The following is a 54,446-nucleotide window of genomic DNA, read 5'->3' as shown; positions in this document are numbered from 1 at the left end:
CCAACTCCTCCCCCGCTGGAGACCAGATATAATACACGTGCACGACTGGCTCACCGCGCCCAGCGGGGTTCCGTTGAAGCACGCCGCCAAGGCTCCATTAATAGCGACCGTTCACGCCACTGAGCATGGAAGGAGAGGCGGCTTGAGGTCCCCTGAGTCCAAGCACATACATGAGTGGGAGTGGTTGATGTCGTTCGAGGCTTGGCGGTTGATAGCTTGCAGCAATTACATGAGGGATGAAGTGGTGAAGGTGCTGGGCGCTCCCCACAACAAGATATCGGTGATACCCAACGGCGTTGCGGGCGAGCTTCTGGATTTCAAGGTGGATTGGAGCAAGAGGAGGAACTACGCATATGATTGGGAGAAGATAGTGGTGTTCTTTGGAAGAATGGTTTACGAGAAGGGCCCCGATAAGGTTCTGGAGGCGTTCAGGAAATTGCTTGGAAGGAGGCAGGACGTCAAGTTGATAATGATCGGGGATGGTCCCATGTATGAATACCTAGCCAATGCGGCGAGGGACTTGGGCAGCAAGGTCTACTTAGCGGGCAGGCTGCCGGACGAGGACCTATACAGCGTGGTCGGCATGGCTGACGTCGTTACGTTGCCGAGCAGGTACGAGCCCTTCGGAATAAGCGTGCTGGAGGGAATGGCGCTGGGCAGGGCAGTGATAGGGCCGAACCGCGGGGGGCCGGCGGAGATAATTCAGAACATGGTTAACGGGATAACGGTGGATCCCGAGGACTCCGATGCATTGGCCAACGACATGGACCTGCTGCTCGGGGATGAGGGAAGGAGGAGGTATATTGGCGGCAACGCCAGGCGAACGGTGCTGGATAAGTATCGCTGGGACCTAGTAGCCAAGAGCACGGCTGAACTTTATGCCCAAGTGGTGGAGGAGAGAAAGAGAACGGTTTGGTGATAAAGGACAAACCTCGCCCTTTAGGGCCGGGGGAGGAGGTCGGTTAGCCCTCCTTGTTCAGCGGCATGCGCCAATCCAATCCCACCGTCCTAAGGCCAATCCTGGGTATTGGAGGCATTCTCCTCTTGTGCTCGCTGTTGATAACTCTCTTCCAAACCGCCATCACTGCCGACTCGGGCTTGCCCGTTGCCTTCACGGCTTCCTCGGGAGTCATCCTGAGGTCGACCAATGCATGGAGTATTACATCCACGTCGTCGTAGCTGACCCCCAGCTCTCCCTCCGCCGTCTGGCCCTCCCACAATCTCGGGCTGGAGGGCTTCATGGCTATGTCTTGAGGCACTCCCAACGCGATGCCCAATCGCCTCACTTGGCCCTTATACACATCGCCTATTGGAAGCAAGTCGACGCCGCCATCGCCATACTTGGTGAAGTATCCTATAAGTATCTCGCTTTTGTCGCCGGTTCCCATAACCATCATGTTGAACCTATTCGCGAAGTAGTAGAGTATTGTCATCCTGGCCCTGGGAAGGATGTTTCCATTGGCCAGCCTATCCGAGGGGGAGAAGACGGGGATTGCCTTAGTTATGGCATCCCTAATCCCGTCCACGGGCACCTCGTAGTACTTGATGCCAAGCATCTGGGCCAGCCTCCTCGCGTCATCCACGTCCAGCTTCGGCGTGGCCATTGACGGCATTATCACTCCAATCACGTTATTGGCTCCAAGTGCCTTCACCGATAACGCCGCGGTCACGCTGGAATCCACTCCCCCGCTCAGACCTATCACTGCTCCGCTTGCCCCCGCGTCCCTTACGTAGGATGAAATGAAGCCTATTATCCTGTTTATTATATAATCGTAGTCCACATTCAACAATTTATCCATTGTTAAGGACATAATTCACGCTGGGAATCGCCGCAGTTTATAAAGATACTCGGAAACACGGCTTGGAAGCATCAAGCGGATTCTCTTCCCTGCCCCCTCATCTCGCCTAGCCTATTAATTAGGGACTTCACGTCGTCATTGCTTAGCTTCCTGAACAGCGGGTGAACGTTGCTTGCCTTGATGATTCCAATGGATTCATAAGCCGAGCTCCACTTAATTTTGGACGCATCCATGCCGAGCATGGCCCATAGCTCGCCCATTTTGGCGGGCATTACGGGATACAGCGATACTCCGAGTGCCTTAACCATTACGACGGCATTAGCGAGCGCAATCGAGGCATCGGTTTGCTCCAATTTCCACGGCTGCACCTCGTTTAGGTATTTATTGCCGATCCTGGCTATCTCGACCGCCGACAAGAGGGCGTCCTTCAACTCGATGTTCTCGTAATGCCTCGCGCTCGCCTCGAATGCCTTCATTGCCTCCCTCACCTCCTCCTCCCTTGCCTCTCCATCATTGACTTCCCGCTTGGCGATCAGCGTGAGCACCCTGTGTATGAAGTTGCCCACAGTATCGTTTAGCGTGGAGTTGATCACCTCGGCGAACTGGCTCCAGGAGAAGTTGGAGTCCCTGTTCTCCGGCCTGGTCATTATCAAGAAGAACCTCCAATAATCCGCGGGGAGGAGCTTTATGGCCTCATCTATCCAAATCCCCACTCCTTGGCTCTTGGAGAACTTCATTCCCTCGTACAGTAGGTACTCCGTGGATGATGTGGACCAAGGCATTACGTAGGGCTCGCGCGTCGCCATTAATAGTGCGGGCAATAGGATGACGTGGAACGGTATGTTATCCTTTCCTATGAAGAACACGACGCGGGTATCTTGGTTCATCCAGTACCTCCTCCACTCATCACTGCCGTTGAAGTACTCTATCACTGCTGATACATAGCCCAGCACGGCCTCGAACCACACGTAGATTGTCTTGCCCTCAGCGCCGGGGAAGGGGGCGGGTATGCCCCACTTGTTGTCCCTAGTTATTGCGCGCGGCCTCAACCCCTCTTTCAGCATAGCCAGGCTCATCTGCTTCGCATTAGGTGACAGATTGTTATTTCCCTCCACGTACCTCCTAACATCGTCCTCCAGCTTGCGTAGATCCAGGTACCAGTGAGTGGTGCTCCTCCACTCGGGCTTAGCCCCGCATATAGCGCATTTGGGCTCCAGCAGCAGCCTTGGCTCCAGCAATCTTCCGCAGTTCTCACATTGATCCCCCCTGGCCTTATCGTACCCGCAGTAGGGGCACGTGCCTATTATGAACCTATCTGGAAGGTATATCTTATCGCGGGGGCAGTACGGTACTTCCTCATCCTTGGTGAAGACATACCCATTTTCATAGATCTTGAGGAAGAAACCCCTCACGAATTCCTTATGCACGTCGCTCTCCGTCCTAGTATAGTTATCGAAGCTTATTTCCCACTCCTTGAAGAGGTTCTTTATGGTTGCGTGCATTTCATCCGTCAACTTACGCGGCTCCACTCCCTGCTTCATCGCCTCCACCTCTATTGGGGTTCCATGCTCGTCGCTCCCGCTCACAAAGAGGACATCATCCCCCCTCAGCCTCAGATACCTGGCGAAGACGTCGGCGGACAGCACAGATCCAATCATATTTCCAAGGTGGGGAATGCTATATATGTATGGCCATGCCGATGCCACTATCCATCTTCGTCTTATTCCATTTCCATTAGGGTCCCGCTCTCCCCCTATTGCTCCCTATATAAATTTATCTTGCCAAGCATTAAGGGAATCTGCGCTCAAAACTGTTTAAGAATTTCAATTCAAAATTGAAGAGATTATGCCCGGGGTTTCAGGAATTGTGATGGCAGTGGCTCTGGACGAGCGGTTCACGGGCCAGTGGGTGCTCGACATCCCTGGTCCACTTCATGTGGATGGGAAGCCCATCGCAAGGATGGAGCGGCTCATGGCTCCATGATGGACCTAACGAATGAGAATAGCCTATGCGCTCCGTATTTGTCCGACATGAATTCTATTAATTTATTCATGTAATCAATGCATGATGTCGAACCCAGCTTCATTTCTTGTATTTGTCTCATAATTAAGGTCAAATTAAATCTATCGTATTCGCCGATGAATGTAGAGGCCATTTCCAAGCCGGCCTCCTCGTACTCCTCGCCGAAGCGGTCGCATAGCATCTTGCTCATAGTGAATCCATCCACGCTTCTCTCGTGTAGGGATAGATATATTATTATGGAGGCCACATCGCTTATGGTCAGGTTCATCTTGGCTGACAATAACTTAAGCGAGTTCAATGTACGGATATCAGTCTTCAAGTGGTACCTAACCCTATTGTTGCCCGATTTAATTGCGATGCATGCGGGGTCTCCCTCTATGGCTGCATTCAATATAGTTCCAGCCTCCTCGCTTCTAAGGAACCGCCTCAATATGCCGGATATACATGCTTCCCCGACCTCTTCATAGAGTCCTCTAGGCACGTATATCGTGGTGTTCCTTAGCATTAATCAATTCCTGAAAATCGATTTTTAAACATTATCAATTTGAGGATTTCGTGCTCATGGTAATTATTGTTCAATTATAAATAAAATACCATGATATAAATGAATATTGGCTCCCTTTCTTGAAGGCCTCATTTCAGATCCACCGCCCCTACTTACGGCGAACGATGGAGATCCATAACAATGAATAGAGCGAGATCTTCATCAACGCGGCACTCACTATCTTGGAAACGGCTCCCTAGAGGATCCTCACCTTCGCCCTTGCAAAGGAATCCTTATTCAACTTATAAACCTCGTCTATTAATCGTACCTTGAAGGATGCCGGTCCATCGGAGCCCTCCACGGCGGTCTCAGCCGCCACCTCGAATGCGACCAATCCCTCTATGGCTGCCTTAAAGGGGTCCCTACTCGTCGCTAGGAAGCTGGACATCACGGAGCCCAACATGCAGCCGCTGCCGGTCACCAATTGAAGCATGGGGGTTCCGTTCATTACCTCCGCCCGCTGCTTTAAGTTGGACACGTGATCCACGGGCCCCGTCGCCACGGTGGTTGCCCCGAACTCCCGCGCCACCAAGTCCACCACATCCATTTCCGCCTCCCCCAGCGAGTCGACTCCCTTAGTGAGACCCGACCTTCCCGCGAGCGCCATTATCTCCCCTCCGTTTCCCTTGACGATGGATATCTCAACCTCGGCGAGAATCCTCCTCGCCGTCTCCGTCCTTAGCCGCGAGGCTCCTGCCCCCACCGGATCCAGGAGGACAGGCACGCCGTTCTTATTAGCTGCCCTTCCTGCCATTAACATGGACTCTATCCATTCCCTATCCAGGGTTCCTATGTTTATATAAAGGGCTCCAGCAATGGAGACCAGCTCCTCCACCTCCTCCGCTGCGTGGGCCATTATGGGAGATGCTCCTAGGGCCAATGTTATGTTGGCTGCGTCGTTCATTGCTACGAAGTTCATCAAGTGGTGAATGAGCGGTTTACGCCGCCTCAGTTCCTCCAGGTCATTCCAATAATCTATGGAATTCATATCAAATAAAATGATTATCAGAGACTAAATAAATCTTGCCCCCGAAAAAATGGAAAAACATATTAAGGGGAGGCAATAAAGCACCCCATGTTAGATGCAGCTGGATTACTGAATTACGCGGTGAAGTACACGGTGGACGCGTACTACTTATTGGTCAACTTCATAACCTACCTATTGCAATCCACGGTCTTCAAGGCGGATCCCATACTTGCCACCCAGTACGGCCAAGCCTTGACTCTCCTAATATCGCTGACCGCGATATACATAATACTCGTTTTCGTGTCCTCGCTCAAGAAGCTGGTGGGCGTCATAATAGGACTGGGTTGGTTATTGGTGATAGTGGCAATGGTTCTCTCCATAATTCACTGAGGCCGCTGGGGGTAAAAGGTATTTATAGGCAGAGGCGCTCATTGGGCCGATGATAAGGGTAGCCGGCAGGGGTTCCAAGCTCTCCTTGATACAGATGGAAATAGCCATTAAGGCGTTGAAGGAGGTAGTAAAGGACGACTTCGAGATTAAGGTGATTAGGACGAGGGGAGACTCGGAGGTGGAGAGGCCGCTGTATGAGTTGGGAGGCAAGGGTTTATTCGAGGCGGAGGTCAATAGGGCAGTTCTAAGGGGGGAGGCGGACATAGCGGTTCACAGCTTGAAGGATATTCCAGCTCAATTGAGCGAGGGCCTGGTCATAGCAATGGTGACGGAGAGGCTGGATCCCAGGGACGCCGTCGTGTCCAAGGTCGGTTTCGGGATCAGGGAGCTGCCCGCGGGCTCCAGGGTAGGCACGTCAAGCCTAAGGAGGAGGGGGTTCGCGTTGGCCGTGAGGAGGGACATAGAGATCTTGCCGACCAGGGGAAACGTGGATACAAGGTTGAGGAAGCTGTATGGGGGGGAGTTCGACGCGTTGATAATGGCAATGGCCGGTCTATACAGGCTGGGGGTCTCCGGCTACTCCGTGGTTCCCATCTCACTGGAGGACATGCCCCCTGCGCCGGGGCAGGGAATAATAGCTGTGGTGGCACGGAGGGACAGCCCCCTCCTTCCCTATCTGAGGAGGGCCAGCCATGCAGAGACCAGCGCCGCAGCGGCCGCGGAGCGGGCCTTCCTAGAGGAATCTGGGGCCGGCTGCCACGTTCCTCTCGGCGGCGTGGCGTTGGTGGATGGAGATAGGTTAACGTTCATGGCGGGGGCCGTGGGGGTGGATGGGGATGGGAAGATAATGGTGACGGAGGAATCCCCGCTTCACGATGCTGAGGAGGCGGGCAGGAGGGCGGCTAGATCCATAATGGCGAGGGCTAGAGAGGAGGGGCTAAATTTATATTGAGGGGAAAGCCGATGAAGTTATGCCTCAATCCTTGGAGGCCTCCATCAAGGAGGCCGTTAAGAAAATAGTCAAGGAGGCCAGCATTGGCCCCGCCCTCGACGTTAAGGATGCATTGCAGAAGGGACTGGACGTGGAGGTTAAGGAGGCCAGCAGGAATCAATTAAGGGCAATTCTGAGAAACGTGGAATTAGCGCGGGAAAATCAGGCAGCGGTGTGCCAGGACACGGGGCTACCCAATTTCTTCGTTAGGTTAGGGGATGATTTTCCAATAAGAAGCAAGCTGGTGGATATACTGGCCAGCGCAGTGGCTGAGGTGACGGCCGAGGTACCGTTGAGACCCAACACCGTGGATCCCGTGGAGGAGAGGAATCCAGGCAATAATACGGGCGTCCACATTCCCTGGATAGACATGGAGCTCGTGCCGGGGGACTTCGCGGAGATAACCTACGTGCCCAAGGGAGGAGGAACCGAGCTTCCAAGCAGGGGATTCGTGATACCGCCGGGCAATGCTTGGGAGAAGCTTCCCAAGCTGGTTTTAGACGCCGTGGTGGAGGCGGGCCCCATCCCCTGCCCCCCAGTTATAGTGGGCGTGGGAATTGGAGGAACGGTGGAGATGGCCACCAAGCTAGCCAAGAGAGCCGCCACCCTGAGGCCCGTGGGGTCCCGTAATGCCAATGCCAAGATAGCCGCGTTGGAGGACGAGTTGTTGAAGGCCATAAACAAGCTGGGCATAGGCCCCCACGGGACTGGAGGGACGGTGACTGCCTTGGATGTTCACGTGGAGTATGGGTACAGGCACCCGGCCACCTTCGCCATAGGGATAGTATTCAGCTGCTGGGCCACGAGGAGGAGCACCGTCTTAATTCACTCCGATGGCAGGTATGAATTTATGCCCAACCCGAGGTGGTTCTAATGGAGTATAGGCTTAGGACCCCGATTGCACAGGAGGACGTGGAGAAGTTGAGGGTGGGGGACACAATCTACGTGAGCGGGATCATAGTTACGGCTAGGGACTCCGCCCACGTCAAGATGCTGGAGGAATTGAGGAGCGGGCGGGGGTTGCCTGTTGATTTGAGGGGAGGCGCGATTTACCACGCGGGCCCGGTGGCGTTGAGGAGCGGGGATAAGTGGAGGATACTCAGCGCGGGACCAACTACAAGCGCAAGGATGGAGGAATTCGAGGCCGAGGTAATAGAGAGAACGGGGGTTAAATTGATAATAGGTAAGGGTGGAATGGGCGATAAGACGTCTAACGCAATGAAGACGCATAAGGCTGCGTACGCCGTGTTCCCAGGCGGCGCCGGAGTGCTTGCGGCGCAGTCCATTAAGGAGGTGCTGGGCGTTCATTGGCTGGATGAGTTGGGCATGGCGGAGGCGATGTGGGTCCTACGGGTAGAGGACTTCGGGCCCATGACTGTCGCCATAGACTCCACGGGCAGCAACCTATACGCCGACCTCAAGATGACGGTCAGGAAGAACGAGGAGGCTGCATTGAAGGAATTCAGGTGGAGACCGTAGGCGTTGCTCCTTTCGCAATTGAAAAGTAGATCAATTGACGGGCACGCGGTGTTCGTTTTTCCACCCATGGGATTCAATGCTAGCGTCCATTAATGTCCTTCCCCTGCTCCGACTCCATTAGGGATCTAAGCACGGCGCTGGATACTAGCTTGCTGACCCTAATGGGCTCGGGTCTCTTCCCCTCCCGCTGGAACCTCTTGATCACGGTCTTCGCGGTCCTATAATCTATCCCCCTCGACCTAATCCACACGACCCCGTGCGGCGTGGCGATCATGGCGGGCCGTCCCAGCTTCTCCAGGAGGGCCAGGCGTTCATCCGCGTCCGGGAACAGCTTTCTAATGGCTCCCGCGGCATCCCCCTTTACGTCCTCGAACGAGATGCACATGACTGGAACGCCCAGGGAATCCCTCAACTCGTCTAGATCCACCACGTTATACCACGACAATATGCATCCATCTATCATAACCAGATGCACGTCGCTTCTCTCCAGCGATGAATAGATATCAATTATGGCGCGGGTCGCGTCCCGTCCCCCCACGCTGACGTAGGATATGGCGGCCCCATCCATTACCCAATCGCTCCTCATCACGGTGCCCACCAGCACCGATCTAGGCCTGCTTAGGTCAAAGCTCTCGGCTATACCGAGCACCCTCACGGCTTTCTTGCTGATAAGGGACGAGCGGTTCACCGGCGGAGGTGTTAAGTCGCCCATAATTAACTGCTTCCCCGGGAGCGTCGAGCGGTCAAGATGATCAATACCATGTATACGATAAAGGCTATGAGCAATACTATGGAGAGCATTGAGGCGAGAGCCATGGCGGGGCCGCCGTTGCCAAAGACCAGCGCCACGGGTATGGGGAAGACGATTATCGCGCCTCCATAGGACTCACTGGGTGATGGGTAAGCAATGGAGACCGCCGCCAAGTATATCAACGGCATAATGATGCCGATCGCTATTAATGCGAAGCCTATAATAGCCATCCTCATGCCTTGATCACCGCCTCCAGCACTATGAAGGACATGATGGCAATTATGGTTAATATTATTGCCCACTTTATCAGTGATTTATCATTCCCTATTATTATCGGTATCGGCCCTATCAATATCACGCCCCCCACCTTGGCCTCCCCTCTCTCCTTCTCCCCCTCTTCCCCGTTTTCCCTCCTTCCGGAGCCCTTAATGGTATCCACGATGATGAGCAGCATGCCAACGATCACTAAGGCCGCGGACACGGCGATCACGGCCCCCATTGCATCCATGGCTCTTGCCTCGCGCGGTTATTATTAAATCTTTAGTCGCAGCATCCCTCCCAGCAAAGTGTTTAACCCTTATTTGGCCGAGCCGTTACTTTGAGGAGTCGGCTTGCCTCAATGTTTTTAAACGTGAGGGAATCGAGGGTGGTATGAATAGGGAAGCGGTTGAGGCCATTGTAGTGACGGTGATTGCAGTGATAGTCTTGGCGGCCATGATAGGATTCGCCTACTTAGGCTTCAAGGGGGCCTACCTGGCCTATAAGGATGGATACCCAAATCACTACTACCGCGATGCCTTGATAAGCGCGGGCATATCCCTTCTCATGATTATAGCGTTGGGTTACTGGGTCTTCACCGTGGTTAGGAGGAACCGCGCTAAGGCTTAAATAGCGGCGTTGAGGATATAGGGAAATGAACGGTATATATAGGCTTCTCTACATTGCCAAGGGATTGATCGAGGGGAGACCAATGGCTTTGTGCGACGTGGGGGACGCCGATGGCTTGACGAGCGCCGCCATATTTCTAAGGAAGTACCCCTCCGGCGTCGTGGTCTTCGCCGCGCCCAGGGACGTGCAGTCCTCCCGCATAATCAGGAGCATAAATTGGACATTCGTCGCGGACCTCCCGTGCCCCGGCAAGGCATTGATACGGGCGGATCATCACAGGACCAACAAGCCGTGCGCCGTGCACGAGTATTACGACATCGATGCGCCCTGCTCTGCCTTGATGGCTATGAAGGCCCTGGGCCTGGAGGGAGACGAGGTGGTTCAGGAGTTGGTTAACGTAGCCATACAGACGGACACGGCCAACATAACCACCAAGGAGGCCGAGTTGGTGGATTTGGCCGTGAAGGGAAGCGATTACTTGGGCCGGCTCTACCTGGCCCACCTGCTCTCCAGGGAGGGGGTGAAGGGTTTGTTGTTGGATGGTAGGGCGCAGGAATGGATAGGGAGAGCCATGAAGATGAAGGAGAGGATGCTCAAGATAGCGGACTCCATACCCATCAAGGAGGAGCTGGCCCTATACTTCCCCCGGGACGTGGGTATCTCCTACAGGCAATTGACGATTGAGCTCCAGCACAGGGGGGCCGTGTTCGTCAACGTGGTGGCTAGGCTGGGCAGGAGGAAGTTCAGACTGTACTGTGGGGCCGATAGGGAGTCGAGGTACGACTGCACTCAAGTAGCCACCAAGCTGGGGGGCGGGGGGCATAAGTTCGCAAGCGGGGCCGAGATCAAGGCGCCCCTACTGAGGCCCGAGGCCGCGCTGGATTTGTTCAAGAATGTTCTGGAGTCCTACCTGGGCCACGGCGTGGAGATCATGGTTGTGGGTGAGACCGTCATCGATTCGTCAAGGACTGTATCCACAGCTCCAGCTCCGAGAGGTCCATCCTCCGCCGCTCCCCCATAGCATCCTCCACCCACGCCTCCCTTAGCACCACGACGTCGCCCCTTCTCTCTCCCACTATTCGCAGAACCGGCCTCTCCTCCTCGTCCTCCCCAACCCCCATGGCCTCGCCCCTTGATGGAGGATTGAATATGATTTCAACGCGGATTCCATCCTCTACCATGGAGTACGCCGGATCCGCGTTCACCAACTCAATCAATCTCTTGTAGGGGACCTCCTCATCCATGTCCATGGAGGACGCGCCGCCCCAATATTAACCTTACCCGCTAAAGCACTCCCTTGGAGAGGACGCGGGCCGCGGTTATTAATCCATGCCAGACAGGCGCGGTGGGGGGCGCGTAGCTCAGATCCGAGAAGAAGACGTCCTCTATAGTGGCGGACTTCCATATCAATGCAGCCGCCGTGTCCACGTACCCGGCCACCACCTTCTCGCTTCCAATCACTTGCACCCCGAGCACCCTATGGCTGACCTCATCAGCCACCATCTTTATGGTTAACTTGGTACCCCCTGGGTAGTAGTGGGCGGTGGTCCTGGAGGTTATTGTGGCGGCGATCGCCTTGAATCCCTCCGCCCTCGCCTGATCCTCCGTCAACCCAGTCCTGGCCACGTACAGCCCGAACACCTTGGTTATGGCCGTGCCCAGCGCGCCGGGGAACTTGAGGACGCGGCCCTTGGCGGCGTTAGCTCCAGCCACCTGCCCCATCTTATTGGCTGGGGGTGCTAGGGCTATGTACGTCCTCCTACCGGTCACCGCGTTCCACGTCTCCACGGCATCCCCCGCGGCGTAGACCCCCTCCACGTTGGCCTCCATGTACTCATTAACGTCGATGGCCCGCGACTCCGTTAGCTTAATGCCCGCCTCCGCCGCTATCTCGGAGTCCGGTCTCACCCCCACTGCCAGCAGTACCCTGTCCGCCTCGTACGTGCCGGCCTCGGTGACCACGCCCCTCACCTCTCCCCCACCGCCCCTCAGCTCCACCACCTTCTCTCTCAGCCTCAGCTCCACGCCGTTTCTGCGGAGCTCCTCATGGACTATTTGGGCCATGTCGCCATCGAAGGTCGTCGGGAAGACGTGGTCCGCCATCTCGAATATGGTGACTCGCTTGCCCAAAGCCCTGGCCGCCTCAGCCATCTCCAATCCAATGTATCCTCCCCCCACCACAGCTATGGTTCCAGCCTTCTCCATCTCCTGCCGCAGGATTGGCGCTTCATGAGGCAACCTAACCGTTAACACGCCCCTCAATTCCGTTCCAGGCATTTTGGGGATAATCGGCTTGGCCCCGGTGGCTATGATCAGTTTATCCCATGAAAGGCTCGCCTCTCCCGTTAATCCCTTGATTTTGACGCTCCTCTTATCGATATCTATTGAGGTTGCCTCAGTGTTGGTCAGCACAGTTATGCCGCGGTCCTTAGCGAACTCCTCGGGCTTGTAAACGGCCAACTCCTCGGCGTCTTTGACGGTCCCCTCCACGTAATACGGTATGCCGCACGGGGCGTGGGTTATGAAGGATCCCTTATCTATCATCGTTATCTCGGCCTCGGGCTTGAGCTTCCTGGCCCTGGCTGCCGCCGATGCGCCCGCCGCCCCAGCCCCTATTATGACTATTTTCTCCGGCATGCTTCTGGCTCTTCCTCATGTTTTTAAAGGCTTTACGTGGCTGCGAGCAGGGTTTCTGCGTCTCCCCATTCCCCGAAATTCGCTGCTGTCGTGAAGGGAGGGCTCTTGGCTTTGCGAATGTAGTGGGATTATTCCCATGAGGATAAGGGTATAGCCGCTCTTCCTGGAATCAATACCTTAACAAGTAAGGTCATTGGCTTTATCTCGACTTGGAGGACTCAGTTAGTGAGAGTGAAGTGAACGAATGGGGAGGGGCATTGATGATGCTCTTAACCATTGAGCGGAGGAGCATTTAGTCGCGTGGTCAATACCCATGAAGCCTGGTCTCTCCGTTGAGGGTAGGTTCTAGCGTAAATATCATAGAGTTCGTTGGGACGAGGTGGTCACTATGAAGCCCAGTCCTAACTTTAGGCTGATCTGGAATGAAGCTTGGCTGGGCTTTTCTACACGTCTAATCTATTGTTCACAGCGCTATGTACTTGCCATTGAATAAATGCCATACATCCAAGTATGGGGGGCCTTGAATTGCTGGCTCGCCTCAAGGGGAACCCTCGCCCTTTAGGGCGGGAGGAGACATACTATCCTATAGGAGGGCTGATTTATTGGTAAGGATATTCAATTCTATATTACTGCTCCAGGTGGCCAGGAGCTACTCATATTATGAACATAAGGATATGTTCAGCAAAAGGATAACTGAAGCATCGTTCACTGTAAGGATTGAAATTCCAAGTAATGTGGTTTCGTCGTTTTTCGAGGACCTCAGTGAACTATTGGCCGAACTATCGTCAAAGATGCGCAATCTAAAGGGCATTGATGTGGAGTTCACTGTTAAGAAAAGCGATGGAAATTATATTATAGTTACAGTTTCAGCGCTGATCTACAGCCATCGGCTTAGATTAGGGATTTGAGCATCTATGGCCTATTGGTTATTATAAAGGAGGCGTAACATGAGCTGCATGAAGCGCGCCACAAAATATTATGGGCAAGGCAAGCCGCTGAATGTCCATTATGTAGATTGAGCCTAGATGTCGTGTGTGCATGGAATGTAGGGGATCAGTTCATTGTTCGGCATCGGTTTCATTGGCTGTGCTTGTTTCAGTAGATGTACTATTATGTTCATCGTTGCCGGTCCCGCGTATTGGCCTTATTGATAGAAATGGTTGATTAATTACCGTTTTGTTATTAGCGTCGCTGGATACCGTGTAGCTTATTGTTATTACAGCCGAGTAAGTGCCCTTGCTTAGGTAAATTCTAGTAGAATCATTTTCTTCGCTGAGCGATATTGTGTAACTGCTTATCTTTATGGTTACATTGAATGATGAGAATGAGTCCTCAATCGGCTTGTCCCTCAGGAATATCACATAGCTTCCATTACTCGGAATCATTACAGTAGCTGTTTCCGTGATTACGCCACCGGAGCCGGCAGTAAGGTTGCCTAGGTTGAAATTGGCCGGAGTTATAGCTGGCTGTGGATTGAATTTGCTGGTTATGGTATAAGTTATGTATGCCAGGTTACCCGCGGCCGCCTCCGCGATAACTATGCCGCCCACCGCCACCAACGCTATTACCACAATGATCAAATTGTTCATGTGGTATTTAGCAATTCATCTCTTTAAAAACGTTTTTCTGCGTGCCGGAAATGTTGATGCTGATCATAGCATAGTTGTCCCTAATTCATGAGAAGAATCTAGGCTTGCTTCTCGGGAGTAATGGGATCAAATTGACGCATCTTCCTCAAGGCTTCCATTAAGCTCAATTGGAAAATATAAGCGATGCTTCTACACGTATCCTCTATTCATTCTAAGGTATTGCCGGCATGGAGGACAAGCGATTAGCGGGCGATCTATCGTCGCCTTTAACTAGACTTACAGCCACGCGCGGGGTTCGTCAATAGAGATGCAGCTATGGATAGTTCGTCTGGGGCAAGGCTTTAATCGCCTGGAGGGGCGGGCTGGACGTGAATCCATACATAGAGCTGGCCAGGTCGGAGCACGGCTTAATAGCGGGGGTGGCAGCCATATCGTCCTACCTCTTCAGCGGGGGGAGGGAGCCATTGGTGGCCGTTATGCTGTTCGTGTCCACCTTCATGGCTGAGGTATTCCTATTCGTGACCAATGACTTGCTGAACATAGCCGAGGACACAGTGAATAGGCCTCAGGCCCCCCTGATCACGGGCAGGGCAGGCAGGAGAGGCGCCTCAATAATGGCCGTCGCATCCATGGCCGCATCCATGATATCCATGATATGGTTATACGCCGCCCGCCTCATCAATGTCATGCCCCTCCTAGTTCTATTCGCTGCCATAATGCTGGGGTTCTACTATAACTGGCGGGGGAAGAGGATATTGATAATCAATAACTTGATAGTGTCAGTGGTGACCCCGCTGACCTATATATATGGGCTATCATGCGTCTCAGCCGCAAGCGATCACGCCATCCTAGTCGTATTGCTCCTATTCTTCACGTCAATGATAGCCACGCTGGGCAGGGAGTCCATAAAGGGGGCCATCGACGTAGCCGGCGACTCAAGGGTTGGAGTGAACACAGTGGCCACGAGGAAGGGGAAGGAGGCGGCGGTTAGGCTGGGGATGGGTGCCACCGCGGCGGCGGTGCTGATCTCCATTCCCCTAATGGCATTATCCATTCGCTTCGCCGTGTTTGCAGCATCCATAGCAATCACGGATGCAATCATGATTTACTGCATGCTCCTCTTGAGGAGGGGCGACTTAGAGGGATATAGGAGGAATAGCTTGGTAGGAATGAGCATAACGCTGCTGGGCTTCTTCATAAATGCCTTGATGCGCATTCCTCTATGAATTCCTTAATTACGGCCAGCCCCGCCTCAGCAATATTATTGTTAACGGATCCAAGCCCCACCCGAATTCCCTGAGACACGCCGAAGTACTCTCCCGGCACCACCATGACTCCCCGCTTCAGCAATTCTTGCGCCACCTCCATTCCACTTAATCCACACCTTGGCTTCATGAATGCTATAGGCATGTCACCAACGTATTCCACCTCCACGGAATCCCTCAATTCATCCGCGATCCTCAGCATGATCCTCCTATTTCCCTCTATTATGTTCAAGTTCCTGGCCCTGACCGCCTCCCTATTGCCAACCAATGCAGCGGCGTACTTGGCCTCCACATCCATTGGGCCTGGGCTCACTAGATCGGCTATCCCAGACATATCCTTTATTATCTCGGGATCACCTATCGCCCAGCCCACCTTCAAGCCCTCCATGGTGTAGAACTTGGAGGTGCTCGTCGTGAACACCATATTATGGAACCGGAGGCGCGGCGATCTATCGATGAAATCCACGAATATGGAGTCAACTACAGCGAAAGAGCCTCTTCGTTCCAGCTCCACCTCGAGCTCCCCCAGTCTTTTCCCGTCCAGGAAGAGACCGGTTGGGTTGTTTGGATTCGAGATTATCAGGATGCTCTTTGCCGGGAAATGAAAAATATCCCCAACCACCAATGAACGCAAGCCTAAGAAAGAGGGGAGAACCCTGATCGGCTCGTACTCGGGCACCACCACCGCCGCCGACTCAACCTTACTCCTCAATGCTGCCACAGCCAGGAAATTCCCCTCCTGGGTTCCATGAACCAACATCAACCCCGAATCGCCGGCGCCGTAGGCATCCCCAATTATACCCAATGCATCGTCCCGAGGCTCCCCAGCGAGTCGCCCCACCTCTCCTGGATTGATCGGAATCATGCCGCTGCTGGATAAATTATACCTAGCCGAGTGAGTCCTAAGCCAAACGAAGTGACCTATCTCCATCCTTTTCAGAATTAATCAGCATTATTTATTTTTTAAGGGAGCATGGGAGAAATCATTGCTTTCCTCGGAGTAGGCGATGTGTATTTCAATCACATGTATTGCCTTGTTAAAATAAATTTTATAAATAGGATAAATATCCTATTTTTATGCCGTTAAGCGAGGCAGATTATGATTCGATATACGAGGCAGCGGAGGCGCTGCTCTGCATGAGGCAATTCGATGCGGCGGTGAAGCTCTACGACGCGGTGGTGAAGGCCCGCCCCAACTTAGCGGGGGCGTGGCATGGATTGGCCATATGCCTGGAACGCTTGGGAAGAAGCGAGGAAAGCAAGGCAGCATATGAACGAGCCTTAACTCTTCACGTAAAGGATGGAGGAGCAAGAGCGCTGCTCTGGGGAGGGTGGGCTGCATTGAAGCTAGGCAAAGTAGAGGAGGCGTATAGATTGATGAAGCTATCCGTGGAGATGGATCCAAGCTACCCATACTCATGGCATAGCCTTGCCGTGGCGGCCCGACGGGCAGGCAGAAGGCAGGAATCCGAGGAGGCAATGAATAGGTATAAATCCATGACCGCCGAGAAGCCATACGATAGAAGGGAGTGCGAGGGGATACGAATGCTGAGAGAAGCGTTGAGCACCGCCGGCGACGATGCTGTGAAGCTGATCGCCGCCGTCATAGATGGATTGGGTGAATTGAAATGCAGCTAACCGCCCAATAAGCCCACCACCTCAACTATGCCGGGCCTATTAATGGGGCTGGGATCCAAGCACCTCATGATCAGCATGTTGATGCTTGGTGGAACCCCGAGCGAGTTCAAATCGATGGCCGGCGGAGGCACGTTGCTCAACCTATACGCTTGGGGATTAACGCCGGTCAACATTTCGTAAATTATCAATCCGAGGGAGTATATATCCGATTTATCCGTGGCCTGCCTCCCCCGCAATACCTCCGGCGCCGCGTAGGATGCCGAGAACTGGGACACCAATAAATACCCCCCAGTGGCTATCTTGGATGCTCCAAGGTCGCCTATCTTCACTGATCTACGATCCTCATCCCCAAATAAGATATTCTCCGGCTTGAGGTCCAAATGCAATCGGCCCGAGGCATGTAATTCCTGCAATGCCAGCGCTATCTCCCTCGCTATTCGAACCGCCTCCTCGACGTCCAGCCTACCCCTCTCCCTTAAGTACTGCCTCAGCGATCCGCCCTTCATGTATTCCATCACTATGTAGGGCGGGTCCCTCATGTATTGATCCAGGCTCCTGTATGGAAGCTCCTCATCGGGTGGTATGTGAACCTCATATACTTTGACTATCCTAGGCGAATCTATTAACAAGTAATTGCTCATCTCTCGCTTAAATGATTGAATTATGCTGGGATTGGAGGCCAGCGGATTTCCCCTGGAGTCCTTCTCCTTAAGCACCTTTATCGCGTATATGGACCCCCTATCATCTGATCCCCTCAGCACGTAACTGAAGCCGCCGGCAGCCACTATGGAATCTATGAAGTACCTGCCGTTCAACCATGCATGAAGCCAAGCCAGGGGAGGCTCCAATCCCTTGCGGTACATCTCCCTCCTAAAGCCGAAAAGCGACGTTGCCTGGATTATTATGACATACGGGGCAATCCCCAGAAATGCGGCTGCAACCACGGCGGCTATAGGCCCCCCAGCCCTAACCGCCAATAATCGAGATCTGGTCGTCCCCACCGCTATCGGCGATGAGGCGGCAACCACAGCGCTGGGGGGAAGCTTGCCGGCAAGCGATAGAACTACAGCGATGGCCAGCAATGCTATCGACGCGGACACCACGTAATCCGTCCCCCCCGCCACCGCAGTGCCTCGCCGCCAAGCAAGCATTGCCGAAACGTATGTGGCAGCCATCATGGATGCCATGAATTCCACGTCAGATAAGTTCATTATTAATCGAGTGAATAACACGGCGGCAATCACGAGGGCGGCCATTAAGGCAATCTTAATTGCCTTATTATCCAGCATGGACTCCGCCAACAAGACTGTTATCCCAGCCGAGACCACGCCCAACCTAATGCTTCCCACGAAGGCCATGTCGATCACCAGCAAGGCAGTGGTCACGCCTATCATTAACCCCTCCATCCCAGATTGAGGGATGGATATCGCCAACAACGCTATGGAGACCAACATAATTAACAGCTCCAGCGGCGGGAGCCCCATCAAGAGACCCACGCCCACGCCCAGCACGAGGGGCACCGCGGCCGAGATGAACTCGCTGCCTATATCCACTGCTGCGTCTTAATTGATGGTTTTATAAATCTAGGGGATCGACGCGTCTCCATTCCGCGACTAACCAAGACTCCAACGCAAGATTTTTAAAGTATTGCGACTTAGTTCTATTTATGGCTGTTTCGGCTAAGTTGGACGCTGTGCTGGATGGATTGCTGAGGGACTTGGGAGGGGATGGGATTGGGGCCATCCTGGTTAGGAGGGATGGGCTCCCCGTGGCTCAACGCTTCCCCCCCAACATAGACACTAAGACAGTGGCCGCGTTAAGCATGCTGGCCGCCGGCGCCTTGAGGAGGCTGGGCACGGATAGCAAGCTGGGGGATTTGGAGTACGCCCTTATCCACTACACTGGCTACATGGCGTACCTAGACTACGTCACTCCAGACATAGCCTTAGTCACCGTAGTCAATAGAAACGCCAACCTAGGCCTACTCCTCCTCCTCGCTGACCAATACATAAACCAAATAAAACAAGCAATGAGCATACAATAAAAAAACAATATTCTATGAAATGAAATTCTTGCTCATATTTAAAAAATAATTAAACGCACATTATATTGCAATGTTAATAAAAATTATAGGAAGCATTACCCCTTTTAGGGCTGGACTAGTTTTCTTAAGTTGTTAGGTAGGCTCAATTCAGGAGTTAGTGCGCGGTAGCCTAGCAGGTGGTGAGCCGGCCGGCTTAACGAAAGATTTATTGAATTAATTGCATGATGGCACGGCTGGGTTGGCTTACCATGTAACGTAGGATATGTTTAGGGAATCGCTTATCTCCGCAAGCCTTCGTGCTTCATCATCGCTTATGCTCCATCCAACTGATGCGGCATTGCTAATGACCTGCTCAGGTCCCTTGGCTCCAGGTATGGGAATGACTCCCGCCTTAATCAGCCAATTTAGGGCCACTTGGCCGGGGGTTCTTCCATGCTTATCCCCTATCTCGCGCAGCGCTTGCACCAGTCTCATTATTTGGCGAACATTATCCGGGGCATATAGAGGATCGTTTGCCCTAACGTCGGAGAACCTGGGTAGATCGTCTGGATTGTACTTGCCCGTCAAGAGGCCCTTAGCCAGGGGACTCCACGCGATTACTTGAATGCCGTTTCTCTCGGCGTAGGGCAGAAGCTCCTTCTCTGCCTCCCTCTCTATTAAATTGTACCGGTTCTGCGTGCTGACCACGTCGGTAGTGGATAAGCACTGCCGCGCCTCCTCCAGCAGCTTTACGGGGAAGTTGCTTACCCCTATGTATCTAATCACCCCCTCCTTAACCAATCCCTCCAATGCCTTCATGTACTCGCACGTGGGCACGTTGTACCAACAAGGAGGCCAATGGACCTGCATTATATCTATCACATCCACCCCAAGCCTCTCCCTGCTCTTGCGAGCTGCCTTAACCACGTCACCCGCCCTCAGCAAGTCGCCGGGCACCTTCGTCGCGATCACCGTTCCCTCCCTGGCGCGTAACTCCCTCAATGCCTTCCCCACGTGGGTCTCGCTGGTTCCCCTGCCGTAAACCGCCGCCGTGTCTATGAAATTTATGCCGGCCTCCAGGGCAGCCGCTATCGTCTTCTTAGCCAAGTCATAATCCATCACGCCCCACGCATCGCTGAATTGCCACGCGCCTAGCCCCACCCTGGATACCTTTAAGCCGGTCTTGCCGAATGCCCTATACTCCATACAATCCCAAAGTTCCCACTTGATTTAAACCTACTGCTTCCCGCCGCGGGGCCCGGCCTCCTCTCTCTTCCTCCCATCCCCGGTGCTCAGCCTTATGCCCTCCAAACGCTTCATTATGTCCTCTACGTACGCGTCCACCTCATACGGCTCGACGCCGCCCCTCCTAGCCGCGTTCTTCACTATCTCCATGACGATCTCGTATCTCTTGTACTTATCGTTGAGCTCCTTCCACTTAATTCCCTTCAATGCGTTTGCTATCTTGGAATTGTAGGGCAATACTCCCTTAAGCATTAGAACCGAAATTATGGGGTACCCCATATACCCCTTATAGGTCGTCCCATTATCCGTGCTATCCGCTATTCCCCGCTCCAAATCCACGTGAACGCTATATTTGCGATACCCATCGCTTGAGACCACCACGTAATCGCCCTCGCCCACCTGCTTTATCCTGCCGTCCACTATCGCGCCGAGGGCCTCCAGAACCTTTATCTTAGGCGGGGACCTAAGCTTCACAACTGGCTCTATTACACGCATTAATTAACGCTTTCCCATAATGATCGCCATATTATTAAAGCCCTCCGCGGAAAACCTTTAAAACCGCTTGAAACCAATCGCATGGGCGGGGGTACCCGAGCATGGTCAAAGGGGGCGGGTTCAGGTCCCGTTGGCGTAGGCCTGCGTGGGTTCAAATCCCACCCCCCGCACCATTATACACGCTAGGTTACATGATCCACCGCTGGCACCGGTAGGCTTAATCAATACGCCAGCCCGCCTGCTAGAGTTCGGCCTTCATCGTGACTAATAGTCACTTTTCATGACTATTAATCACTCGGCCTCATCACTCCTTTTCCCTCCTCATGCCGTCTAGGGACTAACTCCCTTCAAGGACATGGGGAGTTTCATTGGGTGCCTTCCTCCACCTCTTCGAATTCCGCTTTGGTTTTACTTAAAACACTTCTCTTTACTGAAGCTACGGGTTATGGTTTGTTTGCTGGTTTCGATTTAAATAGTGATAGACTAAACGTTGTTGTAATTAACAAGGATGGTAAAGTTATTACTACTAAGACTTTTTGGTATTCAGATGTTACTAGGCATGGGTTTCCTAAAGATAAAGCAAAGGCTTTACGTTTAAATGCTCTTTCAGAGGCTCTTGAGTTCCTATCAAGGGTTGGTGTCGATTATGTTGTATTTGAGGACTTATTCTTAGTGAAGAAGAGGAAGTTTACTAGGAGTAAGAGTGGTATAGGAATATTAGCAAATTTGCTAAGAAACAATTGTTGACTCACGGTGTTATTAAGGCATTAAGGCTAGGATTTAACGTTATTTTAGTTAACCCCTAAGGGTACTACAAACTCTGAAGAGCATGAAAAGGTGATGAGGGAAAAGGGTTTCGATAGACATACCGCATCGGCTTACTTAATAGCAATGAAAGGATTAGAAGTAATTAAAAATAACGAGTAGTTACGTAAATGTGCTGCAGACTAACCACACAGCCCTTAACCTTTAGAAAGGCAAAAGTACAGGAGAGTAAGGCACCCCCCTCATTCTATGGCTTGAAGCCCCACCCAACACTAGGGAGGGTGGATCCTAACCCCGGTCAAGCATGGTAACTGCATTAAACCCCTCGGAGAAAACTTTAAATAGAAACATGTAAATAAACTTTAAATAGAAACATGTAAATAGTTTATTATGGTTAAGTGGGGTAGTTTGATTATGGTTGTGGTTGCTGTGGCTATTGTTACGGTATCTCTTCTCCTCATTATTAATAGGCCCATGTTTAGGGCTTCTAGCCGTGTTAGTGAAGTGAGCTTAAGCATCGCCAATGAATCAATACCGGTAATCAACGTGCCCATCTACGTAATCGGCCCAGCAATACTCACCCAGGAATTAACAAGCATAGGCATAAACCAATCACTAATCAAGCCAATAACGATTAATCAATTGGCGGGTCTACCGAACGGTAGCGTGGCGGTTATTGACTGGCCCTTGGTGAGGCCCAGCATTGTGGTGAGCGATCCTGGTGGTAAGGTTGAGGTTAACTTAACGAGCCCAGTTATTCGCGAGCTTATTAACGCAACAGCTAGGGGTGATGTCATCGGCATATATGCTAATGCCAGTGATGAGGATGTTGTTGAATTCATCCTAGCCTACTCATGGGCCAGGGCTGTCAATAATGAACTGGTCCTGGTTGGTGCCGATTTCCGCGAGGAGGTCCCAGACTACCTAACCGCCTACCCAATAATACCGGTGAGCGGCAAGGAACCGGTCATATTCGTAGTGAGGTGGGTTAAGCCAAGGGGCCTAATAATAGGCCCAATATACGCAAACCAATTAACGCAATTAATTGTAAACATCATGAGGCCCACCATTAGCTTAAATGCCGTGAACGGCGTCATCGATACCGTGGATCCATGCTACGCGGAGTATCAGCAATATAACGGCGCCTCAAACCCATCACCAAGCGTTTACTCAACAAACTCAAGCACACTCATATGGGCAGCACCCATGTGGACTAGTACATCGTATAGTGGTATACAAGCCTATAGCGATGACAATGGATCATTCTACTGGGACACATGCCTCGACCTTAGCAATTCGATCAATGAGGAACAGTTAAGTGGATACGGCCCAACCTATTATCTAACGGCTAACGTTATTGGCTATGAGAGTTACTTCGAAAGCTCGACCATGTATGATAACGGTGGTTTCGAGGTTTCGCAGGTGGGGGCTATTGACTACTACACAAGCTATCAGCAATACAGTGCTGGCGGATCCAATGCATTCATCGGCGATCAAGGCGGTGGTACGTTTGGTTCTAGTTCGTGGGATCCACCATCAACAAGTGAAACGGCTAGCTATACTGTGTCGATTGGTGTGGGCCTTTCGGGTTCAAGCGTTAGCGTCGGCATATCACTACCTGCCGGTACAAGCGAGAGCATTAGTGGTTCACTCAACCCTGCCAAGACGATAAGCTTTAATGGCTGGACTGTGGAGGTGTCTAACATTACGTGGGCCTTCAACATAGATAGAAGTGCTAACCAGCAGGATTTCCCGAACTCCTTTGAAGACGTAACACCGGCCGGCATATATCTATCGAACTTCAACCCATCACAGCAATATCTTGCCTTCTTCAATGTTGATTTCGAGAATTACGCGGTCACGGCTTCATACATATGCGACTATTATGCTTATCAAACCATTTGGACCGATGCTCAGTGGCAGATTTCTATTACCCCTCAGTCAAGCACCACGGCAAGCATAACAGGCGGAACTGGCATATATTTGTCACCAAATGCACCACCCGGCTCCTACGTCTCAGGCATGTCATCAGGTGTGGCATACACGCCATGCCCTGCCCCTCATTGAATAATGGGTAACCGTTGGTTTGATTGATATCTTCTTCAAAAACTAAATCCAACCTTTCTTCCCATCCCCCGCATTAACAATGAATGTCATTGTTCCTGCTGAGGAAAAATAAAAAGCGGTGATGGTCTATGTACAAAAGCCTTGGAAATGATGGCTAATCGTTTATATGGAGAATCATGCAAAGCTTTGGGATTCGAGAGGAAGCGGTTCAATCAAGCAATTATTTCCCTTAGCTCTGGTCCTCCTCCTCTCCGGGCAGTTTCATTAGGCTGAGGGTTTTCCTCTGCTGCCCGCTTAACTTATCCTTGTTCTCCTCCAGGATCTTATCAACTATCTCCAGCACTCGCTGCGCGGCCTCTATGTCTGGGTACTTCAGCAGGAATGGGACCCCGGCATCGTTGGCCTCGCTTATCCTTGGATCCATCGGTATTCTGCCTAGGAACTGAAGGCCCTCCTGCTTGGCCATTTCCTCCCCAATGCCCCTCCCGAATATGTTGTACGTCTTGCCGCTCTCGGGGCACGTGAAGCAGCACATGTTCTCCACAATGCCAATTATGGGTATCTTCAGTTTCTTGGAGAAATCAATGGATTTCTTGACGATTCTCATCGACACGTCGCTGGGGATGGTGACTATCACGCTGCCGGTCATTTGATCGCTCAGCATTTGAGCCATGGTGAGTGGAGCATCTCCAGTGCCGGGCGGTAGGTCTATCAACAGCGCATCCAGCTCTCCCCAGTCCACGTTGCTTAGGAAGTCATCAACGGCCTTGGCCACCAGTGCTCCCCTCCACACGACGGCGGTGTCCTCCGATGGGAGGAGGAAGTCCATTGAGACCACCTTGATGCCCAGCGGGCCAACGGCGGGGATTATGACTTGCCTCTTATCGTCGAGGTACAGGGACGTGTTGGTTAGACCGAGTAACTTGGGTATGGTTGGGCCATATATATCCGCGTCCAGCACGCCTACCTTGAGTCCCCGCAGCGCGAATCCCACCGCGAGCGACATGGTCACGAAGCTCTTCCCGACACCCCCCTTCCCGCTCATCACGGCTATCTTCATCTTCACCTTCTTCAACGAGTCTGTCTTGCTGAGCTTTATGGCGCTTGGGGCTGGCTTGCCTTGCTGGCCTTGCACGTTTACGTGAACTCTGTCATTGGACATATTAGGGTCGATCAAAAACGACCTAATAAATCTTTACAAAGTGACTAAACATCTTGCTTCCTTCTTTATGGTAGTGAAGCCATTAGGTGAGCAGGCAATAATATTAGACATCTATTATGTTCAGAATGGGAAGACACCCCATTATATTGAATGGAGTTTCTCGTTTGCCTCCATGGGGATTATTTGAAACGCCACGTTTCGCCGCGGCTCACGGAGCCATCGTTGAACGCCACGTGATACCTATGGTACTCGCCGTTCCCCAATTCATTGCACTTGCCCACCATCATTGGCTTGTAGTGGTCCACTATGGTTGATGAAAAATACGCGATGCCCCCGTCGGCGTCGCATTTATAAAGCTTGTAATAATTAATCGCGTTCTCATTTTCCTGGAAGGGCACGTGATAGCTGCCCGTTATAATTGATGCTCTGCCATCGCTTATTATAGTGATTCCCAGATTGGCGCCGGTCTTGGTTCTTCGCAGTAGCCAATCCATGCTGCTCCAGTCCAAGTCGTCCCTGACCTGCCTAGCCAGCGCTAGGTTGGCGATGTACGTATCATTGTACTTGCCCAGCTCCTCCCCTGGAGGCAAGTATTTCCTCATCTCGTCCACCGTGAACGATCCATTGTGTATCATGTATAGCTCCGATCCATTAATGGTTACGGCCCTGACGGGGTGAGTGGAGAAGATGTTTCTGGGAGTGCCGCTGCTGGCTGCCCTGGCGTGCATCATTAATATAATGGGTGATTTGACAGAGGCTTTAACCAGGCCCTTAACGATATTCGGTGCATCCTCTTCGAAAATGGGATTCGTTGACCTGTGATGGACTATCATGGGCTTACCATTTTCGATGGATATAAATAGGAACCCCCAACCATCCCTATGTCTTTTCTCTCCGTATAATTTATCTCCATAGGGATCCATGGAGGCGGCCTTAGCCAACGCCTCCGCTGTCTCGACAATCGTCTCCTCCGCATCATTGAATTGTCCAATGAGCACGGCCATTCTGCACATGCCTTCATCTATGGTTGCCGCTTTAAATGCTTTGGGCTGTGCTTCCTTATTTAAATCCGAGAGCCTTGCCCCCTTGGTGGGAAGAGGTTAGATTATTGGTTCTTCCCTTGTAGTTAGTTGGTTTGTCCCGCGGTTTGTCTGGGATCACCGGATGAATATTGTCCAATAAATCATAATTGCAATAAGAGAAAGGTTTATAAATGCCTTGATATTTTCAAGCAAAAAGTTTAAAATGAGTGGAATGATGATGAGCTCAAATTCCCAGAACTCGGGATCCGGGAATGGGGGATCCGGGAAGTCCCTCGACAAGTTTAAAATGCTGCGCAACGGAAATGAAATGGAGTTCGTCAAGGAGAGCGGAGAGAAGCTGGTGTGCCCGAGCTGCGGCTCCACCACGTTCATATACGACTTCGAGAACGGGCAAATAGTCTGCGCCAAGTGCGGTTATGTGTTGGAGGAGCACATACTGGATCTGGGGCCTGAGTGGAGGGCATTCACGCCTGAGGAGAGGGATTCCAGGGCTAGGACGGGCGGCCCGGTCAGTAGGTTGACCAGCGAGGCGTTGACGACCACGATAAATTGGACCACTAAGGATTACAGCGGCAGGGAGCTAGACATAAAGCGGAAGCTGGAGGTCCTCAGGTTCAGGAAGTGGCAGCAAAGGGTTAGGATACAGACCAGCTACGAGCGCAACTTGGTTCAAGCCGAGAACGAGTTGAAGAGAGTATCGTTCCAGCTGGGCATTCCAAAGGCATGTGAGGAGGAGGTGATGACCATATACAAGGACGTGCTGGAGAAGGGATTGGTGCGGGGGAGAAGCGTCGAGGCCATAATATCGGCGTGCCTCTACATGGCTTGCAGAAAGATAGGCACCCCCAGGAGCTTGGATGAGATCTCCCAGTTCACCAGGGCATCCAGGAAGGAGGTGGCCCGGTGCTTTAGGCTAATAGCGAGGGAATTGGGGGTGAGGCTGCCGCTCAGCGATCCAAAACAATACGTGCCCAAAATAGTGGAGCAGCTTCGATTGGGCGGGGAAATCCAGAGGGAGGCCTTGAAGATACTGGAGGAGGCCAAGAAGAAGGGCTTGACGGCCGGGAAGGATCCGGCGGGCCTGGCGGCCGCCGCCGTCTACATAGCCTCCCTCCTGAAGGGAGAGGTGAGGACCCAGAAGGAGGTGGCTCAAGCCGCTCAGGTCACTGAGGTAACCGTCAGGAATAGATATAAGGAGTTGGCCAAGGAGTTAAGCATAAAGATACCAATTAAGTAACCCTTTAATGCACATCCCCGGAATAAAATACAATCATTCTTGTTTTTTATGCAGCATAGGAAGCGAGTACCTCATCAAGTCGACTGGAGAGTACATAGTCAAGGTTAATCCACATCCATTCAACAACGGCCACGTGGTGGTTATAAGCAATGAACACAAGCCGCTTGGAGAGGTAACGCCGCTGGAGCTCTTCTCTATGCTTAAGGAAGCAGCATCTCTAATGCGGCATCTACGACACATATATAATCCCCAAGGATTTAATGTGGGGATCGTGAATAAGCCCCACGCCGCGATACACGTGGTGCCTAGATGGAATGGTGACGCCAGCTTCGTGGCGGTCGTGTTCAATGCAAAGCCGGTTCCAGAGCTGCCCGAGAAGACTAGGGATAATCTATTGAAGGAATTGAAGGTGAACGGCCAATGATTGTTTCCCTCGTGGTCGACATGCTGTTCTCCATAATAGTGCTGGTGATGACCTTCGGCATATTCAACGGATTGATATATGATTACAAGCTGCTCTCCTCCCTATCCCATCTACTGGATAAGAACATAAAGATAAAGCTCAGCGGCGGTTCACTGGATCTCTCATTCCTATCATCTATAATAAAGGGAGCCAAAATAACCGGAGTATACCTTGATAGCCCGGAGTACGGCAGCACGTTCACCGAAGGAGATAAGGCAACGGTTAGGTTCAATGTTAATGCCGTGGAGAGGAAAAACATAATGTTGAACATTAAGGTGAGTATTAACGGAAAAATGGATGTTTACTCCGTGAAGAAAAAGATGAGGATAACCCTGGAGTGATAAAAAAGAGGACAATCCTCGCCCTTCAAGGCGGGGAGGAGGTCAGTTGGGCTATTGCTAGCGGTGATGAACCACGGGCGTGTTGGGGCTTTGAAGGCGGGAAGCTCCGCCCTAAAGGACGGAGCGTCTCACTTCTTAACCGTCTCTATCGATACCAGTATTGCAAGTATGTCCACCAATAAATTGGAGAGCGGGGTCACCAGTAAAGTGACTATGTACGCCGCGTATAATTGCGATAATTGCGAATAGAGAAGCCACGCGTTTAGTATCATGTCCACCAAGAAAATGGATGTCCCTATGAATGAATTGGTGGGCCCCACCAAGTAATCGAATAGTGCCAGCACGGCGAATAGTATCATTAACGTAAAGAGCATAAATGATGCGAAGATGTATATTCCCTTAAATGGATCTATGCCGTATAGGAACTCCACCAGCACCAGTAATAAAGCCTCCAGTCCACGCATGCCGCTCATAACTCCATATATCCTATACATTAAGGCAATCCAACGACAGCCTGGATTATAAAAGGTTACCTAAAGCCTAGCCTCCCCAAATAAATGGTTTTTCGACCCCGCCGTACCCCGCGACAGCAAATTAACTATATAACGTAACGATGGAAGCGATTGGCCGGCCAGCCGTAGGATCGTCGTGCATTCCCCCTCCCCGCTTTTAGGAAGGGAAAGCCTCAATTCACCTCATAAAGGGCCAATGCGTTGATTGCGGCAGCATGGCGGTTAACCTGGAGGATTATTGATACTGCCTTCAGCGACGCACTATGTGGTTCGACCGGCATCCCTGGAGTTGCCAATGATGGTGGGAGCTCGTTCAGAATTCATTGCGGTCTAATCGCTACAAAAAGCTTTTACCCGGCTTATCCAGGTGAATCAAATGGAATATAGGGAGTTCGGTAAGACTGGGGTTAAGGTATCAGTTATAGGAATGGGGACATATTATGACCCCATGTGGATATTTCTTTCCAGGCTGGGGGTGTATAGGCAGAGGGAGAGCAAGATAGATGCGATGAAGGCCGGCCTAGATGGTGGAGTAAACCTGATAGACACGGCGGAGATATACGGCTCAGAGCCCCTCGTCGCCGAGGCCATAAGGGATCGTCGACGGGATGAATTATTCATAGCGACTAAGGTTTGGCCCACCCACTTATCATGGAATAAAATGGGCAAGGCAATCGATGGAAGTCTAAGGAGGCTTGGCCTCAAATACGTGGATTTATACCAAGTGCACTTCCCCGGTAGAACGTCGATAAAGGAGACCATGCAGAACATGGAGAAATTGGTGGATGCCGGAAAGATACTGCACATAGGGGTCAGCAATTTCAACATGAATCAATTAATGGAGGCGGTCACCTCGTTGAAGAAGCATGAATTGACTGCAGTGCAATTGAATTATAGCTTAGCGAATAGATCCATTGAGAAAGACATAGTTCCCTACTGCATGAAGGAGGGAATAGCGGTGCTCGCGTACTACCCCCTCGGCCACGGAAAGCTGGCCAGCAATGCAACGCTGCGTAGGATTGGAGAGAGGCTTGGAAAAACGCCCGCCCAGGTGGCACTGAATTGGTTGGTGAGAAAAGGCGCATTCCCGATACCCAGGGCATCCCGCAGAAATCACGTTCTGGAGAACCTAGGCGCAACTGGGTGGTCCCTCGATGATGCGGCCATCAAGGAATTGGAGGAGGAGTTCAAGCCATGACTGGGGGCAAGCACCCCTACCCAATACCAGGCATTATATTGAGCCCGCTTGGCAATAGAATCAAAACAATTACTCGAATGAGCATTAATTAAAGGCAGTAACGCTGGTATGTATATTACCTATACGCCTTCTGCCGCTTGCTGCGCGCGTGCTTCAGGCCCGGCTTCTTGGGCTCAGTTCTCCTGTGGTCTCCCTTTATCATTGATTCATCGTAGACGCTGAACAGGTTGTATAGGTTCTGGTCTTGGAAGTACTCCAGCAATCCCCTGGCTATGGCCATTCTGACGGCTGATGCTTGGCCCATGAACCCACCGCCCCGAACCGATATCTCTATATCCACCGATGACGCTAGCTTGCCCGCCAGTATTATGGGCTCCATCATCTTCAGCCTGGCCATCTCTATGGGCCATATCTCCACCGGAACCCCGTTAATCCTCACCCTGCCCACGCCGCTCTTCACCACAGCCTTAGCTATGGCCGTCTTCTTCTTCCCAACAGCCACAACGACCTTAGCCCCCTTAACCGATTGAGTGATGGCATTCGGTATTGCCCGTATCCTCCTGGCTTCAGCGGTTACCTCCCCGCTTCCCCCCTCTTGCATTTGCTGCTCTGCCATGGTGATCACCTAGCCCCCTCGCCCTGCGTCGCGGGCGGCGCATTTGCGTATGGAGACGTCGGGGCATAGCTTATTTGATCCTCCAACTCCCTGGAGACCAAGAAACCAGGCGATGTAACTCGCCTGCCGGCCACTGCGACGTGGCCGTGAACTATCATTTGCCTTGCTTGGTACATCGACTTAGCCAAGCCTCGCCTGACGACCAGGGTTTGAAGCCTCCTCTCTAGTACCGCCCTTATGTCCAGCGATAACACGTTGTCCAACGGCACGGATGTATCATTAATGAGTCCCTGCCTGTACAGCCTCTCCTTGAATTGATTCTCAGCCTCCTCCCTCTCCTCCAAGGGAGCGGAAAGCAATGCCCTCGCCCTCTCCTTCGTCCTCCTCAACAATGCCCTCGCCAGCCAAAGCTCCCGCTTATTTCGAAGCCCGTACTCGCCCAGCAGCTGCAGCTCCTCCCTAAGTAAGTCCTCGTTCCAGGCACGCCTTGGTTTTCCATAGATGTATTTCTTTCTTGATTTCTTGGGATCTCCCATCACTTACCACCGCTTCCCCCGCCTGCCCCGGGCATTGCCTTCTTCTTGGCCACGCCCACGGTTCCTCCAAGCCTGCCCGTGGACCTTGTCCTCTGCCCCCTAACCTTAAGCCCCAGATTGTGGCGTATCCCCTTCCAAGTCCTCAGCTTCCTCTCCAAGTCTATATCCCTCCTCACGTATAGTATCAAGTCCGCGCCTATCAGGTGCATGTCCTTGCCCGTCTCCACGTCCTTCGCCCTATTGACGAACCACTTGGGGGCTATCGAGGCCACGTTGTTCACGGCCCACTCCAGCTTCTTCAATTGATCATCGTTCAACAAGCCGAGTTTCTGGTTTGGATCTATTCCCAAGTACCTGCAAATGGCCACGCCGGTGGATATGCCTATGCCCTTTATCTTAGCTATGGCGTATAGGGTGGCCTTCTTGCCATCCAGATCCGTGTTGCCTATGCGTATAATCTCCCTAACGCTGCTCGACATGCGGGAGTAACCCATAACTTAGGGTTTAAAAACAATGCTATCTCATTCGCTGGAGAACCCCTCATTCACCGCTTAAATTAAACGCCGCGATCAAGCAGCCCTAGGGCCTTCATCAAGCATATGTATCCGCGTTGGGCAATGGAGTGGCCGGCGCAGTTGCTCCATGCTTGATCAAGTCGATTATCTTGATGGCATTATGCCTCGACAGAAATCTATTGTTGTTGCCGCAGTAGGGGGAATATATGCACTTGGGGCACCCATCCTCGCAGTTACAGGACGTCAACACCTCCCAGGCTATGCCCAAGGCCTCCTCGAGCCTGTCCATGAGCAGCCTCGTCACGCCGGACCCTCCCGGGTGGGAGTCGTATATTACCACGTGGCCCGTTGGAAGGGAGACGCCGCCCATATCGGTTGGGGCAGCGTTGGTGACTAATTCCCCCGCGGAGATGAGGACGTGCTCCACAGCATGATAGGCCTTCGCGCTCTCCAACAAGTTCCGCGCCTCGAAGTTGGAGAACGAGTGTTGGGGGAGGTACAATACCAACCCCTTAGTCTTAAACCCGTAGGATACTGGCTCCACCCTCTCCTCGCCTAGATCCCCCCGATCCAGCGACTTCTTGACGTACCCCACCACGGTCTCCGTTATGGTGAGCTCGGCGAAGTGGACGGGGACCTCGAGCAGCTTGGTCTCCTCCATCACGTTAGTTACCTGCGGAAACGTGGTGTATAGAGGCCTCGTGATGAAGCTTGCCTTAACGGGTTTAACCAACGCGGACCTAGCATCCAACCTGAGCTCCTGCACCTCATAGGACCGCCCTCCATGTAGGTATATAGCTCCCCTATGCAGCTCCTTTATGGCGAAGGGCAATTCCCGGTATCCCAACAACTTATTTCCATCCATTATCTTCACGACGTCGCCGCTTCCCCTTATCGTGATGAAGTTCTCCAACGCCTTCCTGCCGGCGGCCGTCGGCCGCACCCACCCCCCTCTCACCTCAGCTAGGCCCCGCGACTCAAGCTCGGCTAGGACGCCCAACTCGAACTCGCTCAGCTCGCCCTCGCTGATCCCGGACTCCGCCGATGATGCCAATAGGTGAAGCAATGCAACATCTGGATTATAGGGCTCGCTGAACATGGGCTCCGGGCTTCTTTCGTAGAATTCCGCCGGGTGGCGGGCGTAGTAGGTACTCATGGGATCATCACCCAACACTTGAATCACGTACGACAACTGCCCCTGCCTCCCCACCCGCCCGCTTCTCTGGACGTACTTGGAGAAGCTGGGGGGCGAGGTGGCCAGCACGGCTGCATCTATGCTTCCCACGTCTATTCCCAGCTCCAGCGTGGGCGTGGCGATCAGCGCGCGTATCTTTCCCTCCTTGAACTCGTCCTCCGCCTCATGCCGCTCATCTACTCGTAGGCCGGCCCTGTGAACCTTAACTAAGCCGCCCCAACTCCCCCTATCCATCATCATCTTTGCCTCCTCCACTAGCCTGTGGCTGTCGGCGAACATTATGCACGACATGCCGGCTTCAAGGCACTTCTCCAGCGCCTTCACGGCCGCCTGTAGTCGGCTTAATCCTATGGGCTTTACCATGATGTGCCGCACGACGCCCCTCCTGTGCTGGGGGCCCGCTACAAGAGATGCTGGGGCGTCTATTACCTTGCTGAAATACTCGAGGGGGTTACCTATCGTGGCGGTGGCAGCTATGAAGCTGAGGCCATTGTTTATCCGCCTCATCCTCCTCACCAGGTAGTGAAGATGGGTTCCCAGCACACCATTATAGACGTGGAACTCGTCGAATACGACGTATCGCGTATCCGCCAGCGCCTCCCTGAACTCCCTCACCCGCGGCATGGCCGCGTTTATCATGTCGGGATTAGTCAATATTATCCGTGCACGGCCGCTGTATACGGCATCGCGTTCATCCCTCTCGGAGTCTCCATCATACACCACGGGCACCACTTCGATCGACGATAGGAGCGCATTCATCCTCCTCTCCTGATCCCGAGCCAGGGCCTTGGTGGGGTATACTATTATGTGCCTCTCTCCATTCATGAGCGATCTGGAAACCAGGGGGGCAAGGAATGCCTCAGTCTTTCCAGAACCCGTGGAGGAAACTATTATCACGTTGTCCCCGGCAATTATGTGCCTGGCCGCCTCCACTTGATGGCCATAGAGTCCCCTGAAGCCCAGCTTGGAGAGCACATCCTTGACTCGAGGATCGAGGGGTGCCTCCTCCATATCTATTAACTCCTCATCGCTGCCTCTCTCCTCCTTGACGAAGAGCACTTGAAGTCTATTTTCATTAATGGATTTAATGAATGCGTCCTCCCTCATGTACCTTGCCAAGTCTAGGCGCCTTTGAATGTAAACCACCTCGCCGGGACCACCTGGGCCGCCTCGTTTCTCAAGTACTTCAGGTTAGCGAGGGCCCTCGCCCTCAGCTTGTCGGGGCCCGTGGATGAGGATTGGCTCCGGAGGAGGGGCACTAACCTGCCTTGGCATTTCGGGCACTTCTTGAGGGGGGTCTCGCTCTCGTAGTCGACATAACATGACCTGCATCTATACATGTTTCCCCGGCGGGGAGGCGATACGACCAGACGGGATGTTAAGGGAAGGGAGTAGAGGAGCACGCCGTCTATGGAATCCCGCATGCTCTCCACCTCCTTCGAATGCCTCCGCAAGGCATCTATGGAGGTTTCTAGCAGTATCACCGCGTCTGGATTCACGGGGTAGATGAACTCCATCAATGCCCTCCTGAGATCCCCCGCGTCCAACCTATCCCTCATGCGTATTATTGCTCCTTTTGAGGAGGAATTAAATTCGTGTAGGTACTTGAATCCATTCAAATCCATTATTGGAATCCCTACGTCCAGCTTGACCTCCCCGCCCACATCATTCAGGACCCCATCCAAGCCGCCGGCTGCACCTGCCTTTATGAAGTCGTTCCAAGGAAACGCCAGTTGGGAGAGAGGGGCGTAAACGGGGAGCTTCGCGAGCATTCTGGAGTAAAGCACGTTTGATGCGATGGATATTGCCATGTTCAATTGATATAATCGTTGATAGTCCTCCACCATTAATTCCTTAAGGACGGCAATCGGTTCCCCCTCGAAGATGGGAGTCCCATCCTCCACCACGTAGTCGGGGGATAGGTCCTCTATGAACCAAGTGCCGGCGGCCACGCACCACGGATTGGCGCAGCCATCCAATCTAATCCATCGCTCCACGAAGGGGGGAAGTTCACGTCCAGCTTATAAACTGTCCGTACCCAAGCCCAGCCCTCCGGCGGTCCCCGCTCCATACGCGATGCGGTTAATGGGTGCCCACGAGCGAGTCTCGCCCAACGCCGGGGAATGCCCGTATTAGGGCCCCCCTCAACTATATGTTGACTGTTATCTCGACCTCGCTTCCATCAGTTAATCCCAGCGTCTCCCGGAGGTTCTTCTCCGCCACTATCTCCACCACGTCGGGTCCGTGGTGGGTTCTCTCTATTATAAGCATGGCGCAGGGCAGCCCCTCAATGCTGCACCTGAAGCATTTGACGGCCCCATAGGACCTACTGCCGTTGCTGAACCCCTCTATGACTATGCCGGGCAGCCTCTCCAAGTACAGCCTCTCCCTCAAGTATTCATTGTTTAGCTTCACGTTGAGCGTGCCCGGGTAGGGGTTTATTCCCAGCTTCTCAATGAACTGCCTCCGATATCCCTCCAGGCTCATGTAGAACTTACCCTCCCCCAGCCCGGACACCACCCTCCCCCTAACGGTTAACGTGATGGACTGTCCCAGGTAATTGCTGACTATCGCTATAACCTGCTTCAGCAACTCGCTGCCCTTAGGCGTTAGCTTAACCTCTATCCTATCCCCGGGCGGCCTCGCTATTATGCCATCCCTCTCCAGCCTCCTCAGCATCTTGGATAGATTCTGGGGAGTGGTTCCCAACTGCCCCGCCATCCTGGTGATGTTTATCTGCTTGGGTTCCATGTCGTTGACGCCGTTAATCACCAGCACCAATAGGTAAGGTATCTTTCTCAAGTCCTTGTACTCCACCCGAATCGATGCATCAGCCATGAATTAATCGCTCAGCCCCCCTTTTTAATTGGTGAGCCCCGACCCCCTCCTACTGCGGCTCAACCATCCTGAGATACCGAGCCCCCTTGTAGAAGGGCCTATCATCGCTTGGAGGCTTCGCGTTGCCCGGCACGCACACTATCTTAGCCGCCTTGGACCTGGCAACAAGCCTCACGGCGTACTTCCTATCCAGGTAGCTGAGCACTTGACAGGCCCTGTGCATGAGCACCAAGTTATCGTCTATTGCAAACTCGTATTGATGGGCCTTTGATATCGACGATAATATCTTGGACACCAAGCCCCTCACCTCCTGTACGTACTGGCCCACCAACTTATTGGCCTCCTCGCCCAAAATGGATGGCGATGACCAGGCATTCATCAATGCGCGGAGCGGGAGGCGGGGCATCTTGCCCTCCTCGGTCTCGGCGGCATTCATTGCCATGTGGGCCTCAGCCAGTAGGTACAGCTTTGTCAAGTTAACGCCGCCCAACCAGGGCGACGGGACCAGCAAGTAATCCAGGTAAGCGCTGCCGAAGCCGTTGGGCAGGGAGTTGAGCAGCGCCTGAAGCGCGGCCATGGGGGGTCCATCCACGGCGGTAGCCCCCATGATTAAAGGCCAAAGGCCGAGGCCAGCGTCGCTGCCGGATATCGATATGGAGGCGGGAACGTTGGATAATATAACGTTCCTATCAATCCCTTGAAGCCGCTTCAATGCGTCGTGCGGCGGCCCATCATCCAAGATCTTGCCCACGACGGCCAATGTGGCTATCTTATCCCCAATGCCCGTCAGCGACCATGCCTGCATCCACTCGCGTATCTGAACGTTGCTGGAGGAGGCTATTCTATACTTATCCACGGAGTCCGTTATGTAGAGGACGGAGGAGCCCGAGAAGGATAGGTTGGGCACGTTGTTCTCCAGCCCTATCAATATGGAGCCCCCATAGGAGGAGACCAGCTCCGAGACCCTCCTCGATACAGCGGAGGAAGCGAATGTCAGGTGCGTTTCGAGCCCCGCCACGTACCTGGATAACAGGAACGAGAAGGCCAGAAGCGAGTCATGCGTGGTGGGGGCAGCCACTATCAATAGAGGATCATTGCTTCTCAGCAGCGATAGCTCGTTGGGGACTTGCATGATATCATACAGCCATGGAGAACTTCTCCGGCGCGTACTGGAAGTCCGCCGCCAACCTCCCGGTTCCCTTATAGTACCTAACCAACCTGCGTATCTTGGACTCGGTGAGTATTAGGCCCTTCTTAGCCGACATATCCTTCGGATGCTCGTCCAAGTGCCTCCTTATCTTGAGGGCCTTCTTTATGAGGGACATCAAGTCCTCCGGTATGTCGGGGGCTAGCTTGTTCTTGGCTAGAACATCAGTTATGCTCCTCCCAGTTATTGGCTTGGCAAGCGGTATGCCGTATTGATCCCTCAATATTATCCCGATCTGGGACGGCGTGAAGCCCCTCCTGTACAGCTCAACTATCAACTGCTCCGTCTCCTCCGACGTATACTTAAGCCACTGCGGCGGCGACTTATTCGGGGGCCTCGTGGAGCCACTGCTTCCTCTCTTATGCCTAGATCTATGAGGCATACTCAAAGAACCCTCCGGCTATTGTTTATAAATTTAGGGGTTAAGTACCCCCCTCGATCAAGTGTCCACCCCCCTCTCCATCAATGCCTTACTAATACTCTGACCCCTTACCTAAGGGCGGGGTTCCGGGGTCCTTGAGGCGCGCTCCTGTCGTTATTCCGTCGCTCTCCCAGTATTGCTGGGGTGGGCCCCGCTCCCCATCTTATGGATTAATAGGGAAGGGCAATTACTCCCCCTCTAAGATAAAAACTATCCCGCCTTTTAAGGCTAGGCTTGCCTACTTCTTCTGACCTCTTCCCCGCCTTGAGGGGGTTCCCCCGAGGTCTGGGGGGTTACGCCCCTTTAACGGGCGCTACTCCGTTTCCCCTACTGGTATTGCTGGGGTAGTCGGCCCCAGCCCCCCATCCTCAAAGAATTAACCGAGGGGGGTGAAAAACCGACAAAACATGACCTGAAAACCCACCCCAGCCCCTAGAAGGAGCGAGTTGCTTAATCGTGAGGTAATCGATGAGTAGGTATACGTGCTCCTTATATACGGCGTGAGCAGCTGCCACTACAACCTCAGCGTCCCTGAATAGTGCCCTGGCCTGGGCGCCATCAGCATCAACGTCTATTTTCTTAATAATAGAATCAATGTGAGCGATTCACCATTTTCACGTGGAGGATTGATTCCGAGGGGATCAGAGCAGGATTGGGAAACCGCGTTCAGTAATGGTGCGGGGGGTGGGATTTGAACCCACGCAGGCCTACGCCAACGGGACCTCAACCCGCCCCCTTTGACCATGCTCGGGTACCCCCGCCTTAACCTCCCGTGGTTTCAGCATATTTAAATTTAGTAGTTATCATTCAAGCAATTCCTCATCTAGGAAGGAGGAGCTGGGTGGCCTAACGTAGCATGTGTACATGTACGCCCAGATCGGCGGGCAGTGAATTTCGCGGCCTTAACGGTCCGAGATGAGTGTTCACTGAGAGATCAGCCGTGGATCTACGTCATTAGGCGGCCGGGCACGCGCCGCATATCCCAATGCCCTTGCTAAACACGACCGGCGTGTAGTGCGGCATTCCTAGCGTGTTCACGTCCCAGTTAAGGTATATGGTGGCCCAGTCCTCGATATCGCTTGGGCAAGTTAATGCTGAATAGAAGGATGCTGCAGCGTTATCGAAGACCACTTGCGGAGACTGAACGTTTAACGGCGAATATTGATCCGCGAAGCCGCACTTGATCACATAGAATGGAAATGAACTACCATAATCATTTACTTCCGTCATCTCCACCCACTCTCCGGTCTCTCCGTAGAACTCGCCGTAATCCGTGACCGATCCATACGGGATAGGTCCAACCTTCCACTCTCCAGTGTAGTTGACAAAGCCTCCGAAGAACGCCGCGTCTGGGAAGTACTTCTCCAATAGGGGACCGGTTATGTTGTAGATGGCGTATCTCTCTATCGATTCTAAGTATGATGGCCCACTCCCAACAACGTATACGCGCGTGGTTTCATTGTATGGAATTGAGCTCAGCTCATCCATTGAGGCGTAGTTCCCCCTTATCAATATGCCGCCGTAATGCATTGACGAATTGCTTAGCCGCACCACAATGTAAATTAAATTCCCATTCACGATAGATACTATGGGTTCATAATTCATTATTCCATTTCTTCTCAGCGTTTCATTTACCAAGCCCGAGTACTTTAGGAGCACGCCGCTGTATTCTTCGTATGGAGGAGGCTGGGGATTAATCACGCCGATGTATTGCTCAGTTAAGATCGCTGCGGAGCCGCTGGGTTGACCGGTATAGGCAATGCTTACCGCGTATATTGCTAACGCCGCCAGCACGGCGATCACCACTATAACCACAATGCTGAATGCAGCAATGCCAACTCTAAGTCTCACGCCACGGTGGTGGGTGTCACCCTTCATGGCCTTCCTCCATGGAATGACGTATCCATTGAATGTACGATCGCTGCATCGATTCATGGTGGTCCAATCGTTATCTTGCCCGTTCATGAGAATCAAATTATACCTCTATATGTATAAGTCTATAAGTTGGTCTGCCGCACAGACTATATTACCCCATGTTCCTCTGTGGGATTGTACGGCGGGCACCAAAAGAAAATTTTTAATTTCAAGGAATGAATCGAGGCGATTCAATGGAGGCTTTGCTGTATTTGAAGTCGCTGATGAATGAACTGAGGGCTAGGGGGTAGTTCATGGATACCCTGATAATTCGACCCAATGAGTCGATAGAGGCCGCCGCGGAGACGATATTGAGGGGCGGCTTGGTGGCTTTCCCCACGGAGACCGTGTACGGCTTGGGAGCAGATGCATTCAATCCAGCCGCGGTGAGGCGCATATATCAAGTGAAGGGCAGGCCCGCGGATAATCCAAGCATAGTCCACATAGCCTCGCTGGATCAATTGGTGGACGTAGCCGTTGACGTGCCGGATGAGCTGTTTAAAGCATTGAGGAGGGTATGGCCAGGCCCATTCACTGTGGTTCTGAGGAAGTCAAGCAAGGTGCCGCCTGAGACCACGGGGGGACGGGATACGGTTGCCGTGAGGATGCCCGCGCACCCGATCGCGTTGGAGCTGATAAGGAGGTCAAGACCCATAGCTGCGCCCAGCGCCAACCTGTCGGGGAAACCAAGTCCCACCAGCGCCATCCACGTCATCAGGGACCTCATGGGCAAGGTCGACGCCATAATAGATGGGGGCGATACATACTTCGGCGTCGAGTCCACGGTCATCGACTTCACGAGGAGACCGCCCGTTTTGTTGAGGCCCGGCCCATTCACGGTGGAGGAGATACGGGGAGTTATTGGGGATATAGTGGTGCCGGAGTTCGCCAGGGGGACGCGGGAGGCCGATGTGGCATTGGCTCCCGGGATGAAGTATAGGCACTACGCTCCGTCGAAGCCGTTGTTTCTGGTGGAGTGCGGCGACGTTGAAGCCATGGTGGGTAAAGCCAAGGAATTGGTGGAGCGGCTCAAGCAGCATGAAGGCAAGAGAGCGGCGGTGCTCTGCAGCAGCGAGACATGCGGGCAATACGCGGGGGTTACCGTGGTGGATATGGGACATAGGGGGGATCTATACGAGGTTGCCCGCAAGTTATTCGCTGCCCTTCGGTTGGTGGATGACTTGGACGTCGATGTGGCCGTGGCCGAGGGCTTCCCGGAGTTGGGCATTGGCTTGGCAATAATGAATAGGCTGCGCAAGGCCTCTGGGTTCAGCATAATCAAGTGCGGCGATTGAGGGCAAAGTTCCTGAGAAGGATGTCCTCGGCGGAATCGTTGGTTGAGGTTTAATAATTGAACGTAATCTCCATATGCATATATCATTAGAAAAATTTAAAATGTTTAGTTCCAATTGCGTTTAAACATGTTAGGTATCATTCTGAGGTTCATGGAGATATTGATAGCGGGCATTTTCTCGGGCTTCATAGGATCGCTAACAGGGCTGGGGGGAGGCACCGTGCTCACTCCGCTGCTCACCCTCTTTCTGGGGGTTCCCATATACTACGCCACAGGCGCATCGCTGATATCCACAATAGCCACGTCCAGCGGCTCCGCCAGCGCGTACATAAAGGATAAGATAACCAACGTTAGGATCGGGATGGGGCTGGAGGTCGCCACGAGCGGGGGCGCAATAGTGGGGTCCCTAAGCGCGGCTTGGGTTTACTCTCATGGACTGGCGTGGGTCATATACGTCGTGTTCGGCGTGGTTCTGCTGACAAGCATAGTGCCGACCGTGCAGAGGGGGAAGTACGAGATACCGAAGCCCAGGCAGCCGGACTGGAGCACGAAGCTATTCAAGCTCCACGGCAAGTACTACGACGCGGCGCTAGGCCAGGAGATAGAGTACTGGGGTGTTCGTTGGTGGCTTGGTGAGTTTATCATGTTTTTCGCCGGTGTTATTAGTGGTTTGTTGGGTATTGGTAGTGGGGCGCTTAAGGTGTTGGGGCTTGATTGGGCCATGAACCTCCCCATGAAGGTGAGCACGACGACGAGCAACTTCATGATAGGCGTCACGGCGGCGACTGGAAGCAGCATATACTGGTACTTCGGATACATACAACCATTCATAGCAGCAGCAACAGCAATAGGAGTACTAATAGGGGCATTCGCGGGCACCAAGGTGCTAATAAAGTTGACCAACAGATTCATCAGGTGGATATTCATAGCCATACTGAACTTCCTGGGCGTGGAAATGGTGCTCCGCGGCCTCTCCATAGCTAGGATAATCGTGCTGCCGCTGGCCTATGAGTACTCCGCATCCACCGCACTATCAATAGTATTAATAGCGGCTCTGCTGGCCAGGTACGGGAGGAGGCGATGAGCATGGACATGGACTCCGTGATAGGAACCACGCTGAGGATCGGCGTGATAATAAGCATTGTATTGATATCGGCCGGAGTAGCGATAATGCTGGCGAGGGGAGAGGGGCTCGGCTACTCCATAAACGAGATATCCAGCATGAGGAGCCCCGTCAACAGCAGCGTGATACCGGTCCTAAGCGCCGTGGGTCACGCGGCGTCGCTGGATGGGTTGTCGCTGATAGTGCTGGGCCTCGTAGTTCTAATAGCAACGCCTGTGCTAAGGGTGCTGCTGGGCATAGCGTCGTTCGTGATGGAGAAGGACTGGCTCTACGCCGTAATAACCATCATAGTGTTCATTGATCTCATGATAGCCATCTTCATAATACCGGCCCTGCTCAAATAACGCGTTCATTTGATCGCCCGTCGATCATCATGGAGATCAGCACCAACGCGCTACAATCATTGAATGCAGACCACGCCTCCATCTTTTAAACTTAGTGAGGATGGCGAGGGAACGGCATCGCTGAATGGAAATGCCTTGATTATGACTATTGGAGGGCCCAAACATAAACAACAGCATCAAGGCCGCTAATGGCTGGTGAGCGGGCGGGGCATGTAGGTGGGCCAATCATTGGCGGGGCCGTGCCGGCGCCTGGAATTCCATGTGGGAGCAGCGAATTACTTCTTCCTGAGCTTAGCTATGAAGAAGCCCGGCGAATCATTTACGTGGGGATAGAACCTGGCCACAAGGTCTCCCACATCGCCAATGCCCGGCAGTTTCCCAGGCACCGCTACCTCCTCCACTGAGAAACCCAGCTGTACCGCGTAATCCACGTTATCCTCGTTCTCGAGTGGAGTCATCGTGCAGGTGGAGTACACCAGCGTTCCCCCGCTCCTCAGCAATTTGTGGGCGGCCGCTATGAATTGCCTCTGGTACTGCGCCAACGCATTCACTTGCTTCATGGTCTTCTCATCGAATAGCTTGGGCCTCACCCCCAAGTCGCTGCACGGCGGATCTATCAACACGCCATCCGCCGAGTCCGCCAAGCTAGGCAAATCGATGGGCAAGTACCTGGCATCGCCTCTCACCACCTCCCCCGGGAGGCCTAGCCTTTCGAGCGTTTTCTTTGTTTGATCCACCTTCTTGGCATGCCTCTCAACTCCGATCACCCGGGCCTTACCATTTGTTAATTGAATCACGTGACTCATCTTCCCCCCCGGCGCCGCGTTCATGTCAACTATGACCTCCCCAACCCTCGGCTCCAGCACGTGGGCCACCCATTGGGCCGGCAGCGACTGCTCGTAGAACAAGCCCTCCTGGAACTCCCTCAACTCGCGGAGCTTCGGCATGGAGTATACGGACTCAACCACCTCCACCGCCACTCCAGGCGCCCTCCTCAGCATGTCCTTCCTATCCATTCTAGCAATGCCCACCGCAACCACCTCGCCGTTAGGGGCAGCAATGCTCACCTCGGTTCCCGGGAGCAATGGATCGGCGTAGAGGACCCCGGGGCCGTACAGGTTAGCACCTAGGTACGCGCTCTCCGCCGCCTGCTTATTAGCAACCACGACCCTCCTGGCCGGGCTTATCTTGTTGGGGCCCTTGACCGGTATCCACAGGGCCTCACTCAACTCCTCGTCGCGCCTAGCATCAATGCCCCTCCCCCGAAGCGCGGCGGCCAAGTCCCCCGCTGTGGTCTTCATTGTGTTGACCCTTATGTAGTACCTGGACGGCGGGCTCTTCACTGCCCTCATCATGGAATCTATATCCGAGTCCGAGAAGAAGCCGAGCAGATACTTGTAGAGCTCCTCATCAAGCTTAACTCCGTCCAACTCCATCAAAGCGAACGAAGCCCATCCGCTTAAAATCGTTTATCCCAAGCCCTAGTGATCGGCCTGCTTATAAATAGGCCCCACGTCAAACCAAAAATGAATTACTCGACGGAAATGCATTAATACATTGACTTTATGTAATATTTCGATCGGTATGCCCTTCATAGACTACTTGACGGCTATGATGACGCTCTCCATTGCCGTGGACCTGGCCGCCATATACATGGCGTACAGGCTAAGCAACCCGATTCAAAGGGAGGACTCGGCGGGGATGGAGGAGATCAAGTCCATAGGGCTCACGCTCCTCGCCCTGAGCCTCCCCACGCTAATATATGGATTATCGATGTCGATAACATGGCCGCTTCCCGGTGGGTATAACCTGCTCTTCGGGGATCCCTTCGCCTACCTGGGCGTGGTGGCCTTGATGGGCGGATTACTCCTCTACTTCTCCCCCACCAAGTTGAAGGCGGCCTCCCTGCCCGTGGGATTCCTCTCCTTAATCACAATAGTGTACGGCGCCTCCATACTCACCCACGGCCTCACGAGCGAGCCCACGTTGGCCTTCGCCTTCTACCTATTCGAGGGACTCGGCGGAATCTCAATGGCCCTGTTGCTCTTCAAGCAGAATAAGGCAATCGCATACGCGACAATGGCCTTGCTGGCAATAGCCGCCATAATAATCTTGATAGTGGATGGAGGAGCCATATTCCAGCATCCAGCCCTCTTCGCCAAGTACGCGCCGTGAACTCATTAAACTAAAAATAATCTAATTTCTTTCCTTTTTTCATTTAATCCCCAATCAACTCATTGCCGCATAAGGCGTTGACCCTGCTCAAGTCCTCCGGCGAGTCCACATCCATCAATTCCGGGGACCACTCCATTATTAAATCCGCCCAGTCGGAACCGTCGCGCGTTATTAATGACACCCCCACGGGCTCCGTGGATGAACCACGGCGAACCAGCAGCGTCACAATGGATGAATCCATTGAGGCGGCGGCTGACTCAAAATTCCTAACCGCCCTCCCAGCGAACGGCATGTCCGCCGGCACAACGAGAAACGGCTTCCTCACAGTCCTCATCAGGAGGCCCAGATCCGTGGAGTAATCGGAGCCGCTGGTCATAACTACATCCACGCCATTTCTGCGGCACCACTCGATGGTTACGGGGGACCAGCGGCTGGCCGCCACTATCACCCAATGATCCGACAAGCCCTCCACCTCTCTCTCTATGATTGGAGCCCCGCACACTTCCAGCATGGCTTTCTCGGTTCCACCCATTCTACTTCCCCTGCCTCCCGCCATTATTATGACCAGCATGCCGCTAAAGCCCCATGGATCGGACAAGCCCGAGCTCCAACGCCTCCAGCGCGGCGGCCGCCAGCAGCACGACCATGGAGATTGATAGCAGTATCAACCACCTAATCGGATTCACCCGCTCGTGCCTGGTTATGGATAGGCTCACGTCCATTGAGGCGTAGAGCGAGATGGAGTAAGCCAGCAACTCCAGTAGGCCGTGCGGAAATAGTGCGCTTACCGTGTACGCCAGAAACGGCCCGTATATGCCCATTCCCGAGTAGGGATTTAGGGAGGCGGCGGCGTAGCCCAGCACCAGGCCCGTTTCTCCCAGCGAGAATACGTAGGCGATGGGGCCCAGGAAGGGGATGCTTATAGCTAGGTTAATTATAGAGTTATGCTCGAATATGAATAACGCGGTGGTCAAGCCGGCCCCCAAGTGAAGGGACTCCAGGCCGTTGACCTCGGAGGCGAGGTCCAGCACCCCCTCAACGGTCAATGCGTATCCCACTAAGTCCGATGCCAGCAACAACACGAACGTGGCTAAGTAATACAGAAAAAGCATCCTTGTGTTGATGCTCATGAATCTTGGACAAGCGAGGGATTATTAAATATTCAATCAGCCCACCTCCCCGCGTGCCCTTTCATCACAGGCGGTTATCCTGGAAGCTTGTAAGGGTTCAAAAATAAATGCCTAAGGACCTGAATCCAAATAAGTTTAATAACATCTAGATGGAGCTAGGAGCGTGGATTTAGAGGAACTGCGCAGAAAGGCTGAGAGGGCCTTGCAGGCGGAGGCCAGGGCATTGAGTTCTCTATTGGAGATAAGCAGGAACGCGGGGGAGGAGACGGCGGAGTTGCTCTCAACAGTGATATTCGAGACCGCTCTGCATATGGAAATAATGAGGGGCATCATGACGGCGGTGGACTTAACCAGAAGAGCTGGGGAGAGCGGGTTCAGGGGATCCGCTGGACTCAGCGATGTCAGGAGGGAGCTGGGTAAGCAGGATGAGATAGAGCGCGAGGCGTACGAGCTTTATCTGGACTTAGCGAAGACGGAGGAGAATTCATTCGTGAGGGAATTATTCAACGCCATAGCCAGAGACGAGGAGGTTCACCACGCGTTGCTGAAGTACGTTGAATCGCGAGCATTAAGCGGTCCACCTCATGGGTAGGTTTAAAAACGGGTTTACGGCACTACATTGATGCGTGCCGGCATAGTGGCGTTCGCCATCGCCTTGACGGTGGGGGCCATGTTGTTATTGGCGATGTACGTGGAGCCGTTAATCGTATCCATAGAGTCCGGCCCGCCCCAGCAAACGGCATCGGTGGTCTCCCCCTTGCTTCGGATAAGCGTGGCCGGATCACTCATAAATGCAAGGCCCGGCGTCCTACTTAGCTACTTGAAGCTGACGGCCTCCGTGCTGGACTTGGTCGGGTTAGGCTTATCCGTTTACCTATTCCTATTCATAAGGAGGAAAGCGTCGTGGAGCAGCATCGTGGATAAGATGAGGGAACAGCCCCTACTCCTCCTGCCTGCCGTGCTGATTGCGATAGCCGTGGTCATGCTCGTCCCCCTCCCCGCGACCATAGCCATGGAAGGCGGCGTGGCCACCATTGCAACCAACGTGTACGGCGTAGCGTCCGGCATACTATACTTCGCGGGAATCGCGTTGGCCGTTCTATTGATTAGGTTCTACGGCTATGATTATGACATAGCGTACAGCACGTTTAACTTCGATATGCTGGACTCGGAGACCATATACATTGATCAATACGACGAGACCGCCGCCTCATGACCGGCCTCCGGCCCTTGGATCAAAGCACTAATGGAGTGGGAATACCATCCCACGCGCAAGGGTTAAACGCTACCATTAATTGAAAATCACTATCGCAGCGCAATGCGCAGAACTTAAGTTTCTGCTCTTCATGTTTAATATAATTCATTGCATATTGCGTGTCCAATTTTTGGTAACGCAGTTCATGAAAATCACACCTAAACACCAAGGATCTCCAATGGGTGATACACCCATCGCGAAATATTTTATTAATTGGATACGATGCATAACGGCGATGTATGGATACAGCGGTAGAATTATCTGGGTGGACCTATCCGGCTCCGTTAGGATTGATGAGGTGAGGGAGCGCGATGCGCGAATGTTCGTGGGAGGCAGGGGCCTCGGGCTTAAGCTGGTTATGGACATGGGGCTTGACGTGGATGCCGTGAACCCCTATGGTCCGGAGAATCCTTTTATATTGGCCACGGGCCCCTTGGGCGGCACCAGGATACCCCTCGCCACCAGGGCCGCCGCCATCTTCAAGTCCCCATTAACGAATAGGTGGAGCTACTCCACGGTGGGAGGCACGCTTGGGGCTTACATGAAGTACTCCGGCGTCGATGTAGTGGTCATTAGAGGAGTAAGCGCCAAGCCCATTCACTTGATCGTTGGGGATGGAAAGGTAGAGATCAAGGACGCAGGGGACTTGTGGGGCTTGGACACGGTGGAGACGGAGCATGCAATAAAGAGGGAGTTCAGGGACGCGGCCGTGTTAACGATAGGACCGGCGGGCGAGAATGGAGTGCCCTATGCCTGCATAGGCCATGAGGAGTGGAGGCAGTTCGGCAGGACGGGGGCCGGGGCGGTGATGGGGAGCAAGCGCATTAAGGCCATAACCTTCGTGCCCACCAATAAGGCGGTGCAAGTGGCCAGTGATGAGGCCTACCATGAATTGGTCAAGGAATTCGGAAGGCTGGCCGTGGCCAATCCAGGAATGGTGGCCTACAGGCAGGGAGGAACTGTGCGTCTCATCGATGTGGGGAACGGCATGGGATTCTTCCCCAGCATTTACTGGACCAAGGTAGTGATGCCGCATTGGGAGGACATTAGCTGGGAGAAGTCGCTGAGGACTAATTACTTTATTAAGAACGGGGCATGCCTGTACTGCCCCGTGGCGTGCCATAAGGTCGTCAAATCAAGCGGGGGCGAGTACGACTTGGAGTATGAGACGGTTATGGCGCTGGGCGGGTTGACTGGAATAAGTGATCCACGGGAAGTAATAGACTTGGCCGAATTGGCTGACAGGCTCGGCTTCGACACGGTGAGCCTGGGCAACTCCGTGGCCCTACTCATGTACCTGGGAGAGAGGGGGCTCGTGAGGGGAGCGCCGTCCTGGGGAGATTACGTGGGGGTCAGGCAATTGATAATCGATACAGCCCATAGAAGAGGGCTCGGCAAGCTGGTGTCGCTGGGCGTTAAGGCGTTGGCGGAGGAGCTGGGCGTGCCTGACTTGGCCATCCACGTTAAGGGCCTAGAGCCCGCCGCTTATGATCCGAGGACCCTCAAGGGCATGGCGCTTAACAATTCCATCTCGGAAAGGGGGGCAGATCACCTATGGTCCTCCGCCTATGCCATAGACATAGCGGGCCAGGGAGGCGGTAGGTTCGCCGTGGGCGAGGAGAAGATAAGGGCAATAATGGATGTGGAGGAGAGAAACGCGCTCTACGACTCCCTGCTGCTCTGCAAGTTCGGGAGGGCGATCTACTCGTGGGACGCCATCAGGAACGCTTTGAACGCCGTAACGGGAATGGGCTACACCAACGATGAGTTGAGGAATGTAGCGCGTAGGATAATAGTCCTCCACAGGTACTTGAATAAGACAACTATGAAGCAAGACAGGCTGCCTCCCAGGTGGCTGCGGGAACCCGTGGAGTACGAGGGCAAGCAGTACGTAGTGGCAGAGGAGGAGTGGTCATACATGGTAAGGAAGTACTACGAGTTGAGGGGCTACGACGAGGAGGGAAAGCCGAGGCGGGAAACCCTCGAGGAGTTGGGATTGCCCAGCGAGGAGACCAAGACGCCGTAAGCCGCAATACCACGACCCCCACAAGGACATAAATTCAATTCGTACCGTTCAATAAGCAGGAAAAGAGAATTATCGAAAACCCAATGGTAGTTGTGGAGAACGTTATCATGGAGCGATGACTTACTGCGTGTCCAATTCTTGGTAACGCATATATAAATATTACCAATATGGATATTCAATACGCATTAATTCCGTTAATGAATATTTAGCCGGGGCCGGGGATTGATAAAGGAGTGGGCAAGCCTAGCCTCTCTGGGGCTGGGGTGGGTTTTTAGGTTCAGTGTTTTGTTGGGGTTTTCACCCCCTCCCTCTCTCGGTTAATTCTTTGAGGATGGGGGGCTGGGGCCGACTACCCCAGCAATGCCAGTAGGGGAGTCGAGTATCGCCCAGTAAAGGGGGCGTAACCCCCAAGACCCCGGGGGAACCCCCTCAAGGCGGGGAAGAGGTCAGTTGGTTTGTTCTCCGTTATGGTTAAGCCACGCATCCGTGAGGATGCGGCATCATTTCTCTATAGCTTTACGGGGCTTAGTGAGTGGAGGATCCTTGCCTTCATGGAGCAGCTCGCTTAACTGCTTTGGCTGACTTGATAACTATTAATTCATGGCTTGGCTTTATGATTAATTCATCGCTTGGGCTTATTAATGCCTCATTATTATCGCCAAGAATGCCAATTAGTATGCCCGACTCGCGCTCCCTCACCTTAATTAACGCGTCCCTGAAGCTTAGCCCAGCGTACTCGCTTGAACTGATCACTGAGATTTCACTGTCGCCCCTGAGCAGCCTCATTACCGCCCTCAGCGATCCCTTATAGATGGCTTCGGTTGCTACTGCTATAGTAGTCAATGACCCCACTGCGATAGCCTCATTAGCCCCAGCCTTAAGGGCGTATTCAGCGTTGTTCTCATCAAGCAGTTCAGCCACTATGTAGAGGTTCGGGTTAATGCTTCTAGCCACTATTACCTCCATAAGCGTTTTCGCGTCGGCTGAGGCCACGTCTCCCTGGGGAAGTATCATTAATGATGCTGCCTCATCGATGTTAGCCCTAATCAATGTGTCCTTCAGCGTCGGGTTGCCCTTTATGAATTCCACATCCTTAGGCAGGTTAGGCGGCTTATCGAGTTCACTTACGTAAACCACATCTATGAATTTGCCCGAATCCTCCATCAATTTAGTTAAGGCCTTAACTAGATTAATAGCCCTATCCGGCTCGCCTAAAATGATCACGTGATCGCCCTTACTGCTCGATTTCATGCCGTTCACTCTCTCCATCGCCCTCTCCGTCAATAAAGTAGCTATTGACGCCGTTAATATGCTTATCACGGCTATGCCGATCGGCATTATAACCATGTCCACAACCCTACCTATCGTGGTTTGAGGAACTATATCCCCATAGCCCACGGTGGTAATGGTCTCCATGACGAACCAAACAGCGTCGAAGAAGTTCTTTATGTTGGGATTATGGCCGTACTCCACCAGATAGATGCCTAACGCCCCAAGAAATAGCACAGCTATGAACATCAAAATAGCATACATTATCACGCTCCTTAACGCTCTCCTGATTCTCTTCATTAATCTATACGTATTCAACTGTATGACGGGCATATCTACTCATTGAATAACCCCCTATGCATTTAACTTTTCGGGAGGCATGGTACGATTGAATTAACTGCGGAGGTTTGGTGAGGGGGAGCTTTAGAGATTATATTTAGCGCTTCCCTGCAATGTTAATCGAGGAAGGGCATTGGCGCGAGCATTAGGTGGGGGATCTATAATCCCGTGAAGGTGGGTTCCGAAAAGGTTAGGGTGAAGAGGTGCTTTCCACGCTTATTTTCCCGGGTAGTACTTGGCCAGCGCATTCTCTATGGGGGCCTCCCTGGAGAAGCTCTTCTTTGCATTCATCATTACCTTTATGAATTCATCCCTATAATCGTTGTACAGCTTTATTATGGACTTCAATTTATTGACGAAGTCCTCGTACTCCCTCTCGCTTATCTCCCTAGCCCTCGGATCAGTGCCTATATCTATCAATTCGCGCACGTCCTCGCCGAACAACCACCCGTTCTCCCCATCCCGTATGAGCTCCACGGCCGCTCCATCCCTGGAGGAGAGGCTGGGGGTCCCGTTCAGCCCGCCCTTCATGAACGAGGTGCCGGAGGCCTCCCAGCCGGGGAAGGGCGTGAATACCATTAGGGATGAGCCGGCCACTATTGGCCTCGCCAGCCTCACTCCGTAGTCCGGCATGAATACTACGTTCTCGTAGTTGAGGGAGGCTTGTTTCATTCTCCTCATCACCTCCAGGCCGTAGTTATCGTCTGGATGGGCCTTGCCCGCCAAGAGGAACACGGCGTCCCTGGGCTGCTCATCCTCTATCAGGTCCAGTATGAACTCGGGTCTCTTATACTTGGTCACCCTCCTATTCCATGCAATTATAGGCCTGTCCCCGGCGTCCACCTTCTTGTACTTGGACATCAAGCCAAGCAATTCCTGCCTGGCCGCCATCTTGGCGCTCCACAACTCCTCCCCGGACTCCGCGCGGGCTATTCTTGGATCCACCCACCTCGCCGCATCCACTCCGTTCGTTATGTAGCTCACCTTATGCATGTGGTGCGGTATCACCTTGCTCACCACGTCCAGCATCTTCTGGGACACCACCACTCCGCCTCCAGCCATGGATAGCCCCAGCTCCGTCAATATGACCGGGTTAGAAATGAATGAGTAGCCGAACTCCTCCTCGAATAATTCCCGGGGAAACGATGGATGACCCCACGGTCCGGGCGTGTGTATTATCAATCTGAACTTCCTCGGCTCCAGCCTAAGCACGAGGGGAAGCAAAGCGGCGTAGGCCTCCTGTAGGTCCACGACGTCCACGTTATTCACGCCTATCACTCCAGTTATGTACTCGGCCGCCCCCTTGGCTAGGAGGACGTATTTTGCGAATTTATCCTCCAGGCTCCTCTCTATGTACACCCTATCCACGAGGCCGACGGCCCACATGGGGGACGTGGGGCTTATGAAGACTACCCGCGCCTTCCCTACCCTGTACTCCATGAAGTCTATGATGACCCGCCTATGCCTGAGCCTGATGCCGGTGCTCCCAGTCTTGACCAGCTTGTCCAGGAATTCCTTGGGCTGGGGCTGCGGCAGGGGGGTTAACTCCCCATCCAGTGAGTAATCCACGTATCCGTTCTTGTAGAGCAGCGTTATTACTATATAATCCACTCCCCTCCTCGCCATTGCGTAGAACTTATCCCCCTCCAAGACCCCAAGGCCCCCCGCGTACGTGTTCCCCTCATCCAGCGCTATCTCGGGGGTAACGCTTATTATCGCCATAACCCCAGGGGAATGATCTATATTTTAGGCTTTCCGGTGCACCCGCACCACTCTCTCCAAATTAATGGGCGTTTTTAAACCGATTCGGCCCCCCTTCCCGGGAGCCCGCATAAAGCTTTTGAACGCATTTCCTTTCCCCGCTCATGGTACTAGCTTGTCCCCGCGATTGCTATGATACCTGCATATTCGACTCTAACTATCGGCCTCTTAACATGTTTCCAGTGAATGGTTTCACGTGTGCCAGGGGGAGGGCTGATCTGCGGAGAAATGGGGTGAATAGGATAGAGTCCCCAATGATAGAGGGTAGGGAGGTCTCCCTGGAGGAGGCCCTGGATTACGTGTCGCGAATTATAATGGAGGTCAGGAAGAGAGATCCATCTCGCATAATACATGTGGATTATGATGGGAACCAGGGATTGTTGACTTGGTACTACCCGGCCAGGCTGTGGAACGCGCTGGGCGCGTCCCAGACGGATTACTCAATATGCAGCGCGGAGGGCCATGCCGCCATCGCTGCCCACTACGGCACCAGCTTCGGCGCGTTGCCGAGCGAGTTCCCGAGGTATGGCGCGGCGGTCTTCTGGGGAGTGCCGGCCAGCGTGAGCTTCATCCACGGCTGGGCAGCCCTTAGGAAGGCGCATAGGGTGGTCATAGATGTCAGGATGAGCGATGCCGCAAAGAAGGCTGATGAGTCGTTGATTGTTAGGCCGGGCGGCGATGTGTTCCTCGCCATCGGCGTTATTAAGGAGCTCATCAAGTCGGGGAGGGTTGTGGGCGATGTGGAGGGTTTGGAGGACCTGAGGAGGTTCGTGGATGGCTACGGAGAAGCCGAGTTGAGCGAGTACTCGGGAGTGGGTTGGGACAAGGTGAGGTGGTTGGCTGAGTACTACTCGGAGAGAAGGCCATTAACGCTGATAGGCTTCGCCCTGGGTAGGTCCGTCAATGGCGGCGATGCGATAGCGCTCATATCGTTGATTCCCGCCCTCCTCGGAATGGAGAGGGGCTTCTACTACTCCAACTCCATGGGGTGGGGAATAGATTTCAATTACTTGAGGGGAATGCACGCGTCGAGGCCGGGGAGGGTAGTGGGTATGGCTGAGGTTGGGTATGAGGTCGAGAAGGGGAGCTTCGACTTGATGTTCGTGTGGAACGCCAACCCACTTCACTCGCTGCCGGGCGCGGATAGGATACGGGAGGCGGTGGAGGAGGGTAGGCTGAGGCTGGTCGTCCATGATCCTCACTGGAGCGAGACGGCTAAGTTGGCCAACGTTGTTCTCCCGGCTCCCACGTTCCTGGAGAAGGTGGACGTGATCTACAGCTACTGGCATGAGTACTTAATACTCAGTGAGCCCCGCGAGAAGCCCATTGGGATTCCGGAGACGGCGTTGGTGAGGGAGGTGGGGCGGCGGGTGTTGGGGTCGCATCCATTGATAGAGGAGGATCCAATGCACGCCGTCGACGTGGCAATACGGGGAACCGGGGTCACGCTGGCGGAGTTGATGGAGAGGAAGGTGGTTCCTATAAGGCATAGGCCAAACCCTCGACGGCCAACGGTTCACCCCTTGCCTAAACCATCCCCGCCCCCGCTGGACGCCACCCTTGTCTTCACGTCCCACCCCCTCTACACCAACAGTCAATTCAAGGAGATATACGGAAGGCCGGAGCCCATATTGTACACGCACGACGTGGAGGGCATTGTGGAGGTCGAATCTAAGTTCGGCAAGGTAAAGGTCAAGGCAGTCAAGGACGTTGGAACCCCTTCAGGGGTCGTCTGGATGCACAAGAGCGCATTGATTGACTTGGATGGAAGGCCCATAAACTCGCTGATAGGGCCTGAGAAGGGCAGGTACGGAGGCACTCCATTACTTAATGGAGTCTCGGTCAAGATTCGCCGCGTTGAGTGAGCGATTGGTGGAGATTCGTTGGAGCCCCGGCCGGGATTTGAACGTTCCCTGGGACGCCCCATCCGGGATTTCCGCTACGGGCCTCGTATCTACGGGTCTCCGCCATTAAAGGCCTGCAGCCCGTCGCTCTAGCCGGACTGAGCTACCGGGGCTCCCATCTCCCCTTGGTGGTAAATGGTTTTATAAATTTACCTAGACCAATCGCCCCCAAGCCCTAACCGTTGCGATCCCTAGCATTTAATAAATGGTGATGCTCCACTCGCATTAAGTAGATAATTGATGGCCTCAGCCGAGGATGTGGAGCGAATTATTGGCGGCGCTCGTATCATGGGTAAAAATTAAAAACACCAGGTCTATGACGACGTGGGGCCCGTGGTCTAGCGGCTAGGACGTTCGCCTCACGCGCGAGAGGTCCCGGGTTCAAATCCCGGCGGGCCCACTTCCTAATGCTACACACGCCCGGCTTTACGTGCGTCGAAGCAATTCAATGGAGCGGTTCAGCCTATATCCGGCAATAACGCTCCATTGCTCAAGGAGGTTGAGGATCACTGGGGACTACCCAACCGTGGCTGTGCGTCCCAACTAAAGCGAGGCAGCGCTTTAGGGCGGGGGTCAGGTATTATCTATGTTAATTTCTTGGAGATATTTTTATACCTCTACAATTCGTCTATTCATGATTTTCAGGCCATTATCCCTAGTCCTACTGCTTCTAGTCGCCTTCCTTCCAATATACTTCGCGGCTACTCAACCCGCTCAGCAAACCAGGACACCCATAAAGCACGTAATAATAATACTCAAGGAGAACAGGAGCTTCGACAATCTCTTCGGAACGTATCCCTACGGCCATGGCGACGCCCTTAAGGGCAATCCCATAGTTAAGGAACTGTCGATACCGGACGGCGTTCTCTATATGAACGTCGAGGTGCCCAATTACCCAGGCCTAGGTTTCTTGTTCGGCTATACGAAGCTGGCGTACGCGGCCAGCCCGGTTCAGCAGGATCCAGGCGAGGGCTGGATTGACTATCACGGCGACTGGGATTATGGTAGAATGGATGGCTTCGCGGCGTACTCGGGCCCCCAGTCCATGGTCTATATCGACTACGATCAGATTC

57 protein-coding genes, 4 tRNA genes and 1 pseudogene (2 of these 62 cut by a window edge) are annotated in these 54,446 nt (G+C 53.2%); 28 read left to right on the top strand and 34 right to left on the bottom strand.

What is annotated here, in order from left to right:
- Positions 1–919 carry the 3' portion of a glycosyltransferase family 4 protein gene (locus tag ACZ5ZS_RS01155; RefSeq protein WP_188596089.1) on the top strand. It extends 257 nt beyond the left edge of the window, so 919 of the gene's 1,176 nt are visible here — the last part of the coding sequence; its start codon lies off the left edge, out of view; its stop codon occupies positions 917–919.
- A gap of 43 nt (positions 920–962) precedes the next feature.
- Here the strand turns inward: ACZ5ZS_RS01155 and ACZ5ZS_RS01150 are convergent, their stop codons facing one another.
- The 4 genes from ACZ5ZS_RS01150 to thiM form a co-directional block, all read right to left on the bottom strand.
- Positions 963–1,811, bottom strand: coding sequence for an NAD+ synthase (locus ACZ5ZS_RS01150; protein WP_229657655.1), 849 nt, complete (start codon positions 1,809–1,811; stop codon positions 963–965).
- A 59-nt stretch (positions 1,812–1,870) separates the two neighbouring features.
- Positions 1,871–3,523, bottom strand: a complete 1,653-nt coding sequence (gene metG, locus ACZ5ZS_RS01145) for a methionine--tRNA ligase (RefSeq protein ID WP_188596460.1) — start codon at positions 3,521–3,523, stop codon at positions 1,871–1,873.
- Positions 3,524–3,768: 245 nt separating this feature from the next.
- Positions 3,769–4,326 carry a hypothetical protein gene (locus ACZ5ZS_RS01140; protein WP_188596088.1) on the bottom strand — a complete coding sequence of 186 codons (558 nt, stop codon included), beginning with the start codon at positions 4,324–4,326 and terminating at the stop codon, positions 3,769–3,771.
- A gap of 235 nt (positions 4,327–4,561) precedes the next feature.
- Complete coding sequence (gene thiM / locus ACZ5ZS_RS01135) at positions 4,562–5,353, bottom strand: hydroxyethylthiazole kinase (protein WP_188596087.1); 792 nt, start codon at positions 5,351–5,353, stop codon at positions 4,562–4,564.
- A gap of 87 nt (positions 5,354–5,440) precedes the next feature.
- Here thiM and ACZ5ZS_RS01130 point away from each other — a divergent pair, with 87 nt between their 5' ends.
- Genes ACZ5ZS_RS01130 through ACZ5ZS_RS01115 form a run of 4 tightly spaced genes read left to right on the top strand, consistent with a single transcriptional unit; the run spans position 5,441 to position 8,192 of the window.
- Positions 5,441–5,722 carry a hypothetical protein gene (locus ACZ5ZS_RS01130; RefSeq protein WP_075059079.1) on the top strand — a complete coding sequence of 94 codons (282 nt, stop codon included), beginning with the start codon at positions 5,441–5,443 and terminating at the stop codon, positions 5,720–5,722.
- Between the two features lie 49 nt (positions 5,723–5,771).
- Positions 5,772–6,674 (top strand): hydroxymethylbilane synthase, encoded by a 903-nt coding sequence (gene hemC, locus ACZ5ZS_RS01125; protein WP_188596086.1) that lies wholly within the window; start codon positions 5,772–5,774, stop codon positions 6,672–6,674.
- Between the two features lie 19 nt (positions 6,675–6,693).
- Positions 6,694–7,587 carry a fumarate hydratase gene (locus tag ACZ5ZS_RS01120; protein ID WP_188596085.1) on the top strand — a complete coding sequence of 298 codons (894 nt, stop codon included), beginning with the start codon at positions 6,694–6,696 and terminating at the stop codon, positions 7,585–7,587.
- The gene (locus ACZ5ZS_RS01115; protein ID WP_188596084.1) at positions 7,587–8,192 is read left to right on the top strand and encodes a FumA C-terminus/TtdB family hydratase beta subunit; all 606 of its coding nucleotides are present in this window, start codon (positions 7,587–7,589) and stop codon (positions 8,190–8,192) included. Before ACZ5ZS_RS01120 ends, ACZ5ZS_RS01115 begins: the two co-directional genes overlap by 1 nt.
- A gap of 79 nt (positions 8,193–8,271) precedes the next feature.
- Here ACZ5ZS_RS01115 and ACZ5ZS_RS01110 read toward each other — a convergent pair whose 3' ends face one another.
- Genes ACZ5ZS_RS01110 through ACZ5ZS_RS01100 form a run of 3 tightly spaced genes read right to left on the bottom strand, consistent with a single transcriptional unit; the run spans position 8,272 to position 9,451 of the window.
- Positions 8,272–8,880 (bottom strand): endonuclease dU, encoded by a 609-nt coding sequence (locus tag ACZ5ZS_RS01110; protein WP_188596459.1) that lies wholly within the window; start codon positions 8,878–8,880, stop codon positions 8,272–8,274.
- A gap of 26 nt (positions 8,881–8,906) precedes the next feature.
- On the bottom strand, positions 8,907–9,179 hold the full coding sequence (locus ACZ5ZS_RS01105; protein ID WP_188596083.1) for a hypothetical protein: 273 nt from the start codon (positions 9,177–9,179) through the stop codon (positions 8,907–8,909).
- Positions 9,176–9,451, bottom strand: a complete 276-nt coding sequence (locus ACZ5ZS_RS01100) for a TIGR00304 family membrane protein (RefSeq protein ID WP_188596082.1) — start codon at positions 9,449–9,451, stop codon at positions 9,176–9,178. The genes ACZ5ZS_RS01105 and ACZ5ZS_RS01100 overlap by 4 nt, the downstream gene beginning before the upstream one ends.
- A gap of 143 nt (positions 9,452–9,594) precedes the next feature.
- Here ACZ5ZS_RS01100 and ACZ5ZS_RS01095 point away from each other — a divergent pair, with 143 nt between their 5' ends.
- Positions 9,595–9,831 carry a hypothetical protein gene (locus ACZ5ZS_RS01095; RefSeq protein WP_188596081.1) on the top strand — a complete coding sequence of 79 codons (237 nt, stop codon included), beginning with the start codon at positions 9,595–9,597 and terminating at the stop codon, positions 9,829–9,831.
- Between the two features lie 25 nt (positions 9,832–9,856).
- Positions 9,857–10,852 carry a DHH family phosphoesterase gene (locus tag ACZ5ZS_RS01090; protein ID WP_188596080.1) on the top strand — a complete coding sequence of 332 codons (996 nt, stop codon included), beginning with the start codon at positions 9,857–9,859 and terminating at the stop codon, positions 10,850–10,852.
- Here ACZ5ZS_RS01090 and ACZ5ZS_RS01085 read toward each other — a convergent pair.
- Both ACZ5ZS_RS01085 and ACZ5ZS_RS01080 read right to left on the bottom strand, forming a co-directional pair.
- A complete protein-coding gene (locus ACZ5ZS_RS01085) occupies positions 10,782–11,075 on the bottom strand; it encodes a hypothetical protein (RefSeq protein ID WP_188596079.1) in 294 nt (97 codons plus the stop codon). The genes ACZ5ZS_RS01090 and ACZ5ZS_RS01085 overlap by 71 nt on opposite strands.
- 40 nt (positions 11,076–11,115) lie before the next feature.
- On the bottom strand, positions 11,116–12,468 hold the full coding sequence (locus ACZ5ZS_RS01080) for an FAD-dependent oxidoreductase (RefSeq protein WP_188596078.1): 1,353 nt from the start codon (positions 12,466–12,468) through the stop codon (positions 11,116–11,118).
- A gap of 602 nt (positions 12,469–13,070) precedes the next feature.
- Here ACZ5ZS_RS01080 and ACZ5ZS_RS01075 point away from each other — a divergent pair.
- Positions 13,071–13,376, top strand: coding sequence for a hypothetical protein (locus ACZ5ZS_RS01075; RefSeq protein WP_188596077.1), 306 nt, complete (start codon positions 13,071–13,073; stop codon positions 13,374–13,376).
- A 150-nt stretch (positions 13,377–13,526) separates the two neighbouring features.
- On the opposite strand, the gene ACZ5ZS_RS01070 is transcribed toward ACZ5ZS_RS01075, so the two are convergent.
- On the bottom strand, positions 13,527–14,057 hold the full coding sequence (locus ACZ5ZS_RS01070) for a hypothetical protein (RefSeq protein WP_075059868.1): 531 nt from the start codon (positions 14,055–14,057) through the stop codon (positions 13,527–13,529).
- Between the two features lie 368 nt (positions 14,058–14,425).
- Here ACZ5ZS_RS01070 and ACZ5ZS_RS01065 point away from each other — a divergent pair, with 368 nt between their 5' ends.
- Positions 14,426–15,283, top strand: coding sequence for a UbiA family prenyltransferase (locus tag ACZ5ZS_RS01065; protein ID WP_188596076.1), 858 nt, complete (start codon positions 14,426–14,428; stop codon positions 15,281–15,283).
- On the opposite strand, the gene ACZ5ZS_RS01060 is transcribed toward ACZ5ZS_RS01065, so the two are convergent.
- Positions 15,252–16,253, bottom strand: coding sequence for a pyridoxal phosphate-dependent aminotransferase (locus ACZ5ZS_RS01060; RefSeq protein WP_188596075.1), 1,002 nt, complete (start codon positions 16,251–16,253; stop codon positions 15,252–15,254). The two genes, ACZ5ZS_RS01065 and ACZ5ZS_RS01060, sit on opposite strands and share 32 nt — an antisense overlap.
- A 146-nt stretch (positions 16,254–16,399) precedes the next feature.
- Here ACZ5ZS_RS01060 and ACZ5ZS_RS01055 point away from each other — a divergent pair, with 146 nt between their 5' ends.
- The gene (locus tag ACZ5ZS_RS01055) at positions 16,400–16,960 is read left to right on the top strand and encodes a tetratricopeptide repeat protein (RefSeq protein WP_188596074.1); all 561 of its coding nucleotides are present in this window, start codon (positions 16,400–16,402) and stop codon (positions 16,958–16,960) included.
- On the opposite strand, the gene ACZ5ZS_RS01050 is transcribed toward ACZ5ZS_RS01055, so the two are convergent.
- Positions 16,957–18,513, bottom strand: coding sequence for a serine/threonine-protein kinase (locus ACZ5ZS_RS01050; RefSeq protein ID WP_229657653.1), 1,557 nt, complete (start codon positions 18,511–18,513; stop codon positions 16,957–16,959). The two genes, ACZ5ZS_RS01055 and ACZ5ZS_RS01050, sit on opposite strands and share 4 nt — an antisense overlap.
- Before the next feature lie 113 nt (positions 18,514–18,626).
- Here ACZ5ZS_RS01050 and ACZ5ZS_RS01045 point away from each other — a divergent pair, with 113 nt between their 5' ends.
- Complete coding sequence (locus ACZ5ZS_RS01045; protein WP_188596073.1) at positions 18,627–19,004, top strand: roadblock/LC7 domain-containing protein; 378 nt, start codon at positions 18,627–18,629, stop codon at positions 19,002–19,004.
- Between the two features lie 243 nt (positions 19,005–19,247).
- On the opposite strand, the gene ACZ5ZS_RS01040 is transcribed toward ACZ5ZS_RS01045, so the two are convergent.
- Entirely contained in the window at positions 19,248–20,189 is a 942-nt protein-coding gene (locus ACZ5ZS_RS01040; RefSeq protein ID WP_188596072.1) for an aldo/keto reductase, read from the bottom strand.
- Positions 20,190–20,219: 30 nt separating this feature from the next.
- Positions 20,220–20,702: a hypothetical protein gene (locus ACZ5ZS_RS01035; protein ID WP_229657652.1), complete on the bottom strand. Its 483-nt coding sequence runs from the start codon at positions 20,700–20,702 to the stop codon at positions 20,220–20,222.
- A gap of 106 nt (positions 20,703–20,808) precedes the next feature.
- Here ACZ5ZS_RS01035 and ACZ5ZS_RS01030 point away from each other — a divergent pair.
- The 3 genes and pseudogenes from ACZ5ZS_RS01030 (at position 20,809) to ACZ5ZS_RS01020 (ending at position 23,555) form a co-directional block, all read left to right on the top strand.
- Positions 20,809–20,896, top strand: a tRNA-Leu gene (locus ACZ5ZS_RS01030).
- Positions 20,897–21,111: 215 nt separating this feature from the next.
- A pseudogene (locus ACZ5ZS_RS01025) lies at positions 21,112–21,650 on the top strand (hypothetical protein); the annotation flags it as partial.
- Positions 21,651–21,878: 228 nt separating this feature from the next.
- Complete coding sequence (locus ACZ5ZS_RS01020; protein WP_188596070.1) at positions 21,879–23,555, top strand: hypothetical protein; 1,677 nt, start codon at positions 21,879–21,881, stop codon at positions 23,553–23,555.
- 229 nt (positions 23,556–23,784) lie between these two features.
- Here the strand turns inward: ACZ5ZS_RS01020 and ACZ5ZS_RS01015 are convergent, their stop codons facing one another.
- Positions 23,785–24,717 carry an Mrp/NBP35 family ATP-binding protein gene (locus ACZ5ZS_RS01015; RefSeq protein ID WP_188596069.1) on the bottom strand — a complete coding sequence of 311 codons (933 nt, stop codon included), beginning with the start codon at positions 24,715–24,717 and terminating at the stop codon, positions 23,785–23,787.
- Positions 24,718–24,896: 179 nt separating this feature from the next.
- Positions 24,897–25,730 (bottom strand): class II glutamine amidotransferase, encoded by an 834-nt coding sequence (locus ACZ5ZS_RS01010; protein WP_188596068.1) that lies wholly within the window; start codon positions 25,728–25,730, stop codon positions 24,897–24,899.
- Between the two features lie 247 nt (positions 25,731–25,977).
- Here ACZ5ZS_RS01010 and ACZ5ZS_RS01005 point away from each other — a divergent pair, with 247 nt between their 5' ends.
- From ACZ5ZS_RS01005 to ACZ5ZS_RS00995, 3 genes are read left to right on the top strand one after another with little or no spacing between them, the layout of a single operon-like run.
- Complete coding sequence (locus ACZ5ZS_RS01005; RefSeq protein WP_188596067.1) at positions 25,978–26,997, top strand: transcription initiation factor IIB; 1,020 nt, start codon at positions 25,978–25,980, stop codon at positions 26,995–26,997.
- 7 nt (positions 26,998–27,004) lie between these two features.
- Positions 27,005–27,421 (top strand): HIT family protein, encoded by a 417-nt coding sequence (locus ACZ5ZS_RS01000; protein WP_188596066.1) that lies wholly within the window; start codon positions 27,005–27,007, stop codon positions 27,419–27,421.
- A complete protein-coding gene (locus tag ACZ5ZS_RS00995) occupies positions 27,418–27,801 on the top strand; it encodes a hypothetical protein (protein WP_075059884.1) in 384 nt (127 codons plus the stop codon). The genes ACZ5ZS_RS01000 and ACZ5ZS_RS00995 overlap by 4 nt, the downstream gene beginning before the upstream one ends.
- Positions 27,802–27,929: 128 nt before the next feature.
- Here the strand turns inward: ACZ5ZS_RS00995 and ACZ5ZS_RS00990 are convergent, their stop codons facing one another.
- A complete protein-coding gene (locus ACZ5ZS_RS00990) occupies positions 27,930–28,295 on the bottom strand; it encodes a hypothetical protein (protein ID WP_188596065.1) in 366 nt (121 codons plus the stop codon).
- 394 nt (positions 28,296–28,689) lie between these two features.
- Here ACZ5ZS_RS00990 and ACZ5ZS_RS00985 point away from each other — a divergent pair, with 394 nt between their 5' ends.
- On the top strand, positions 28,690–29,511 hold the full coding sequence (locus tag ACZ5ZS_RS00985) for an aldo/keto reductase (RefSeq protein ID WP_188596064.1): 822 nt from the start codon (positions 28,690–28,692) through the stop codon (positions 29,509–29,511).
- Between the two features lie 115 nt (positions 29,512–29,626).
- Here the strand turns inward: ACZ5ZS_RS00985 and ACZ5ZS_RS00980 are convergent, their stop codons facing one another.
- The 10 genes from ACZ5ZS_RS00980 to ACZ5ZS_RS00935 all read right to left on the bottom strand — a co-directional run bounded on the left by ACZ5ZS_RS00980 (position 29,627) and on the right by ACZ5ZS_RS00935 (position 38,804).
- The gene (locus tag ACZ5ZS_RS00980; protein ID WP_229657650.1) at positions 29,627–30,127 is read right to left on the bottom strand and encodes a 30S ribosomal protein S9; all 501 of its coding nucleotides are present in this window, start codon (positions 30,125–30,127) and stop codon (positions 29,627–29,629) included.
- A gap of 5 nt (positions 30,128–30,132) precedes the next feature.
- The gene (locus tag ACZ5ZS_RS00975; protein WP_188596063.1) at positions 30,133–30,663 is read right to left on the bottom strand and encodes a 30S ribosomal protein S4; all 531 of its coding nucleotides are present in this window, start codon (positions 30,661–30,663) and stop codon (positions 30,133–30,135) included.
- On the bottom strand, positions 30,663–31,142 hold the full coding sequence (locus ACZ5ZS_RS00970) for a 30S ribosomal protein S13 (RefSeq protein ID WP_188596062.1): 480 nt from the start codon (positions 31,140–31,142) through the stop codon (positions 30,663–30,665). Before ACZ5ZS_RS00970 ends, ACZ5ZS_RS00975 begins: the two co-directional genes overlap by 1 nt.
- Positions 31,143–31,254: 112 nt before the next feature.
- Complete coding sequence (locus tag ACZ5ZS_RS00965) at positions 31,255–33,519, bottom strand: DEAD/DEAH box helicase (protein WP_188596061.1); 2,265 nt, start codon at positions 33,517–33,519, stop codon at positions 31,255–31,257.
- Positions 33,495–34,370: an FmdB family zinc ribbon protein gene (locus ACZ5ZS_RS00960; RefSeq protein WP_188596060.1), complete on the bottom strand. Its 876-nt coding sequence runs from the start codon at positions 34,368–34,370 to the stop codon at positions 33,495–33,497. Before ACZ5ZS_RS00960 ends, ACZ5ZS_RS00965 begins: the two co-directional genes overlap by 25 nt.
- A 151-nt stretch (positions 34,371–34,521) precedes the next feature.
- Positions 34,522–35,211, bottom strand: a complete 690-nt coding sequence (locus ACZ5ZS_RS00955) for a DUF120 domain-containing protein (protein WP_188596059.1) — start codon at positions 35,209–35,211, stop codon at positions 34,522–34,524.
- A gap of 49 nt (positions 35,212–35,260) precedes the next feature.
- Positions 35,261–36,343: a hypothetical protein gene (locus tag ACZ5ZS_RS00950; protein ID WP_188596058.1), complete on the bottom strand. Its 1,083-nt coding sequence runs from the start codon at positions 36,341–36,343 to the stop codon at positions 35,261–35,263.
- A 4-nt stretch (positions 36,344–36,347) separates the two neighbouring features.
- Entirely contained in the window at positions 36,348–36,800 is a 453-nt protein-coding gene (locus ACZ5ZS_RS00945) for a 30S ribosomal protein S15 (protein WP_188596057.1), read from the bottom strand.
- Between the two features lie 712 nt (positions 36,801–37,512).
- Positions 37,513–37,600: transfer RNA gene (locus ACZ5ZS_RS00940), tRNA-Leu, on the bottom strand.
- Between the two features lie 193 nt (positions 37,601–37,793).
- Positions 37,794–38,804 (bottom strand): hypothetical protein, encoded by a 1,011-nt coding sequence (locus tag ACZ5ZS_RS00935; RefSeq protein ID WP_188596056.1) that lies wholly within the window; start codon positions 38,802–38,804, stop codon positions 37,794–37,796.
- A gap of 203 nt (positions 38,805–39,007) precedes the next feature.
- Here ACZ5ZS_RS00935 and ACZ5ZS_RS00930 point away from each other — a divergent pair, with 203 nt between their 5' ends.
- The 3 genes from ACZ5ZS_RS00930 to ACZ5ZS_RS00920 all read left to right on the top strand — a co-directional run bounded on the left by ACZ5ZS_RS00930 (position 39,008) and on the right by ACZ5ZS_RS00920 (position 41,514).
- A complete protein-coding gene (locus ACZ5ZS_RS00930) occupies positions 39,008–40,048 on the top strand; it encodes an L-threonylcarbamoyladenylate synthase (RefSeq protein ID WP_188596055.1) in 1,041 nt (346 codons plus the stop codon).
- A 126-nt stretch (positions 40,049–40,174) separates the two neighbouring features.
- Entirely contained in the window at positions 40,175–41,131 is a 957-nt protein-coding gene (locus ACZ5ZS_RS00925) for a sulfite exporter TauE/SafE family protein (protein ID WP_188596054.1), read from the top strand.
- 2 nt (positions 41,132–41,133) lie between these two features.
- Positions 41,134–41,514, top strand: a complete 381-nt coding sequence (locus ACZ5ZS_RS00920) for a DUF1634 domain-containing protein (RefSeq protein ID WP_188596053.1) — start codon at positions 41,134–41,136, stop codon at positions 41,512–41,514.
- 275 nt (positions 41,515–41,789) lie between these two features.
- Here the strand turns inward: ACZ5ZS_RS00920 and ACZ5ZS_RS00915 are convergent, their stop codons facing one another.
- Positions 41,790–42,950 carry an RsmB/NOP family class I SAM-dependent RNA methyltransferase gene (locus ACZ5ZS_RS00915; protein ID WP_188596052.1) on the bottom strand — a complete coding sequence of 387 codons (1,161 nt, stop codon included), beginning with the start codon at positions 42,948–42,950 and terminating at the stop codon, positions 41,790–41,792.
- A 148-nt stretch (positions 42,951–43,098) separates the two neighbouring features.
- Between ACZ5ZS_RS00915 and ACZ5ZS_RS00910 the strand changes: the two genes are divergently transcribed.
- The gene (locus ACZ5ZS_RS00910) at positions 43,099–43,689 is read left to right on the top strand and encodes a DUF981 family protein (RefSeq protein ID WP_188596051.1); all 591 of its coding nucleotides are present in this window, start codon (positions 43,099–43,101) and stop codon (positions 43,687–43,689) included.
- A gap of 43 nt (positions 43,690–43,732) precedes the next feature.
- Here the strand turns inward: ACZ5ZS_RS00910 and ACZ5ZS_RS00905 are convergent, their stop codons facing one another.
- Together ACZ5ZS_RS00905 and ACZ5ZS_RS00900 are read right to left on the bottom strand one after the other, a co-directional pair.
- Entirely contained in the window at positions 43,733–44,260 is a 528-nt protein-coding gene (locus ACZ5ZS_RS00905) for an NTP transferase domain-containing protein (RefSeq protein WP_188596050.1), read from the bottom strand.
- Positions 44,261–44,264: 4 nt separating this feature from the next.
- Positions 44,265–44,819, bottom strand: a complete 555-nt coding sequence (locus ACZ5ZS_RS00900; protein ID WP_188596049.1) for a stage II sporulation protein M — start codon at positions 44,817–44,819, stop codon at positions 44,265–44,267.
- Between the two features lie 163 nt (positions 44,820–44,982).
- On the opposite strand from ACZ5ZS_RS00900, the gene ACZ5ZS_RS00895 reads away from it, so the two are divergent.
- The 3 genes from ACZ5ZS_RS00895 to ACZ5ZS_RS00885 all read left to right on the top strand — a co-directional run bounded on the left by ACZ5ZS_RS00895 (position 44,983) and on the right by ACZ5ZS_RS00885 (position 48,100).
- Positions 44,983–45,411, top strand: coding sequence for a ferritin family protein (locus ACZ5ZS_RS00895; RefSeq protein WP_188596048.1), 429 nt, complete (start codon positions 44,983–44,985; stop codon positions 45,409–45,411).
- A gap of 30 nt (positions 45,412–45,441) precedes the next feature.
- The gene (locus ACZ5ZS_RS00890; RefSeq protein WP_188596047.1) at positions 45,442–46,035 is read left to right on the top strand and encodes a hypothetical protein; all 594 of its coding nucleotides are present in this window, start codon (positions 45,442–45,444) and stop codon (positions 46,033–46,035) included.
- Between the two features lie 274 nt (positions 46,036–46,309).
- Complete coding sequence (locus ACZ5ZS_RS00885) at positions 46,310–48,100, top strand: aldehyde ferredoxin oxidoreductase family protein (protein ID WP_188596046.1); 1,791 nt, start codon at positions 46,310–46,312, stop codon at positions 48,098–48,100.
- A gap of 349 nt (positions 48,101–48,449) precedes the next feature.
- Here ACZ5ZS_RS00885 and ACZ5ZS_RS00880 read toward each other — a convergent pair whose 3' ends face one another.
- The 3 genes from ACZ5ZS_RS00880 to ACZ5ZS_RS00870 form a co-directional block, all read right to left on the bottom strand.
- Positions 48,450–48,584, bottom strand: coding sequence for a hypothetical protein (locus tag ACZ5ZS_RS00880; RefSeq protein WP_268237953.1), 135 nt, complete (start codon positions 48,582–48,584; stop codon positions 48,450–48,452).
- A gap of 65 nt (positions 48,585–48,649) precedes the next feature.
- Positions 48,650–49,702 (bottom strand): potassium channel family protein, encoded by a 1,053-nt coding sequence (locus ACZ5ZS_RS00875; RefSeq protein WP_188596045.1) that lies wholly within the window; start codon positions 49,700–49,702, stop codon positions 48,650–48,652.
- Between the two features lie 222 nt (positions 49,703–49,924).
- Complete coding sequence (locus ACZ5ZS_RS00870) at positions 49,925–51,430, bottom strand: glycogen/starch/alpha-glucan phosphorylase (RefSeq protein WP_188596044.1); 1,506 nt, start codon at positions 51,428–51,430, stop codon at positions 49,925–49,927.
- A 143-nt stretch (positions 51,431–51,573) separates the two neighbouring features.
- Between ACZ5ZS_RS00870 and ACZ5ZS_RS00865 the strand changes: the two genes are divergently transcribed.
- Positions 51,574–53,334 (top strand): molybdopterin-dependent oxidoreductase, encoded by a 1,761-nt coding sequence (locus ACZ5ZS_RS00865; RefSeq protein WP_188596043.1) that lies wholly within the window; start codon positions 51,574–51,576, stop codon positions 53,332–53,334.
- Between the two features lie 19 nt (positions 53,335–53,353).
- On the opposite strand, the gene ACZ5ZS_RS00860 is transcribed toward ACZ5ZS_RS00865, so the two are convergent.
- Positions 53,354–53,486 (bottom strand) — tRNA-Cys (locus ACZ5ZS_RS00860).
- 214 nt (positions 53,487–53,700) lie between these two features.
- On the opposite strand from ACZ5ZS_RS00860, the gene ACZ5ZS_RS00855 reads away from it, so the two are divergent.
- Together ACZ5ZS_RS00855 and ACZ5ZS_RS00850 are read left to right on the top strand one after the other, a co-directional pair.
- Positions 53,701–53,773, top strand: a tRNA-Val gene (locus ACZ5ZS_RS00855).
- 234 nt (positions 53,774–54,007) lie between these two features.
- Positions 54,008–54,446 carry the start of a phospholipase C gene (locus ACZ5ZS_RS00850; RefSeq protein ID WP_188596042.1) on the top strand. Its footprint extends 1,298 nt past the window's final position, so the window shows 439 of its 1,737 coding nt (coding positions 1–439); the start codon lies at positions 54,008–54,010; its stop codon lies off the right edge, out of view.

It is taken from the genome of Thermocladium modestius (genome assembly GCF_055398215.1).
This window is presented reverse-complemented; position numbering and strand designations above follow the sequence as displayed.

Coding starts and splice junctions, on each gene's coding strand:
- ACZ5ZS_RS01150 (WP_229657655.1), bottom strand. CDS start 1,811: ATGTCCTTAACAATGGATAAATTGTTGAATGTGGACTACGATTATATA.
- ACZ5ZS_RS01140 (WP_188596088.1), bottom strand. CDS start 4,326: ATGCTAAGGAACACCACGATATACGTGCCTAGAGGACTCTATGAAGAG.
- thiM (WP_188596087.1), bottom strand. CDS start 5,353: ATGAATTCCATAGATTATTGGAATGACCTGGAGGAACTGAGGCGGCGT.
- ACZ5ZS_RS01130 (WP_075059079.1), top strand. CDS start 5,441: ATGTTAGATGCAGCTGGATTACTGAATTACGCGGTGAAGTACACGGTG.
- hemC (WP_188596086.1), top strand. CDS start 5,772: ATGATAAGGGTAGCCGGCAGGGGTTCCAAGCTCTCCTTGATACAGATG.
- ACZ5ZS_RS01120 (WP_188596085.1), top strand. CDS start 6,694: ATGCCTCAATCCTTGGAGGCCTCCATCAAGGAGGCCGTTAAGAAAATA.
- ACZ5ZS_RS01115 (WP_188596084.1), top strand. CDS start 7,587: ATGGAGTATAGGCTTAGGACCCCGATTGCACAGGAGGACGTGGAGAAG.
- ACZ5ZS_RS01105 (WP_188596083.1), bottom strand. CDS start 9,179: ATGAGGATGGCTATTATAGGCTTCGCATTAATAGCGATCGGCATCATT.
- ACZ5ZS_RS01100 (WP_188596082.1), bottom strand. CDS start 9,451: ATGGATGCAATGGGGGCCGTGATCGCCGTGTCCGCGGCCTTAGTGATC.
- ACZ5ZS_RS01095 (WP_188596081.1), top strand. CDS start 9,595: ATGAATAGGGAAGCGGTTGAGGCCATTGTAGTGACGGTGATTGCAGTG.
- ACZ5ZS_RS01090 (WP_188596080.1), top strand. CDS start 9,857: ATGAACGGTATATATAGGCTTCTCTACATTGCCAAGGGATTGATCGAG.
- ACZ5ZS_RS01085 (WP_188596079.1), bottom strand. CDS start 11,075: ATGGATGAGGAGGTCCCCTACAAGAGATTGATTGAGTTGGTGAACGCG.
- ACZ5ZS_RS01080 (WP_188596078.1), bottom strand. CDS start 12,468: ATGCCGGAGAAAATAGTCATAATAGGGGCTGGGGCGGCGGGCGCATCG.
- ACZ5ZS_RS01070 (WP_075059868.1), bottom strand. CDS start 14,057: ATGAACAATTTGATCATTGTGGTAATAGCGTTGGTGGCGGTGGGCGGC.
- ACZ5ZS_RS01060 (WP_188596075.1), bottom strand. CDS start 16,253: ATGGAGATAGGTCACTTCGTTTGGCTTAGGACTCACTCGGCTAGGTAT.
- ACZ5ZS_RS01055 (WP_188596074.1), top strand. CDS start 16,400: ATGCCGTTAAGCGAGGCAGATTATGATTCGATATACGAGGCAGCGGAG.
- ACZ5ZS_RS01045 (WP_188596073.1), top strand. CDS start 18,627: ATGGCTGTTTCGGCTAAGTTGGACGCTGTGCTGGATGGATTGCTGAGG.
- ACZ5ZS_RS01040 (WP_188596072.1), bottom strand. CDS start 20,189: ATGGAGTATAGGGCATTCGGCAAGACCGGCTTAAAGGTATCCAGGGTG.
- ACZ5ZS_RS01020 (WP_188596070.1), top strand. CDS start 21,879: ATGGTTAAGTGGGGTAGTTTGATTATGGTTGTGGTTGCTGTGGCTATT.
- ACZ5ZS_RS01015 (WP_188596069.1), bottom strand. CDS start 24,717: ATGTCCAATGACAGAGTTCACGTAAACGTGCAAGGCCAGCAAGGCAAG.
- ACZ5ZS_RS01010 (WP_188596068.1), bottom strand. CDS start 25,730: ATGTGCAGAATGGCCGTGCTCATTGGACAATTCAATGATGCGGAGGAG.
- ACZ5ZS_RS01005 (WP_188596067.1), top strand. CDS start 25,978: ATGAGCTCAAATTCCCAGAACTCGGGATCCGGGAATGGGGGATCCGGG.
- ACZ5ZS_RS01000 (WP_188596066.1), top strand. CDS start 27,005: ATGCACATCCCCGGAATAAAATACAATCATTCTTGTTTTTTATGCAGC.
- ACZ5ZS_RS00995 (WP_075059884.1), top strand. CDS start 27,418: ATGATTGTTTCCCTCGTGGTCGACATGCTGTTCTCCATAATAGTGCTG.
- ACZ5ZS_RS00990 (WP_188596065.1), bottom strand. CDS start 28,295: ATGTATAGGATATATGGAGTTATGAGCGGCATGCGTGGACTGGAGGCT.
- ACZ5ZS_RS00985 (WP_188596064.1), top strand. CDS start 28,690: ATGGAATATAGGGAGTTCGGTAAGACTGGGGTTAAGGTATCAGTTATA.
- ACZ5ZS_RS00980 (WP_229657650.1), bottom strand. CDS start 30,127: ATGGCAGAGCAGCAAATGCAAGAGGGGGGAAGCGGGGAGGTAACCGCT.
- ACZ5ZS_RS00975 (WP_188596063.1), bottom strand. CDS start 30,663: ATGGGAGATCCCAAGAAATCAAGAAAGAAATACATCTATGGAAAACCA.
- ACZ5ZS_RS00970 (WP_188596062.1), bottom strand. CDS start 31,142: ATGTCGAGCAGCGTTAGGGAGATTATACGCATAGGCAACACGGATCTG.
- ACZ5ZS_RS00955 (WP_188596059.1), bottom strand. CDS start 35,211: ATGGCTGATGCATCGATTCGGGTGGAGTACAAGGACTTGAGAAAGATA.
- ACZ5ZS_RS00950 (WP_188596058.1), bottom strand. CDS start 36,343: ATGCAAGTCCCCAACGAGCTATCGCTGCTGAGAAGCAATGATCCTCTA.
- ACZ5ZS_RS00945 (WP_188596057.1), bottom strand. CDS start 36,800: ATGCCTCATAGATCTAGGCATAAGAGAGGAAGCAGTGGCTCCACGAGG.
- ACZ5ZS_RS00935 (WP_188596056.1), bottom strand. CDS start 38,804: ATGAACGGGCAAGATAACGATTGGACCACCATGAATCGATGCAGCGAT.
- ACZ5ZS_RS00930 (WP_188596055.1), top strand. CDS start 39,008: ATGGATACCCTGATAATTCGACCCAATGAGTCGATAGAGGCCGCCGCG.
- ACZ5ZS_RS00925 (WP_188596054.1), top strand. CDS start 40,175: ATGTTAGGTATCATTCTGAGGTTCATGGAGATATTGATAGCGGGCATT.
- ACZ5ZS_RS00920 (WP_188596053.1), top strand. CDS start 41,134: ATGGACATGGACTCCGTGATAGGAACCACGCTGAGGATCGGCGTGATA.
- ACZ5ZS_RS00915 (WP_188596052.1), bottom strand. CDS start 42,950: ATGGAGTTGGACGGAGTTAAGCTTGATGAGGAGCTCTACAAGTATCTG.
- ACZ5ZS_RS00910 (WP_188596051.1), top strand. CDS start 43,099: ATGCCCTTCATAGACTACTTGACGGCTATGATGACGCTCTCCATTGCC.
- ACZ5ZS_RS00905 (WP_188596050.1), bottom strand. CDS start 44,260: ATGCTGGTCATAATAATGGCGGGAGGCAGGGGAAGTAGAATGGGTGGA.
- ACZ5ZS_RS00900 (WP_188596049.1), bottom strand. CDS start 44,819: ATGAGCATCAACACAAGGATGCTTTTTCTGTATTACTTAGCCACGTTC.
- ACZ5ZS_RS00890 (WP_188596047.1), top strand. CDS start 45,442: ATGCGTGCCGGCATAGTGGCGTTCGCCATCGCCTTGACGGTGGGGGCC.
- ACZ5ZS_RS00885 (WP_188596046.1), top strand. CDS start 46,310: ATGTATGGATACAGCGGTAGAATTATCTGGGTGGACCTATCCGGCTCC.
- ACZ5ZS_RS00880 (WP_268237953.1), bottom strand. CDS start 48,584: ATGCGTGGCTTAACCATAACGGAGAACAAACCAACTGACCTCTTCCCC.
- ACZ5ZS_RS00875 (WP_188596045.1), bottom strand. CDS start 49,702: ATGCCCGTCATACAGTTGAATACGTATAGATTAATGAAGAGAATCAGG.
- ACZ5ZS_RS00870 (WP_188596044.1), bottom strand. CDS start 51,430: ATGGCGATAATAAGCGTTACCCCCGAGATAGCGCTGGATGAGGGGAAC.
- ACZ5ZS_RS00865 (WP_188596043.1), top strand. CDS start 51,574: ATGGTACTAGCTTGTCCCCGCGATTGCTATGATACCTGCATATTCGAC.